This window comes from Cupriavidus sp. UYPR2.512 (genome assembly GCF_000379565.1).
In the GTDB taxonomy this organism is placed as follows: Bacteria; Pseudomonadota; Gammaproteobacteria; order Burkholderiales; family Burkholderiaceae; genus Cupriavidus.
Map to the genome: position 1 here is coordinate 1 of NZ_KB903149.1, position 53,158 is coordinate 53,158.

The 53,158-nt window shown below is 60.6% G+C and carries 49 protein-coding genes; 24 read left to right on the top strand and 25 right to left on the bottom strand.

The window, feature by feature from the left end:
* The 4 genes from A3A5_RS0124005 to A3A5_RS0124020 form a co-directional block, all read left to right on the top strand.
* Positions 1-207 (top strand): integrase core domain-containing protein (locus A3A5_RS0124005; RefSeq protein WP_018313038.1); only part of this gene is annotated, 207 nt, incomplete at its 5' end.
* Positions 208-238: 31 nt separating this feature from the next.
* A complete protein-coding gene (locus A3A5_RS39310; protein ID WP_081623978.1) occupies positions 239-1,156 on the top strand; it encodes a porin in 918 nt (305 codons plus the stop codon).
* A gap of 718 nt (positions 1,157-1,874) precedes the next feature.
* Positions 1,875-2,669, top strand: a complete 795-nt coding sequence (locus A3A5_RS0124015) for an enoyl-CoA hydratase-related protein (protein ID WP_018313040.1) — start codon at positions 1,875-1,877, stop codon at positions 2,667-2,669.
* 150 nt (positions 2,670-2,819) lie between these two features.
* On the top strand, positions 2,820-4,115 hold the full coding sequence (locus A3A5_RS0124020; RefSeq protein WP_018313041.1) for an acetyl-CoA hydrolase/transferase family protein: 1,296 nt from the start codon (positions 2,820-2,822) through the stop codon (positions 4,113-4,115).
* Positions 4,116-4,161: 46 nt separating this feature from the next.
* Here A3A5_RS0124020 and A3A5_RS0124025 read toward each other — a convergent pair whose 3' ends face one another.
* Positions 4,162-4,683, bottom strand: a complete 522-nt coding sequence (locus A3A5_RS0124025) for a MarR family winged helix-turn-helix transcriptional regulator (protein ID WP_018313042.1) — start codon at positions 4,681-4,683, stop codon at positions 4,162-4,164.
* 613 nt (positions 4,684-5,296) lie between these two features.
* Here A3A5_RS0124025 and A3A5_RS0124035 point away from each other — a divergent pair.
* The 12 genes from A3A5_RS0124035 to A3A5_RS0124090 all read left to right on the top strand — a co-directional run bounded on the left by A3A5_RS0124035 (position 5,297) and on the right by A3A5_RS0124090 (position 18,710).
* Positions 5,297-7,318 carry an FAD-dependent oxidoreductase gene (locus A3A5_RS0124035; protein ID WP_018313044.1) on the top strand — a complete coding sequence of 674 codons (2,022 nt, stop codon included), beginning with the start codon at positions 5,297-5,299 and terminating at the stop codon, positions 7,316-7,318.
* A 25-nt stretch (positions 7,319-7,343) separates the two neighbouring features.
* A complete protein-coding gene (locus A3A5_RS0124040; RefSeq protein WP_018313045.1) occupies positions 7,344-8,984 on the top strand; it encodes an AMP-binding protein in 1,641 nt (546 codons plus the stop codon).
* 26 nt (positions 8,985-9,010) lie between these two features.
* Positions 9,011-9,778: a glucose 1-dehydrogenase gene (locus tag A3A5_RS0124045; protein WP_026201063.1), complete on the top strand. Its 768-nt coding sequence runs from the start codon at positions 9,011-9,013 to the stop codon at positions 9,776-9,778.
* A 5-nt stretch (positions 9,779-9,783) separates the two neighbouring features.
* Positions 9,784-10,605 (top strand): 2-ketocyclohexanecarboxyl-CoA hydrolase, encoded by an 822-nt coding sequence (gene badI, locus A3A5_RS0124050; RefSeq protein WP_018313047.1) that lies wholly within the window; start codon positions 9,784-9,786, stop codon positions 10,603-10,605.
* Complete coding sequence (locus A3A5_RS0124055; RefSeq protein ID WP_018313048.1) at positions 10,602-11,372, top strand: enoyl-CoA hydratase/isomerase family protein; 771 nt, start codon at positions 10,602-10,604, stop codon at positions 11,370-11,372. The genes badI and A3A5_RS0124055 overlap by 4 nt, the downstream gene beginning before the upstream one ends.
* Before the next feature lie 181 nt (positions 11,373-11,553).
* A complete protein-coding gene (locus A3A5_RS0124060) occupies positions 11,554-13,344 on the top strand; it encodes an acyl-CoA dehydrogenase (protein WP_018313049.1) in 1,791 nt (596 codons plus the stop codon).
* Positions 13,345-13,421: 77 nt separating this feature from the next.
* Positions 13,422-13,757, top strand: a complete 336-nt coding sequence (locus A3A5_RS0124065; protein WP_018313050.1) for a hypothetical protein — start codon at positions 13,422-13,424, stop codon at positions 13,755-13,757.
* A gap of 247 nt (positions 13,758-14,004) precedes the next feature.
* Positions 14,005-15,159, top strand: coding sequence for an ABC transporter substrate-binding protein (locus A3A5_RS0124070; protein WP_018313051.1), 1,155 nt, complete (start codon positions 14,005-14,007; stop codon positions 15,157-15,159).
* Between the two features lie 99 nt (positions 15,160-15,258).
* Entirely contained in the window at positions 15,259-16,029 is a 771-nt protein-coding gene (locus A3A5_RS0124075) for an ABC transporter ATP-binding protein (protein ID WP_026201066.1), read from the top strand.
* 13 nt (positions 16,030-16,042) lie between these two features.
* Complete coding sequence (locus tag A3A5_RS0124080) at positions 16,043-16,768, top strand: ABC transporter ATP-binding protein (RefSeq protein WP_018313053.1); 726 nt, start codon at positions 16,043-16,045, stop codon at positions 16,766-16,768.
* A 14-nt stretch (positions 16,769-16,782) separates the two neighbouring features.
* A complete protein-coding gene (locus tag A3A5_RS0124085; RefSeq protein WP_026201067.1) occupies positions 16,783-17,667 on the top strand; it encodes a branched-chain amino acid ABC transporter permease in 885 nt (294 codons plus the stop codon).
* Between the two features lie 68 nt (positions 17,668-17,735).
* On the top strand, positions 17,736-18,710 hold the full coding sequence (locus A3A5_RS0124090; RefSeq protein WP_035813606.1) for a branched-chain amino acid ABC transporter permease: 975 nt from the start codon (positions 17,736-17,738) through the stop codon (positions 18,708-18,710).
* A 96-nt stretch (positions 18,711-18,806) separates the two neighbouring features.
* On the opposite strand, the gene A3A5_RS0124095 is transcribed toward A3A5_RS0124090, so the two are convergent.
* From A3A5_RS0124095 to A3A5_RS0124145, 11 genes are all read right to left on the bottom strand, one after another.
* Positions 18,807-20,345: a 3-hydroxyacyl-CoA dehydrogenase gene (locus A3A5_RS0124095; RefSeq protein WP_018313056.1), complete on the bottom strand. Its 1,539-nt coding sequence runs from the start codon at positions 20,343-20,345 to the stop codon at positions 18,807-18,809.
* Between the two features lie 104 nt (positions 20,346-20,449).
* Positions 20,450-21,439 carry an NADPH:quinone oxidoreductase family protein gene (locus A3A5_RS0124100; protein WP_018313057.1) on the bottom strand — a complete coding sequence of 330 codons (990 nt, stop codon included), beginning with the start codon at positions 21,437-21,439 and terminating at the stop codon, positions 20,450-20,452.
* Positions 21,440-21,451: 12 nt separating this feature from the next.
* Positions 21,452-22,564: a CaiB/BaiF CoA-transferase family protein gene (locus tag A3A5_RS0124105; RefSeq protein WP_018313058.1), complete on the bottom strand. Its 1,113-nt coding sequence runs from the start codon at positions 22,562-22,564 to the stop codon at positions 21,452-21,454.
* Positions 22,561-23,217 (bottom strand): 3-hydroxyacyl-CoA dehydrogenase family protein, encoded by a 657-nt coding sequence (locus A3A5_RS0124110; protein WP_018313059.1) that lies wholly within the window; start codon positions 23,215-23,217, stop codon positions 22,561-22,563. The genes A3A5_RS0124105 and A3A5_RS0124110 overlap by 4 nt, the downstream gene beginning before the upstream one ends.
* A gap of 1 nt (position 23,218) precedes the next feature.
* Positions 23,219-24,094, bottom strand: coding sequence for a 3-hydroxyacyl-CoA dehydrogenase family protein (locus A3A5_RS0124115; protein ID WP_026201069.1), 876 nt, complete (start codon positions 24,092-24,094; stop codon positions 23,219-23,221).
* 9 nt (positions 24,095-24,103) lie between these two features.
* Complete coding sequence (locus A3A5_RS0124120) at positions 24,104-25,270, bottom strand: acyl-CoA dehydrogenase family protein (protein ID WP_018313061.1); 1,167 nt, start codon at positions 25,268-25,270, stop codon at positions 24,104-24,106.
* 14 nt (positions 25,271-25,284) lie between these two features.
* Positions 25,285-26,037 carry an SDR family NAD(P)-dependent oxidoreductase gene (locus A3A5_RS0124125; RefSeq protein ID WP_018313062.1) on the bottom strand — a complete coding sequence of 251 codons (753 nt, stop codon included), beginning with the start codon at positions 26,035-26,037 and terminating at the stop codon, positions 25,285-25,287.
* Positions 26,030-26,800 (bottom strand): enoyl-CoA hydratase/isomerase family protein, encoded by a 771-nt coding sequence (locus tag A3A5_RS0124130; RefSeq protein WP_026201070.1) that lies wholly within the window; start codon positions 26,798-26,800, stop codon positions 26,030-26,032. The genes A3A5_RS0124125 and A3A5_RS0124130 overlap by 8 nt, the downstream gene beginning before the upstream one ends.
* 2 nt (positions 26,801-26,802) lie before the next feature.
* Positions 26,803-28,485: a class I adenylate-forming enzyme family protein gene (locus tag A3A5_RS0124135; protein WP_026201071.1), complete on the bottom strand. Its 1,683-nt coding sequence runs from the start codon at positions 28,483-28,485 to the stop codon at positions 26,803-26,805.
* 16 nt (positions 28,486-28,501) lie between these two features.
* Positions 28,502-29,281, bottom strand: a complete 780-nt coding sequence (locus A3A5_RS0124140) for an enoyl-CoA hydratase-related protein (RefSeq protein WP_018313065.1) — start codon at positions 29,279-29,281, stop codon at positions 28,502-28,504.
* A 12-nt stretch (positions 29,282-29,293) separates the two neighbouring features.
* A complete protein-coding gene (locus tag A3A5_RS0124145) occupies positions 29,294-30,523 on the bottom strand; it encodes a CaiB/BaiF CoA-transferase family protein (protein WP_026201072.1) in 1,230 nt (409 codons plus the stop codon).
* Positions 30,524-30,791: 268 nt separating this feature from the next.
* On the opposite strand from A3A5_RS0124145, the gene A3A5_RS0124150 reads away from it, so the two are divergent.
* Positions 30,792-32,468 (top strand): sigma-54-dependent Fis family transcriptional regulator, encoded by a 1,677-nt coding sequence (locus tag A3A5_RS0124150; protein ID WP_018313067.1) that lies wholly within the window; start codon positions 30,792-30,794, stop codon positions 32,466-32,468.
* Between the two features lie 4 nt (positions 32,469-32,472).
* Here A3A5_RS0124150 and A3A5_RS0124155 read toward each other — a convergent pair whose 3' ends face one another.
* The gene (locus A3A5_RS0124155) at positions 32,473-32,943 is read right to left on the bottom strand and encodes an Lrp/AsnC family transcriptional regulator (RefSeq protein WP_018313068.1); all 471 of its coding nucleotides are present in this window, start codon (positions 32,941-32,943) and stop codon (positions 32,473-32,475) included.
* 137 nt (positions 32,944-33,080) lie between these two features.
* Here A3A5_RS0124155 and A3A5_RS0124160 point away from each other — a divergent pair, with 137 nt between their 5' ends.
* The 3 genes from A3A5_RS0124160 to A3A5_RS0124170 all read left to right on the top strand — a co-directional run bounded on the left by A3A5_RS0124160 (position 33,081) and on the right by A3A5_RS0124170 (position 38,202).
* A complete protein-coding gene (locus A3A5_RS0124160) occupies positions 33,081-36,593 on the top strand; it encodes an indolepyruvate ferredoxin oxidoreductase family protein (protein ID WP_018313069.1) in 3,513 nt (1,170 codons plus the stop codon).
* A gap of 1 nt (position 36,594) precedes the next feature.
* A complete protein-coding gene (locus A3A5_RS0124165; protein ID WP_018313070.1) occupies positions 36,595-37,794 on the top strand; it encodes a PLP-dependent aminotransferase family protein in 1,200 nt (399 codons plus the stop codon).
* An 84-nt stretch (positions 37,795-37,878) separates the two neighbouring features.
* Positions 37,879-38,202 carry a DUF1330 domain-containing protein gene (locus A3A5_RS0124170; RefSeq protein WP_018313071.1) on the top strand — a complete coding sequence of 108 codons (324 nt, stop codon included), beginning with the start codon at positions 37,879-37,881 and terminating at the stop codon, positions 38,200-38,202.
* Positions 38,203-38,269: 67 nt separating this feature from the next.
* On the opposite strand, the gene A3A5_RS0124175 is transcribed toward A3A5_RS0124170, so the two are convergent.
* The 5 genes from A3A5_RS0124175 to A3A5_RS39315 all read right to left on the bottom strand — a co-directional run bounded on the left by A3A5_RS0124175 (position 38,270) and on the right by A3A5_RS39315 (position 43,373).
* Positions 38,270-38,602: a DUF1330 domain-containing protein gene (locus A3A5_RS0124175; RefSeq protein WP_018313072.1), complete on the bottom strand. Its 333-nt coding sequence runs from the start codon at positions 38,600-38,602 to the stop codon at positions 38,270-38,272.
* A 46-nt stretch (positions 38,603-38,648) separates the two neighbouring features.
* Positions 38,649-39,554, bottom strand: a complete 906-nt coding sequence (gene panB, locus A3A5_RS0124180) for a 3-methyl-2-oxobutanoate hydroxymethyltransferase (RefSeq protein WP_026201075.1) — start codon at positions 39,552-39,554, stop codon at positions 38,649-38,651.
* A 155-nt stretch (positions 39,555-39,709) separates the two neighbouring features.
* Positions 39,710-40,696: a quinone oxidoreductase gene (locus A3A5_RS0124185; protein ID WP_018313074.1), complete on the bottom strand. Its 987-nt coding sequence runs from the start codon at positions 40,694-40,696 to the stop codon at positions 39,710-39,712.
* Between the two features lie 199 nt (positions 40,697-40,895).
* Complete coding sequence (locus tag A3A5_RS0124190; RefSeq protein ID WP_018313075.1) at positions 40,896-42,266, bottom strand: aromatic acid/H+ symport family MFS transporter; 1,371 nt, start codon at positions 42,264-42,266, stop codon at positions 40,896-40,898.
* 582 nt (positions 42,267-42,848) lie between these two features.
* On the bottom strand, positions 42,849-43,373 hold the full coding sequence (locus tag A3A5_RS39315) for a substrate binding domain-containing protein (RefSeq protein ID WP_018313076.1): 525 nt from the start codon (positions 43,371-43,373) through the stop codon (positions 42,849-42,851).
* Between the two features lie 61 nt (positions 43,374-43,434).
* On the opposite strand from A3A5_RS39315, the gene A3A5_RS39320 reads away from it, so the two are divergent.
* Positions 43,435-43,659 (top strand): hypothetical protein, encoded by a 225-nt coding sequence (locus A3A5_RS39320; protein WP_018313077.1) that lies wholly within the window; start codon positions 43,435-43,437, stop codon positions 43,657-43,659.
* Here the strand turns inward: A3A5_RS39320 and A3A5_RS45110 are convergent.
* Positions 43,628-44,239 carry a tannase/feruloyl esterase family alpha/beta hydrolase gene (locus A3A5_RS45110; RefSeq protein WP_232431443.1) on the bottom strand — a complete coding sequence of 204 codons (612 nt, stop codon included), beginning with the start codon at positions 44,237-44,239 and terminating at the stop codon, positions 43,628-43,630. The genes A3A5_RS39320 and A3A5_RS45110 overlap by 32 nt on opposite strands.
* 35 nt (positions 44,240-44,274) lie before the next feature.
* Between A3A5_RS45110 and A3A5_RS45795 the strand changes: the two genes are divergently transcribed.
* A complete protein-coding gene (locus A3A5_RS45795; protein WP_198293175.1) occupies positions 44,275-44,412 on the top strand; it encodes an AraC family transcriptional regulator in 138 nt (45 codons plus the stop codon).
* A 194-nt stretch (positions 44,413-44,606) separates the two neighbouring features.
* On the opposite strand, the gene A3A5_RS43580 is transcribed toward A3A5_RS45795, so the two are convergent.
* Together A3A5_RS43580 and proC are read right to left on the bottom strand one after the other, a co-directional pair.
* Positions 44,607-44,894, bottom strand: coding sequence for a hypothetical protein (locus A3A5_RS43580; protein WP_026201076.1), 288 nt, complete (start codon positions 44,892-44,894; stop codon positions 44,607-44,609).
* A 553-nt stretch (positions 44,895-45,447) separates the two neighbouring features.
* Entirely contained in the window at positions 45,448-46,323 is an 876-nt protein-coding gene (proC, locus tag A3A5_RS0124215; RefSeq protein ID WP_018313080.1) for a pyrroline-5-carboxylate reductase, read from the bottom strand.
* Positions 46,324-46,965: 642 nt separating this feature from the next.
* On the opposite strand from proC, the gene A3A5_RS0124220 reads away from it, so the two are divergent.
* A complete protein-coding gene (locus A3A5_RS0124220; protein WP_018313081.1) occupies positions 46,966-48,498 on the top strand; it encodes an acetyl-CoA hydrolase/transferase family protein in 1,533 nt (510 codons plus the stop codon).
* Between the two features lie 764 nt (positions 48,499-49,262).
* Here A3A5_RS0124220 and A3A5_RS0124225 read toward each other — a convergent pair.
* The 3 genes from A3A5_RS0124225 to A3A5_RS0124235 all read right to left on the bottom strand — a co-directional run bounded on the left by A3A5_RS0124225 (position 49,263) and on the right by A3A5_RS0124235 (position 51,066).
* On the bottom strand, positions 49,263-49,457 hold the full coding sequence (locus A3A5_RS0124225) for a 4-oxalocrotonate tautomerase family protein (protein ID WP_018313082.1): 195 nt from the start codon (positions 49,455-49,457) through the stop codon (positions 49,263-49,265).
* A 66-nt stretch (positions 49,458-49,523) separates the two neighbouring features.
* Positions 49,524-50,672 (bottom strand): alpha/beta fold hydrolase, encoded by a 1,149-nt coding sequence (locus tag A3A5_RS0124230; RefSeq protein WP_018313083.1) that lies wholly within the window; start codon positions 50,670-50,672, stop codon positions 49,524-49,526.
* 31 nt (positions 50,673-50,703) lie between these two features.
* The gene (locus tag A3A5_RS0124235) at positions 50,704-51,066 is read right to left on the bottom strand and encodes a hypothetical protein (protein WP_232431444.1); all 363 of its coding nucleotides are present in this window, start codon (positions 51,064-51,066) and stop codon (positions 50,704-50,706) included.
* Here A3A5_RS0124235 and A3A5_RS0124240 point away from each other — a divergent pair.
* On the top strand, positions 51,012-51,938 hold the full coding sequence (locus A3A5_RS0124240) for a LysR family transcriptional regulator (protein ID WP_035813618.1): 927 nt from the start codon (positions 51,012-51,014) through the stop codon (positions 51,936-51,938). The two genes, A3A5_RS0124235 and A3A5_RS0124240, sit on opposite strands and share 55 nt — an antisense overlap.
* 236 nt (positions 51,939-52,174) lie before the next feature.
* Here A3A5_RS0124240 and A3A5_RS0124245 read toward each other — a convergent pair whose 3' ends face one another.
* Positions 52,175-52,633, bottom strand: a complete 459-nt coding sequence (locus A3A5_RS0124245) for a hypothetical protein (protein ID WP_018313086.1) — start codon at positions 52,631-52,633, stop codon at positions 52,175-52,177.
* Between the last annotated feature and the right edge of the window lie 525 nt (positions 52,634-53,158).

The following is a 53,158-nucleotide window of genomic DNA, read 5'->3' on the forward strand; positions in this document are numbered from 1 at the left end:
GATAACGTGTTCGTCGAACGCCTTTGGCGCAGCGTCAAATACGAGGAGGTCTACCTGAAAGCCTACGACTCGGTCAGCCATGCGCGCCGCTCTATCGCTAACTACCTAACCTGGTACAACCAACGACGGCCCCATTCCAGTCTGGCGGACCAGACCCCGGATGAGGCATACTTCGCCACGCTGCCAGCGATCAAATCGGCAGCCTGACTGCCCCAGCGCTTCCACTTAAAAACTCCGGATCCCTGTCCGAACAAACGGTGCCACCTCTTTGGGAGGCGGTCTGAAAGGACTATTCGTGTTGGAGAGTGGATTCGATATCGACACGGGAAAATCATTGCAAGGGGGCCGCCTTTTTGGGCGACAGGCATTCGTAGGCATTCAGTCCGGATGGGGAAGCGTGCTCCTCGGACGGCAGAACACCTCGCTGTACGACTATGTTGGCAACTATGATCCCCTGGCACTGGCACCGCGATATGGCGTAGTGACTCAAGATACCTCGTTTACGGCCAGAGCGGACAACTCGATCAAGTACGTAGGTGGTTTCGGTGGATTGAAGGTTTCTGCGTTTTACAGCGCTGGTGCTGACAGCTCGGTCGCAAATGGCAGCGAAGTGCCGGGCGCTCCCAAGCTGGGGCGCGGTTTTGGCAGCTATGTGACCTACGACTCTGGCCCGCTCAGCGTCGGCGTCGCATACGACGAGGTTAATACCGGTACGACGACTCTAAACCCCGATGCCACCGCGCGACGGTTCTCTGGCGCGGGGAGCTATGTGGTCGGCAGTGTGAAGCTATTCGGTGGTTATCGATGGGCTCGAGGCTATCACGGGGGCGTGATTCCAGGTTCCATCGCCGGTGCTTCAAATCAGGGAGGCAATCTGTATTGGACGGGGGTGAACTGGCAAGCGACACCTGCGCTTGCTCTTGCTGCTGCGGCCTACTATCAGGACTTTAAGAACACAGGGAATGACCCATGGCTCTTTACCCTGAACGCTGACTATGCGTTCTCGAAGAGAACGCGAGCGTATGCATCGCTTGGCTATATCAAGAACAAAGGTACCTCCAACCTTGGGTTCTACGACAACGGGAAGACGTTTGGGAACACGAATCCAGGCCAAAACCAGTTTGGCGTGACGATCGGTCTCCGACAGGTCTTCTAAGATCGCCGGGGTCGAGCGGCAAAGTCTCGCTCGACATAGCGTCTCGGTGGAGTCGCGGCTCGCCACACAGCGTTATAGTGCGGCGGACCGGATTCCTAGCATGGTAGGGTAGATGCGGGACTGCGTAGCTCTCTAGCATCCTCCCGGGCTGGTCGACTTGAGGAAGGATCCTCAGTCGGCCAGCGTTTTTTCTGGTTCGCGATCTCGGACGGCCGCCATGATGACAATCGCGCGCAGCCTAGTCCATTGAGCTCGCAGGCCCGGAGCAGCGCGGCTACAAGTGCGTGTAGCGCAGGGCGCTGTCGCGATACCAGGTCAGACGCGATGGCTCAGTCATGCCTGTATCGGACTGCGATCAATGCCTTGTCATGCCGCGGTGGCTGACACCGCTGCCATTAAGGTTCGGTCCTGCCTCGATGGGGAAACTAGGGCCCGCGGAGATCGATTCGACCCGAACTCGACAGTCCAGGGGTGTGAGCAATTCTTAAGAGCCATGTATTGGCCACCCACATGCCTCACACATGACAGCATGATGTCGAGAATAGTCGACAAAGCGCGGGAAATCGCGAGGTGAATTGCTAACCATCTCGCAAATAAGTAATGATCTTGACATACTTCAATCGGGATCCTACGATTGCCTCGTTCTGCCCGAGCATTTATTGCACACGATTGAGCGGGCCAGCGGCAAATCGGCAAAGCAACCCATAGGGACCCTATCATGAATTTCACCAACATCGAGTTGACTCTCAAAGAGGGCGTAGCAACGATCACGCTGAACCGGCCAGACAAGCTGAACAGCCTCAACGAGGCAACCATGATCGAGCTTGGTCAGGCGCTAGCCGTCGTGGAGGGGAGCCCGGAAGTGCGGGTTCTGGTCCTGACCGGAGCTGGCCGAGCCTTCTGTGCCGGGCAGGACCTTGCCGATCCCGCGATGCAGATTGTGGAGGGCAAGCTGCCGGATATCGGTGCGCTGGTGGAGCGGCATTTCAAGCCGACGGTGATGCGCTTGCAGAACCTGCAGGTACCCACCATTGCCGCCGTGAATGGGCTCGCGGCTGGCGGCGGTGCGTCGCTGGCTTTGGCCTGTGACCTCGTCGTGGCGGCGAAGTCGGCCTATTTCCTGCAAGCGTTTTCTCGAATCGGACTCACGCCGGATACCGGCAGCACCTGGTTCCTAGTGCACAAAGTCGGGATGTCGCGCGCCATCGGTCTCGCTTATCTGGCCGATAAGCTGCCAGCGGAGAAGGCCGCCGAATGGGGCCTGATCTGGCAAGTGTTCGACGACGCTCAGTTCGGGGAGGAGGTGGGGCGCCTTGTCGACCAGGTGGCCACCATGCCCACTAAGGCGCTGGTGCGCACGCGCCAGCTAATGCACGCTGCCCGCGGCCACACCCTAGAGCAACAGCTCTCGATGGAGGCCACCTTCATTCGCGAAATGGGTTGGAGCGAGGATTATCAGGAAGGCGTGAACGCTTTTGCCGAGAAGCGCCCGGCCAAGTTCACTGGCCGCTGAGCCGGCTCACTTAGCACACTTTTTCGACGCGACTTTCCCCGGCCGTGCGGATGGCCTCCGCACGGCCGGGCGGCATTCGCCCGCGCGGCGCGGGCACTGAACAAGAGCAAGCCCTCGACGGTTTGCCTGGATAACGATATCGGAGACGCCATGAAATTCGATCACCTGCTCAGCCAGAAATGCATGGCACCCATGGATGCCATCGGTCTGGTCCGTGACGGCGATACTATCGTTGTACCTACGGGACCTGCTGAGCCGCCGCGACTGCTGACCGCGCTTTCGGAGCAGCGCCGGCGGTATGCGGATGTGACGGTTGCCCAGATCCTGCCGCTGAGGAAATACGGGTATGAGGATCCTGTCACCTCTGCGCACGTACGCCACCTTTCCTATTTCTTCGGCCCTGCGTCGCGCCAGGGTGGGCAGGACGGTCTGCATGACTACATCCCCATGCATTTCTCTGAGCTGCCATCCTTTTTCACGCAAGGGCTGAATCCGGCTGACGTGGTGTTCAGCCTCGCGTCTCCCATGGACGAACATGGTTACTTCTCGCTCGGGCTGGCCGCGGATTACACAATGGCTGCGATTCGCGAGGCCCGCGCCGTGATACTGGAGGTCAATCCGAATGTGCCGTTTACCAATGGCAACTGCCAGGTCCATCTCTCGGAGGTTGCCGCGATTGTTGAAGGCACCGAGCCCCTCGCGCAGGTCGGCTTGCCGGCGATCGGTGCGGTGCAGGAAGCGATTGGCGGCTATGTGGCGGAGATGATCCCTGATGGGGCGACGCTGCAAATCGGCTACGGCAGCATTCCCGATGCGGTGGTCATGCAATTGATGAGCAAGCGCGACCTGGGCGTCCATACCGAGATGCTGGGAGATGGCATCCTGCGTCTGATCGAGGCCGGCGTGGTGACCAACCGGCGCAAGAACTATCTGAAGGGCAAGACAATCGCGACGTTTGCGCTGGGTTCGAGCACGCTTTATAAATTCATGGACCGAAATCCCTCGGTGGAGCTGCATCCAGCGGACTTTACTAACGATCCTTACCTGGCCGGGCAGAACAACAATCTAATGGCCATAAATGCGACCTTGCAGATCGACCTGATCGGCCAGTGCGGGTCCGAGACGCTTGGGTTCAGTCCGGTGTCTGGGACGGGTGGACAGTCCGATTTTGTCAGAGCAGCCAATCGCTCGTCGGGGGGCAAGGCCTTCATCGTGCTGCCATCGACAGCGAAGGATGACGCCATTTCGCGTATCGTTCCGGTGCTCTCTCCGGGTACCCATGTGAGCACGAGCAAGAACGATGTTAATTACGTCGTCACGGAGTTTGGCGTGGCGCAGTTGCGCGGGAAATCGGCAAGGCAGCGAGCGGAGGCGTTAATTGGCCTGGCCCATCCAAAATTCAGGCCGGAGTTGCGCGAAGCCGCAAAGCAAATGAAACTGATGTGATGCATGACGGAAACGCCTGGCCGATTCCGGGGCGGTCGTGAGGAGATCAGGCATGCCAGGAGGGCGCCCGCTCGTCTGAATTCTCCTCGACGTGCTCCTCGTCCAGATTGACATGAGTCATTCCGGCATTGAGCTGGTTCAGGAAGTGAACCAGTGACACCTTGTCATCGAAGCGAAAGCTGGTCAATGCCTGACGGTAAAACTCATAGATCTTAGGCTGCAGGCTGTTCCAGAATTCCCGGCCCTTGGGCCTCAGCACCACCTTCTTGGCCCGCCGGTCGACGGTGTCTGCCACGCGGATAACGTGGTCCTCTCGTTCCAGCCTTTTCAGTACGCCATCCAGGCTCTGCCGGCTGACGACCAGGTATTCCGCCAAGTCGGAAAAAGACATGCCGTCAGCCACCTGTGGACGTGATAGTGCGCCCAGTACGGACCATTGTACCGTCGTGATGCCAAGCGTCTTGATGGTCTGTCGGTCCAGCGTATTACCGGCCTGGAACAAGCGAAAAAACAGACGGTTATGGATTGACGAGACGGATTGGTCGTAAGAGGGGTCGAAGTTCGTCATGAGAGGCTGAAGGCTGCGCTGGTCCTGCGCAAAACAAAAACTGCAACGCCGTCTATTCTAAGGCGCCGGGACCTACCGGTTTACGACAATGTTCCCGTGCTGGACGCAACCTGCCGAGTCATGCCAGTGCCTGCAACGTTGCCTCCCCATAAAGCTTCGCGATCGGGCGGCGCGCTACGCTTAAGTATGACATGTAATTGACCTTGTGCAATTAGGTGATGTGGTTGCGTTTGATGCCGAACGAACCTCACGACGGCCTTCAGATAAAGCAGGATGCTGATACATATACTTTCGGCCTGTTAAGGAGGTACTTCGCCGGCACGTCTGTAAAGGACGAGGCCACTGAGCAGGTTTTGGCCTCTCTCCTTTGGTTTTCAATCTTTTAATGCGCTCTATAAGGCGCTTTTTCTCGCGACGCGGATACTTCCATCTGCTGACATGCGCTGCGGCTTCTAGCAGGTAGCTGATAATTCCTCATGGCTAGAGATCCACAAGCGCCTCGCTTTCATAGGGGTTTCCCCGGGTCTGCGCCAAAATATACATCATGATCTTGACGTAATTGAGAAGCCTGCCTAGTATGTTTCCACCGACTCACTAAATAACGAGACACCCCATGGAGACGCTCGACAAGATCCTGACGCCGCTGAACGTCGGCACAACCGTACTTCCGAACCGCATGGTTATGGGTGCGATGCATACGCGGCTGGAAACACTGGACCGCCCCAATGAGCGTCTGGCAGCGTTCTACGCCTCACGTGCCGCAGGTGAGATCGGGCTGATCCTAAGTGGTGGCTTCTCCCCGAATCCGGAAGGTGTCATGGAGGAGGGCGGGCCGCTGTTCAACAGCGCGGACCAGCTCGAGGAACATCAGGTCGTCACGCAAGCGGTCCATGCCGCCGGCGGCAAGATTGTGCTGCAGATTCTCCACGCCGGTCGCTATGCGAAGGTGCCGAATTGCGTGGCGCCGTCGCCGGGCAAGGCTCGGATCAATACGTTCTCCCCGCACGCGCTTACCACCGAGGAGGTTTGGCGCACCATCGCCGACTTTGTCAATACGGCGGCCCTTGCCATCGAGGCTGGATACGATGGCGTGGAAATCATGGGTTCGGAGGGTTACCTGATTAATGAGTTCACCGCCGCGCTGACCAACCAGCGCAGCGATGAATTCGGCGGCAGCTTCGAGGGGCGTATTCGTTTCCCTCTCGAGGTGGTGCGTGCGGTGCGGGAGCGACTGGGTCGCAACCCAATGCTGATTTATCGGATTTCTTCGATCGACTTGGTCGAAGGTGGCATGAACGGCGCGGAGATCGCGTCATTCGCCAAGCAGATCGAAGCCGCAGGCGCGGATCTGATCAATACCGGTGTCGGCTGGCATGAATCCGCCGTACCGACGATCGGGGCCACGGTGCCGCGCGCGGCATGGCGCGAAGCCATTCGCAATGTCAAGCAATCGGTAGCCATTCCGGTGATGGCATCGAACCGCATCAACACGCCGCAAGTGGCCGAGGAATTGATTTCGTCCGGCGTGGCGGACTTGGTCTCGATGGCTCGGCCGCTGCTGGCGGATCCGGACTTCGCCAAGAAAGCGCGCCTGGGCGTTACGGACGAGATCAATACTTGCATCGCGTGTAACCAAGCGTGTTTGGACCGCATCTTTACCGAGCGCACGGCGACCTGTCTGGTTAACCCGCGCGCCGGTAGGGAAATCGAATTCCCAATCGGCTTCGCGCCGAAGCGCAAACGCATCGCAGTGGTCGGCGGCGGACCCGCCGGGATGGCGTTTGCTATCAACGCTACGGAGCGCGGCCACGACGTTACGCTGCTTGAAGCCGAGCAGCAACTGGGCGGGCAACTGAACTTGGCCAAGTCGGTACCGGGCAAGGCCGAATTCCACGAAATGTTGCGCTATTTCCGGGTGCGCCTTGAGAAGCTTGGCGTCACGCTGCAAATGGGTAAGCCGGCCACTGCTGACCAACTGATCGCGGGCGCGTTCGACGAGATCGTGCTGGCGACAGGTGTGCTGCCGCGTGTGCCGGAGTTTGCCGGTGTGGATCATCCCAAGGCTGTTTCGTATATCGATGTCTTGTCCGGCAAGGTCGAGGTCGGTGAACGCGTCGCCATTATCGGTGCAGGTGGCATTGGCTTTGATGTCGCCGAGTTCCTGCTCGGTGATGCCGAGGAATCTCTCGACGCGCATGCCTTCTTCCGCGCCTGGGGCGTGGATGCAACAAACGTAAGCTCCGGCGGGCTTGCGGCTGCGGCCGACCATGGGGCGCCACGGCGCAGCGTTCATATGTTCCAGCGCAAGGCAGAACCGCTCGGCAAACGCCTTGGTAAGTCCACCGGGTGGATCCTGAAGGCGAAGCTGCGCAAGGCCAATATCGCGATGACCGCTGGGGCCACATACGACGCCATCGACGACGAAGGGTTGCACTACACGGTGGATGGCAAGGCGCATGTGCTGCCGGTGGACCACGTAGTGCTGTGCGCGGGCCAGAACTCTAATCGCGATCTCTACGACCAGCTCAAGGCCCGCGGCGCGGAGCCAAGGCTGATCGGGGGTGCCGATGTTGCCAGCGAGCTGGATGCTCTGCGCGCCATCGATCAGGCCACCCGACTGGCCGTCGCAGTTTGAGCAAATGCAGCAGCCGGAGACACCAATGCTGACGAAATACGATCAAGGTCTGGGGAAATGCCAGGCCAACTTCGTGCCCCTCACACCGCTGCATTTCCTGCGACGCGCGGCGGACGTGTTCCCCGACCGGGATGCGGTCATTTATCACGATCGGCGCTATTCGTGGCGCCAGTACGCGGACCGGTGCTATCAACTGGCCCGGGCGCTAATCACCGCCGGCGTGGCGCGGGGCGACACGGTTTCCATCCTTGCCCCGAATGTTCCCGAGATGCTGGAGGCCCACTTTGGCGTGCCGCTTTCGGGTGCCGTGCTGAACAGCATCAATATCCGCCTGGATGCGCCCGCCATTGCATTCATCTTGCAGCATTCGGAAACGCGCATCCTGCTGGCCGATACCCAATTCGCCGCGACCGTGCGCGAGGCGGTGGCGCAGACCGGTATGCCGATCCAGGTGATTGACATCCTCGACCCGGCCTCCGGCTCGGAGGACACAGTCGGCGCTGTCGATTATGAGGCATTCCTGGCATCGGCCGCTGACGTCGAGTTGTGTTATCCCGAAGACGAATGGGATGCCATCGCGCTGAACTACACCTCCGGCACAACCGGCAGCCCAAAGGGCGTGGTTTATCACCATCGCGGAGCCTATCTGAACGCCCTGGGCCAATCGATAAATGCCGGACTGGTTGGCGCTGACCCGGTCTACCTGTGGACGCTACCGCTGTTCCATTGCAACGGATGGTGCTTTGCCTGGGCCATGGCGGCCATGGGCGGCACTCATATCTGCCTGCGCAAGGTGGTGGCAAAGGACATCTACGACGCCATCGCAGAGCATAACGTGACGCATCTATGCTGCGCGCCGACCGTTCTCGATTTCCTGGTCGATGGCAAGCCGGACGGCTGGTCGAAGCCATCACGGCCCATCCGCATCGTCTGTGCTGGTGCTTCGCCGCCGACGGCGGTGCTGCGCAAGATCTCGGCGCTAGGCTTTTCGCTGATGCATGTGTATGGCATGACGGAAATGCATGGCGTCAACACGCTCTGCCAGCCGCAACGGGAATGGCTGGACCAGGGCGAGGATGGGTACTTCTCACATCTTTCGCGTCAAGGTGTGCGCAGCGTGGTGATGGAAGAGATGATGGTTGTCGACGCCGCCTTCAGCCCGATTCCCCGCGACGGCAAGTCCATTGGCGAAGTCATGTTCCGCGGCAACCTGGCCATGAAGGGATACCTCAAAAATGCCCAAGCCACCGAAGAAGCGTTTGCCGGCGGGTGGTATCACACTGGTGACCTCGCCGTTGTTCACGCCGATGGCTATATCGAAATCAAGGACCGGGCCAAGGACATCATTATTTCTGGCGGCGAGAACATTTCCTCCCTCGAGGTGGAGGAGATTCTCTATACCCATCCGGCAGTGCAGAACGCGGCAGTCGTGGCCGTGCCCGACCAGAAGTGGGGCGAGGTGCCATGCGCGATGCTTGAGCTCAAGCCCGAATACGCCGGTACGCTCGACGCGGAAGACATCATCCAGTACTGCCGCCATCGGCTGCCGGGATTCAAGACGCCCCGACACGTGATATTCGAACCGCTGCCGCGTACGGCAACGGGCAAGCTCCAGAAGTTTGCCCTGCGCAAGATGGCTGTGGAAATTTTGTCGAAACGAATTTAGTAGGACTGAAAACAGGAGGTAGCATCATGCGAGGTTTAAACGAAAAGGTGGTTGTGATCACTGGCGCCGCCGGCGGCATCGGGAAGGCATTGTGCAAGCGTTTCTGCGAAGAGGGTTCGCATGTGGTCGCGGTGGATGTCAATGCAGCCGCGCTGGAGAATCTGAGCGCAGAGCTGAAGGATCACAGCGGGCAATTCACGCAGCTCCAGCTCGACATTACCGATCACGCGGCCGTGACCGATGCGATCGGCAAGGTTGCTGAGAAGCACGGCGGCATCGATGCGCTGATCAACAACGCGGGCTGGGACGTCGCCATGCAGTTCCTGGAGACCACCCCGGAATTTTGGCAGAAAGTGATCGGCATCAACTTGCTGGGGCCATTGAACCTGCACCACGCCGTGCTGCCCTGGATGGTCAAGCGCAAGCAAGGCAAGATTGTCAATATTTCCTCGGATGCGGGCCGGGTCGGCTCGTCGGGCGAATCGGTGTACTCGGCGTGCAAGGGCGGTGTCATCGCTTTCAGCAAGACTATCGCCCGCGAATGCGCGCGCAATAACATCAATGTCAACGTGGTGTGCCCCGGCCCCACCGATACCGCGCTGCTGCAGTCCTTCCTGGGTGAGGGTGAGTTCGGCCAGAAGATCTATGAAGGCCTGAAGCGCGCGATTCCACTCAAGCGCTTGGGCCAGCCCGAAGACATTCCCGGCATGGTGGCCTTCCTGGCCAGCGACGACGCCAACTTCATTACCGGCCAGGTCATCAGTGTCTCTGGCGGCCTGACTATGCACGGTTGAGAACCATGAGCGAATATTCTGACATCCTTTATGAAGTGCGCGACGGTGTGGCCCGCATCACCATCAACCGTCCGCAGAAGTACAACGCCTTTCGTGGCCGTACCTGTGACGAACTTATCCACGCGCTGAACGCGGCATCTTGGGACAAGTCGGTTGGTGTGGTCGTGCTGACAGGCACTGGCGACAAGGCCTTTTGCACCGGCGGCGACCAATCGGCGCACGACGGTGGTTACGATGGCCGCGGCGTGATCGGCCTGCCGGTGGAGGAACTGCAAGGCATCATCCGTGAATGCCCGAAGCCCGTGATCGCACGTGTCAATGGCTATGCCATCGGCGGCGGCAATGTGCTCGTGACCTGTTGCGATCTTGCCATCGCATCTGAGACCGCGCAATTCGGCCAGGTGGGTCCGAAGGTCGGCTCGGTCGATCCGGGTTTCGGCACCGCCTTGCTCGCTCGTGTCGTCGGTGAGAAGCGTGCCCGCGAGATCTGGTTCCTGTGCCGACGCTATTCCGCTGCGGAGGCGCTGGCCATGGGTCTCATTAACGCCGTGGTGCCGGCCGACCAGCTCGATGCCGAAGTCGACAAGTGGTGCCAGGAGATTCTCGCGATGAGCCCGACCGCGCTGGCCATTGCCAAGCGCTCTTTCAATGCCGACACGGATTCGATCCGCGGTATCGGCGGGCTGGGTATGCAGGCACTGGCGCTGTACTACGGCACCGCTGAGTCGCAAGAGGGCGTCCATGCCTTCCTGGAGAAGCGCAAGCCGCGCTTCCGTGACGTCTACCAGGGTAAGGTTGCGGGCGACAGCGGGGAGAGCAAGTCATGACGGTCGGCCTGCATTATGCCGACGGCGTGGCGGTGCTCACCCTGGATAGACCGGGGGCACTCAATGCGCTGAACTCTGACATGCTGAGGGCATTGTCACTGCACATTGACACCATCGCCCGGTCTGAGGCCCGCGCCGTGCTGGTGATCGGGTCTGGCGAGCGGGCGTTCTGCGCGGGCGCTGACATCGCCGAACTGCAAGGCAGGACCGCATCACAGCATCTTGATGGCGCGGCGCTTGGGCAGGGCGTCTTCGCGAAGCTGGCTGCATTGTCGATTCCGACGGTGGCGGTGATCCGCGGGCCGGCGTTGGGCGGTGGCTTGGAGTTGGCAATGTCGTGCAGTCATCGCGTGGCAGTCGTCGGCGCCAAGCTTGGTCTGCCGGAGATCAAGCTCGGCCTGATACCCGGCTATGGCGGGACCCAGCGTCTGCCGCGCCTAGTGGGAACCGAGAAGGCGATGGAGCTGATCCTCTCCGGCCGTCTTGTCTCTGCTGACGAGGCGCTGGCCATCGGCCTGGTAGACAAACTGGTCGAGGATGGAGATGTCATGAACATTGGCCTGGCATTCCTCGCCGCGCTCTCCGACGGGCGGCCCGCCGCGGTTCACCTTGCCCGAGAGGCGGTCCGACGTGCGGCAACGCTTAGCCTTGAGGATGGCCTGCGAGCTGAAGCTGACCTGTTTGTCCTGGCCACGCAAACAGATGACGCCGCCGAAGGCATTAACGCGTTCCTCGAAAAGCGAGCGCCCCGCTTCGCCGGACGTTGATATGCAGGTGCCGGTGGCGGCATCCACAGCCGCCACCGGCATCTCGCTGCACATATGACATTGCCCTGCCTCTGGGCGCAGATCAAATCTTCTTCTTGTGTCGTGCAGCCATTCGCGGACACCCGCGCTTTGGCCGGGAGCTGAATCGCGCGGCGCGTCCACCCTATACGAGAGACCCCCCATGACATACGTTGCACCGCTCAAGGACCTTCTTTTCAACATTGAGCACCTGGCCGGTCTGGATGAGCTTGTTCGGCTGGAGGGATTCGACGAAGCCGGCATCGAGACTGCGGCGGCAGTGCTCGAGGAGTGCGCGCGCTTCAACGAGGAAGTGATCGCCCCCCTGAACGCAAGTGGCGACCGCGAGCCGCCGACGCTGGTCGATGGAGTCGTAAAGACCAGCCCTGGCGCAAGGCAGGCCTTCCGGCAGTACGCGGAGGCCGGATGGCTGGGCGTCCAGCATCCTCCGCAATACGGTGGGCAGGGGCTGCCCAAGGTGATCGGCGCAGCGTGCTCTGAGATGGTGAACTCTGCCAACCTGAGCTTTGCTCTGTGCGCTTTGCTCAGCGACGGCGCCATTGCGGCGCTGGCCGCAGTCGGTTCGGAGGCCATGCGCCAGACGTACCTGCACAAGCTGGTTTCCGGCCAGTGGACCGGGACCATGAACCTGACGGAACCGCAGGCAGGTAGTGACCTGTCGCTGGTGCGTACTCGTGCCGAGCCGCAGGAAGACGGCACCTACAAGGTGTTCGGCACCAAGATCTTCATCACCTACGGCGACCACGACCTGACCGAGAACATTGTGCACCTGATGCTCGCGCGGGTCACGGGCGCGCCGGAGGGCATCAAGGGCGTCAGCATGTTCCTGGTACCGAAGGTTCTCGTCCAGGAGGACGGAAGCCTGGGCGAACGCAATGACGTCCACGCCGCCAGTCTCGAACACAAGCTGGGCATCAAGGCGAGTCCAACCGCGGTAATGCAGTATGGGGAGCATGGCGGCGCAACGGGCTATCTGATTGGCGAGGAGAACCGCGGCCTGGAGTACATGTTCCAGATGATGAACTCGGCACGCTTTGCCGTCGGCGTGCAAGGTGTCGCGATTGCGGAACGCGCCTACCAGCAAGCAGTGGCGTACGCCAGAGAACGCGTCCAGGGGCGCCCAGTGGATGGATCGGCCTCAAGCAGCGTCGCCATCATCGGACATCCGGATGTGCGGCGGATGCTGATGGAGATGCGGGCGCGCATCGAAGGCTGCAGGGCGATGCTGCTCGTCGCGGCCGGCGCCGACGATCTAGCCTGCCGCCACCCTGACGCCGGCGTCAGGGTGGCGCAGCATGCGTTCTATGAATTCCTGCTGCCGCTGATTAAGGGCTACTGCACCGAGATGGGCGTGCAGGTCACGTCGTTAAACATCCAAGTCCATGGCGGCATGGGCTTCATCGAAGAAACCGGCGCCGCGCAATACTACCGTGATGCCCGCATCCTGCCGATCTATGAAGGCACCACAGCCATTCAGGCAAATGACCTGGTGGGTCGCAAGACCATCCGAGATGGCGGCGCCACCGCGCGGTCGATTGCCGCTCAAATCGAACTGACTGAGGCGCAGCTTGCGCAACGGGATGGCGAGGCCGCTGCTTCCGTCCGCGCCGGCCTGGCATTTGCGCGACAGGCGTTCCTCGATGTTGTCGAGTATGTCGTTCAGCAGGGTCTGCAAGATCCAAATGCGGCTTATGCCGGAAGTGTTCCTTACCTGACCCTCGCGGCCGAGCTGGTGGCGGGCTGGCAGTTGGCACGCGCGTTGCTTGTTGCCGACGAACTCTCGGCTCGTGGTCAGGATAAGCCGTTCATGGACGCGAAGGTGGCTACCGCGTGTTTCTTCGCGGAGCACGTTCTCGCGCAGGCCGGAGCACACCGGCATCGCATCTTGCATGGTGCAGATAGCGTGCTGGCCATCCAACCCGAACTGTTCTGATAGTCCAAGACGACGCTGCAAAAAAGGAGTGGACGGTGGCGGGCGCAACACAATCGGTACAGCCGATGCAGTCCGAAATGAGGGTCGCAGAGATGCTTCATCACATTCGGGCTGCGGTGCGTGCCATCCAATCGGAAGCCAGGCAGCAAAAGCATGACGACGTCAACGGAATGACGCGGCGGCTTGGCCACCTTCTTGCGCTGGCTATCCAGCATGAATCGCCCCTCGATATCGCGGTGATTCTCGGCAGTGCCGCGGAGCTTCGGTATTTTCCCGACGATGCGGCATTTGAGCATTGCACGCGTACCGTCCAGCGCCATGGTGGCAAGGCAATGCGCGCCGTGGTCTGGGCTGTACGGCATCGATGTGCGCGTGCGGGCGCTGGACACCGGCGCTTCGTGGTCGAGTCCTGAACTGCTGTCGCCGCAACCGAGGACAATAGGACTGTAGTTTCCAAGGACATGTACGTGGGCACGAATGTCCTTGCCCAGTCAGCGAAAACACAGAAATCGCCAATTTCTGGTGATTTTCGGCCCTTCAAGGGCTGGCATCGTTATTGCGAAAAGGAAGGAACTGCTCGCTCAGCGGCAGTCCACGACGATAACGTACGACTGGAGACATTCATGAAGACTACGGTGCTGCGCGCTGGCTTGCCTGGCAATGCTCGGCCACCCGGTGCAGGCGGAGGAGCCCTTCCGGATCGGCGCCCTCGTAGATATGACGGGCGTGTACTCAGGCATTGGCGGCCCGGGCGGGGTCGCAGCGGTCAAGATGGCGGTCCAGGATTTTGGCGGCAAGGTCCTCGGCAGACCCGTCGAAGTCCTGAGCGCCGACTACCAGAACAAGGTCGACGTGTCCGCGACCCGCGCGCGCGAGTGGTATGACCGCAATAACGTCGAGATGATCATTGAATCCACCGACTCGGCGTCGGCGCTCGCGCTGCAGAAGCTCGGTGCCAGCAAGAAGAAGATCACCATCTTTGCGGGTTCGGCCACGACCGAGCTGACGGGCAAGCAGTGTTCCCCCTACGGTGTGCACTACGTCTACAACACCTATGCGCTGGCAAACGGCACGGCGCGGGCGATCGTCGAAGAAGGCAAGAAGGATTGGTTCTTCGTGACTGCTGACTATGCTTTCGGACATTCCTTGGAAGCCAACGCTGCCGCGGTGGTCGAGCAATCTGGCGGGAGGGTGACCGGAAGGGTCCGGCACCCGCTCGCCGCTTCGGATTTCGCTTCGTTCCTGCTGCAGGCGCAATCGTCTAAGGCCCAGGTCATCGCGCTGGCCAATGCCGGCCGCGACACCCAGAATGCGGTGCGCCAGGCTGCGGAGTTTGGGCTGGGAAAGGGAAAGCAGGTGGTCGCACCCCTGCTGATTTTCGATAGCGACCTGAAGGGCATGGGCCTGAAGGCGTCGCAGGGACTCCAGTTCACGACGGCCTTTTACTGGGACTACAACGACGAGACTCGAGAGTTTGGCAAGAAGTATTTCGCGCAGACCAAGATGATGCCGACGATGGTCCAGGCTGGAATGTACTCGGCCGTGACCCACTACCTCAGGGCCGTGCAGGCAGTTGGCAGCGCGGATCCCGACAAGGTTATGGCAAAGATGCGCGAGACGCCCATCAATGACTTCTTTGCCAAGGGCGGCCGTATCCAGGCCAACGGGCAGATGGTCCACGACATGTACCTCGCTGAAGCCAAAGGACCGGCGGAGTCCAAGGGAGAATGGGACCTGATGAAGATCCGGAAGGTGATTCCGAAGGACAAGGCGTTTGAACCGCTGGCACAGAGCGCATGCCCCCTGAAAGGGTGACGCGCCGCGTTGCATCCTGATTTTCCATGAAGGGTATCCCGGTGGCGCCGACCACCGGAAGCCCTTGCTTTGTCCTTCACCCCGCGGGCTTCCCTTTCCATGTCAGATATCATTCTGCAGACAACGCAACTATCAAAGGCCTTTAAAGGCTTCTCGGCAGTGAGCGACGTCAACCTGCGCGTGCGCCGCGGCTCGATCCATGCGCTGATCGGGCCCAATGGTGCCGGCAAGACCACCTGCTTCAACCTGCTCACCAAGTTCCTGGAGCCGACCACCGGCACCATCCTTTTCAATGGCGTCGACATCACGCGCGAAAAACCTGCGCAGATCGCACGCCGTGGCGTGATCCGCTCGTTCCAGATCTCGGCCGTGTTCCCGCACCTGACGGTGATGGAGAACGTGCGCATCGGCCTGCAGCGCCAGCTCGGCACCGCGTACCAGTTCTGGCGCAGCGAACGTTCGCTCGAGGTGCTCAACGGCCGCGCCATGGAGCTGCTCGACGAGGTCGGCCTGACCGAGTTCGCGCAGACCGTCACGGTGAATCTGCCGTACGGACGCAAGCGCGCGCTCGAGATTGCCACCACGCTGGCCATGGAGCCCGAGCTGATGCTGCTCGATGAACCGACGCAGGGCATGGGCCACGAGGACGTGGACCGTGTCACGCAGCTCATCAAGAAGGTCTCGGCAGGCCGCACCATCCTGATGGTCGAGCACAACATGAGCGTGGTGTCGTCGATCGCCGACAGGATCACCGTGCTGCAGCGTGGTGCGATTCTTGCCGAAGGCCCGTACGCGGAGGTCTCGAAGGACCCGCGCGTGATGGAAGCCTACATGGGCACCGCCGACGCCGAGTTGCAAGGCGCGCACTGAGGAGGCCATCGACATGACGACATCCAATGTACCCGCGCTCGAAATCAAGGACCTGCACGCCTGGTACGGCGAATCGCACATCCTGCANGGCGTGGACCTGACCGTGAACCGCGGCGAGGTGGTCACGCTGCTCGGCCGCAACGGCGCCGGCCGCACCACGACGCTGCGCGCGATCATGGGGCTGACCGGCGCGCGCAAGGGCTCGATCAAGGTCAACGGCCACGAGACCATCGGCCTGCCCACGCACAAGATTGCGCACTACGGCATTGGCTACTGCCCGGAAGAACGGGCAATTTTTTCCAGCCTTTCATGCGAGGAGAACCTGATGCTGCCGCCCGTGCTGAAGGGCGCGGACAGCAGCAAAGGCATGAGCGAGGCCGAGATCTACGAGATGTTTCCGAACCTGAAGGAGCGCCGCCAGAGCCAGGGCACGCGTCTGTCGGGTGGCGAACAGCAGATGCTCGCGGTCGGGCGCATTCTGCGCACCGGCGCGAACCTGCTGCTGCTCGACGAGATCTCCGAAGGCCTGGCGCCGGTGATCGTGCAGGCGCTNGCGCGCATGATCCTGATGCTCAAGCAGAAGGGCTACACGGTGGTGATGGTGGAGCAGAATTTCCGCTTCGCCGCGCCGCTGGCGGACCGTTTCTATGTGATGGAGCATGGCGGCATCGTCGAGCGCTTCGCGGCCAATGAGCTGCAAGCGAAGATGCTGGTGCTGAACGAACTACTTGGTGTGTGAGACTGACGATGCCAATTGAAATCTTCGGAATACCGCTGCAGTCGTTGCTATCGCAGGTCTTGCTCGGGCTGGTCAATGGTGCGTTCTACGCCATGCTCAGCCTCGGCCTGGCAGTGATTTTTGGTTTGTTGAACGTCATCAATTTCGCGCATGGCGCTTTATTCATGCTGGGTGCGGTGCTGGCGTGGATGGGTACCACCTATCTGGGACTGTCCTACTGGATGATGCTGCTACTGGCGCCACTTGCTGTTGGCGTTCTGGGCGTGGTGCTGGAGCGTCTGCTGTTGCGACGCATCTATAAGCTGGACCATATCTATGGCTTGCTGCTGACTCTCGGCGTGACGCTGGTGGTGGAAGGTGTATTGCGCTCGGCCTATGGGGTCTCTGGACTGCCGTACTCGACTCCCGAGGCGCTCTCCGGCGGAACAAACCTTGGCTTCATGATTCTGCCAACCTACCGCGCCTGGGTCGTCGCGGCGTCCCTGTCAGTGTGCCTGGGTTCCTGGTTCCTGATCGAGAAGACAAAGCTTGGCTCAGTGCTCCGCGCGGGGACGGAGAACCCGAAGATCGTGGAGGCGTTTGGCGTCAATGTGCCGTTGCTGATTACGGCGATCTATGGGTTCGGGGTGGCGTTGGCCGGCCTCGCCGGCGTGCTCGCCGCGCCAGTCACTCAGGTGTCACCGCTGATGGGGCAGAACCTGATCATCTTGGTGTTTGCCGTGGTGGTGATAGGCGGCATGGGTTCGATCCTTGGCGCCGTGTTGACCGGCCTCGGCCTAGGGGTCATCGAAGGCATGACCAGGGTGTTCTACCCGGAAGCCTCATCGACCGTGGTGTTTCTCGTAATGGTCATTGTCTTGTTGTTTCGGCCTGCAGGACTGTTTGGTAAGGAAAAATGATGAGCGGATACTTCTCCACCCCTCGGCTTGCGGCCCCCACTAGACTCGCCAGCGGTTCCGCCGCGCGGATGTCCAGGTACGCAGGCGCGGTAATGCTGATTCTGCTGGTGCTTGCGCCACAGGCAGGCGTTTACCCAATCTTCGTGATGAAGATTCTTTGCTTTGCTCTGTTCGCTGCGGCTTTCAACCTGTTGCTTGGCTTTACCGGTCTGTTGTCATTCGGCCACGCTGCGTTCTTTGGCGGTGCAGGCTATGTCACCGGATATGCCATGAAGACCTGGGGCGTTTCCGCTGAGGTCGGCCTTGTCGCCGGCGTGGCGACGGCCTCGGTGGTGGGATTGCTGATGGGCGCGCTCGCCATTCGCCGGCAAGGCATCTATTTCTCGATGATCACACTAGCGTTGGCCCAGATGTTCTTCTTCGTCTGCCTGCAGACGCCGGTCACCGGCGGAGAAGACGGGATGCAGGGAATCCCGCGGGGCAGCCTTTTTGGCGCACTACCACTATTCTCGGACATGACGTTCTACTACGTTGTCGTTGCGATCTTTGTGGCTGCCTTCGCGCTAATTGTGCGCATCGTTCATTCGCCGTTCGGACAACTGCTCAAGGCGATCAAGGAGAACGAGGCGCGCGCGGTGTCGCTGGGTTTCGACGCAAACCGCTTCAAGCTGCTGGCCTTTGTTCTGTCAGCGGCGCTTGCTGGCTTGGCGGGCTCAATGAAGGCGCTGGTGCTCGGCTTTGAGACGCTGACCGATGTTCACTGGACCATGTCGGGATCGGTAATCCTGATGACGCTAGTCGGGGGCATGGGCACGCTCACGGGACCGGTGATTGGTGCACTGGTCGTCGTTGTGCTCGAGAATAAGCTTGGCGAGATCGGCGCAGGATTGGCGAGCATGACCGGTTTGGAATGGTTTGCGACGCTGGGCGAGTCGGTCACACTGGTGACCGGGACGATCTTTATCGTATGCGTGCTTACGTTCCGCCGCGGCATCATGGGGGAGGTGCTCGCGCGGATGAGACGCGGGCCGAAGCGGATGTAAGACTTCGGTACTATGCCCGGGTGTTGGTAGCGGTACAAGATTATGGCGCTGCCAGCAGTCTGGGCGGCGCCATTGCATCGTTGGGGGAGCCTGGCGTCAGGCGCCTTGGGCCAGCAGTGACAGGCCCAGGCCGGCGCGGCGCCACAGCCACGGGCTCGGACGGTAGCGCATGTCGCCCGTCAGCGCTTCCATGTTGCGCAGCGTCTCCAGCACCAGTTGCGGGCCGACGGCGTCGCCCAGGACCAGCGGGCCCTTCGGGTAGCCCAGGCCGAGGTTCACAGCCAGGTCGATGTCCGCGGGCGAGGCGATGCACTGCTGCGCGATATCGCTGGCAATATTGATGATGCAGCAGAGCACGCGCTGGGCGACGAAGCCGGCCGAGTCGCGGATCACCGTGACCGGCACGCCGTCGCTCGCGAACAGTCCGTGCGCGGCGTCGCGCGCGGCGGCGCTGGTGGCCGGCGTGGTCATCAGCGTGCGGCGCTTGGTGGACTCGAACGGCAGCAAGGTATCGATGGCCACCGTGCGCGAGGCGTCCAGCCCTTGCTGGAGAGCGGTGGTCGTGGCGTCGAGGCCAAGCGGCGTGACGACGATCAGCGCGTCGGCCGAAGGCTGGTCGCCGCTCTCAGGCGTCACCCCCAGCGCGCCGAGCAGCTTAGTCGCCATGACATGACCGCGTTCGCTGGCGCGGCTGACCCACACGCTGGCCGGACGTGCCGACGGGACGGCGGCGGTGGCCGGGACCTGCTGCTGGCCATCCACGTAGCGGTAGAAGCCGGCGCCGGCCTTGCGGCCGACGAGTCCGCCGACCGCGCGGATCGCCGTGATCGGTGACGGGCGGTAGCGCGGCTCCTGGTAGAACTGGTTGTAGATCGATTCCATCACCGGGTGCGACACATCGAGCCCGGTCAGGTCCATCAGCTCGAACGGCCCCATGCGGAAGCCGGCCTGCTCGCGCATGATGTTGTCGATGTCGGCAAACTCGGCCACGCCCTCCTGCGCGACCTTCAGGCCTTCGATGTTCATGCCGCGCCCGGCATGGTTGACGATGAAGCCCGGCATGTCCTTGCAGCGCACCGGCGTATGGCCCATGCGGCGCGACAGTGCCATCAGCGCGTCACCCACCGCGGGGTCGCCCGAGAGACCGTCGATGACCTCGACCACCTTCATCAGCGGCACCGGGTTAAAGAAGTGATAGCCGGCAATCCGGCCCGGGTGCTGCGCGCCCACGGCGATCGCCGTGATCGACAGCGAGGACGTGTTCGAGGCGATGATGGCGTCCTCACGCAGGATGGCTTCCAGCTTGGCCACCAGATCCCGCTTGACTTCCAGCTTTTCGACGATGGCTTCCACCACCATGTCGCTCGCGGCCAGGTCTTCCAGTGCGCCGCAGAGCTTGACGCGGGCCAGCGTGGCCTCGGCATCGGCCGCGCTGATCTTGCCCTTTTCGGTCAGCTTGGCCAGTGTGTCCCGCAGATACTGGCGGGCGGTGGCCACGGCCTGCGGGTTGGCATCGTACAGGTTGACGGTCAAGCCGGCCTGCGCGGCAATCTGCGCGATGCCGCGGCCCATGGCGCCGGTGCCCACGATGCCCACGGCTTCAATCCGCTTAGTTGAGTTGGAAATGACGTTCATTTGTCGGTTCATATCGGAGTGTCAGGACGTCCCGCTATAGGGAAGTCGGATAGAAATCGGGGCCGCCATGCAACGCAGGCGACCCCGTATCTCGAAGCTCGATTTCAGTTGAGGGTGAGAACGTACTTGCCGGCAGCTTGTCCAGAAGCCAATTTGGCAAGTGCCTCACCGGCGCGAGCTAGTGGCAGCACGGCGGCAATCGGCGGCTTGAGAGCCCCTTGCTCATACAGCTTGAAAAGCTTTTCCTGTACCGCATGGACCTTCGCGGGCTGCCGTTCCCGATAGTCGCTCCACTGCAGGCCGCCTACGCTGATGTTCTTGACGAGCAGGTAATTGGCCTTGATTTCCGGAATGCGGCCAGCGGCAAAACCAATGACGACCGCGCGACCACACCATGCCATCGCGCGCAAGGCAGCGTCGAAGACGTCGCCGCCGAGCGTTTCGAGCAGCACATCCGCGCCGTGGTTTACCGTTGCCGCGCGAACCTGGTCGCGCAGGGCATCTCGAAGATTCGGTGCCGCGAGGTCAATGACGGCGTCCGCCCCCATATCCTTGGCGATTTTCGCATGCGCGGCGCCACTGACGCCGGCGAGGGCGGTACCGCCAAGTCCCTTAACGATCTGCAGCGCTGCGGAACCGACGCCACCGGCTGCCCCGGTCACCAGCACCGTTTCCCCTTCTTTGTATCCGCCCCGTTCGACCAGAGCGAAGTACGCAGTCTGGTAGACCAGACCCATGGCCGCCGCATCTTCGAATGACATAGCGTCCGGGATCCGGAAGCAGGAATCGGCGTTGGCACTGACGAGCTCGGCAAATGCGCCATACTCGAGTTGCGCAACGACGCGATCACCCGGGCGAAATGCCTTGACGTTACTGCCGACCGCGCGCACGACTCCGGCTGCATCCTTGCCTGGGGCAAAAGGGCGATCAGGCAGAACTTGGTATTTGCCGCGTACCACCAGCAGGTCGGGATAGTTGACCGCGGCGGCTCGGACTTCAATCAAGACTCCATCGGCAGGGGGCACCGGATCCGGCAACTCGCCGATGGACAGGTGCTCGGGCTCATTGAATTCCTGGATAACGATAGCTTTCATATCGAATGGACCTTATGGTTTTAGAAAATTGTTGTCCGCGCCGAGGGCGGGTGAGGTCTGGGTGAGGCTTACGCTGCGGAAAGCCGCGTCCACGGGAACGGGTAGCGCGGGCAATGTGGCGCCGGCCGCAGTTTCTACTGTCCGGTCAAACACATGCCGTGCAGCGAAATGCGGGTCAGCGATAGCCTCCTCCAGGCTGACCACACGGCTGGTGCAAACGTCCTGTCCCGCGAAGCGGTCCATCCAGTAGTCAGCCGTGTGTTTTTTCACGGCAGCGGCGACAGCCTCGGTCGCATCCGCCGACGAAAGCCGGTTGAGTGCCGCAGCGTCCAGGCCGATCAGCGCGGTAAAGTTGCCCCAGAACTTTTCTTCAATGGGTGCCGCGGCAAGGAACTCGCCATCGGCGGTCCGGTAGACCTGATACCGCGGCGAGCCGCCGGTCACCAGGTCCGAGGCAGGGCGGGGCCACTGGCCCAGGGCACCCGAGCCAAGTCCCCAGTACTGGAACGCAAATAGGTTGTCAGCCATGGCGATATCCAAATGAATGCCTTTGCCGCTCTGTTCGCGCTGGCGCAGCGCTAGCAGGATATTGATCATGGCCGGATACGCGCCGCCGGCGATATCAGCGATCAGCGCCGGCGGCAGCCCCGGCTTGCCGTCAGTTCCGATGGCCAGCGACAGCATGCCCGCGGCTGCGACGTAGTTCAGGTCATGCGCGGCCTCGTTCGCCCTCGGGCCGTGCTGGCCAAAGCCTGTGATCGAGCAGTACACCAGGCGCGGATTTATTTTCTCGACATCTGCATAGCCGAGACCCAGCCGGCCCATCACACCCGGCCGGAATTGCTCGAGCAGGACGTCGGCTTCCTGGATCAGTGGCACAAGACTGTCGATCGCCCCCGGCGATTTCAGGTCGATGGCGACAGATTTCTTGCCGCGATTGAGCAGCACGAAGTTGGCACTGTCATGATCCGCCTTGGGCTCGTAGGACCGCATCTCGTCGCCACGGTCGGGCCGCTCGAACTTGATGACCTCGGCCCCTGCTTCGGCCAGCAGCAGAGAACATAGCGGTCCGGGCAGCAAGGTGCTGAAATCCAGCACTTTCACGCCAGTCAGTGGTTGTGTCATGGCGTGCCTGCCTTGGCCCGTTCCGCAGCAACTCGGGCGCGGCGTGCCGGCGCATAAGCTTCCTGGCCGAGCGCCTCGTAGAGCGCCTGCGTGACAGCGTAGTGTTGTGCCAGTCCGGTGCGCTCCAGCAGCGAGATGGGGCCTTCCGGATAGCCGAGGCCCAGGCACAAGGTCTTGTCCAGGTCCGCAGCGCTGGCCAGCTTTTCATCCAGGCGCCGCAGCGCCGCGTTGAAGTAGGGCCGGATCAGCCGATCGACGATGCGTCCCGCAAAGTCATTGCAGACTGCCACGACCAGGCCGCTGGCCTGGAATGCTGCCTTGGCGGACTCAATCGCCTCGCGGTTGGTACCCGGTTGCCGCACCAGTTCCACCAGCGGGCTGGGATCGGCCTTGCCCAGGCGGAAGCGGGCGAAGCCAACGACATTCGATCCTTCCACGCCGCTACTTTCGCCGGTATGGAAGCCCAGACATTCCATATCGAGCTCGATGGCCACAAAGGTCCGGCCCTCATGGCCGGTACCGCGGGCATAGGCGGCGCCGGCGTCAGCGCCGAGGTAGACCAGGCCCTCACCATCCACCGTGGATTGTTCCAGGAAAGTGTGCGGGGCTGGGAAAGAGCGGCTCTCGCCGGCATGTACGATCTCATATTGCATATCAGGCTCCGAACATCTTGGTATCGCCGTAGACGTGAAAGCCCTCGCCGGTTTTCTTGCCGAGGCGGTTGGCTGCGATCATGCGCCGTACCAGCGGTGGGCAGGCGGCGCGCGGCTCATGGGTCAGGCCATGCATGGCCTCGCACAGCAGCTTCTGGGTATCCATGCCGACCAGGTCAAGCAGTTCGAGCGGACCCATTGGATATCCAAGCGCGGTCTTGATGGCCAGGTCGATATCGGCGGGTTCGGCCACGCCTTGCTCGACCAACCTGATGGCGTCGTTGTTGAAGGGGATCAGAAAGTAGTTGAGGATGAAACCCGGCGTGTCCTGCGTGGCCACGGGCTTTTGTCCCATGGCTTCGGCAAAGGCCCAGGCTCGCTGGAAGGTTCCGTCGGACGTGGCCAGTCCGGGAGACATCTCGATCAGCTTCATCAATTGCGCCGGCAGACAGAAGTGCATGCCGACAAAGCGGTCCGGTCGTCCTGAGCCGCCGGCGATCTCAGTAATCGAGATCGTGGAGGTGTTCGACGCAAAGATGGTGCGCTCCGGGCACACCCGGTCGAGCGCCTGGAACAATTGGTGCTTGACAGTGAGATCCTCGAACACGGCCTCGATAACGATGTCGCACTGTGCAAGCGTTGCGAGTTCGGAGGTGCCTTGCCAGCGGGCCAATGCTTCGGCGGCCGCTCCCTGCGGCAGCTTGCCGCGTTCCTCTGACTTCTTCAGGAAAGCCTCGGTCTGGTCTCTGGCGCGATCGAGTGCGTCTTGCCTGGCGTCGAACACGATGGTGCGAAATCCTGCGCGGGCAGCCACAATGGCGATTCCGGCCCCCATGGTGCCAGCGCCAGCCACGCCGACGGTCTGAATAGTTGTCACCGTTGTCTCCTACTTCGTCAAGAAACTGCGTCCAATCAGTTGGCGATGCACCTGGTTCGTGCCCTCCCAGATCTGCGTGATCTTGGCATCGCGCATGAGCCGCTCAACCCGATAGTCGTTGCAATACCCGTAGCCGCCGAGGAGCTGCACCGCATCCGTAGTGATCCGCATGGCGGCATCCGACGCGCGCTGCTTTAGCATCGAGGCTTCCACGCCGAAGTCCTGCTCGCCGGCATCGACCATCTCGCCGACGCGCCATAGCCACGATTCGCATAGCGCCAGCTCCGAGGCGAGGTCGGCCAGCATGAACTGGATGCCCTGGAACTCCAGGATCCGCTTGCCCGATTGCCGGCGCTCGTTGATATACGCAACGGCATCCTCAAAGGCGGCGCGCGCGATGCCGAGCGCATGCGCTGCGACGCTGGGTCGCGAGCGATTGAGCGAGCCGAACAGAATGCGCAGACCATCCCCCGGATTGCCGATCAGATTGGCGCGCGGAACTCGGCAGCCATCGAAAGCCAGGCTAGCAGTGCTGGATGCGCGCGTTCCCATCTTGTGCTCCGTGCCCAGCACGCGCAGCCCTTCGGTGCCTTTCTCCAGGAGCAGTACAGAAATTGCCGCTTTCGGATCACTGATCTCCGACCATTTGCCGAAGAGTAAGTACTGGTCAGCGACGTCGCCATTGGTGATGAAGGTCTTGCCACCTTCGATGACAATGTCTTCCCCGTCCGGGGTAAAGCTGGTGCGCATGCCCGTTGCGTCGGAACCAGCCGATGGCTCGGTGATCGCCAGCGAAGCGAGTCCGCCCTCGGCAATCTTCGGCAGCAGGCGGGTCTTCTGTTCCTCGCTGCCGTACTCGATCAGCGGCTTGATGGCATGGAAATTCGTCGCCCAGACGATGCCGGTCGAAGCACACGCCTTGGAGATCTCCCGCACGCAAGCGAGATAGCAGAGATAGGAGAGCTGCGAGCCGCCATAGACGTCGGGAATGAACATCGCGTTCAGTCCCAGCGCGTTGATCGCCTGCACGTTCTCCCACGGGAAGGCACCGGTGCGGTCATAGTCGGCGGCGCGCGGCGCGATCTGTGTTTCACATAGCTCCCTGACGCTGTCCAGGATCATGCGTTCTTCGTCGGAGAGGGGCAGGCGGGCGTCCAGTCGTTCCAGAATGTTCATGAGTGCATCCTTTATCAAAGGGCCATGCCCTGGCCGCCGTCGACATAGAGTGTTTCGCCGGTCAGGAAGCGTCCGGGCAACAGGAACAGCATTGTGACGAGGCGCCCTATGTCCGCGGCTTGCCCCGGGCCGCCGGCCGGAATGCGCTTCTTTAGGAACGATTGGAGCGCCTCGCCGTTCAGCTCTTCCCGGTTCAGATCCGTCTCGATATACCCGGGGGCGATATTGAGTACGCGGATGCCGTTGCGGGCCCATTCCACGGCAAGGCACCGAGAGATCGCCCCTACAGCGGCCTTGGACGCACAGTAAGCGGCGTTGGCCTTGACGCCAAGCTTGTCGTAGAACGATCCGATATTGACGATGAGCGACGAGTCGCTCTCACATAGGTAGGGGTAGGCGGCCTGGCTGGCGAGCAACACCGAGGTGGCATTGGTCGTCATCACGCGCTCGAAATCCGCAATCGGAAAGGTCGAGGACGCGCCTTGCAGATGGATACCGGCGTTGTTGACCAATCCCACCACCGGCTGGCCGAACATCTCAGGCACTGCGGCGAATGCGGCCTGGACCGAGTCCCGGTCAGTGATATCGCAGCGCATGGCGCGCAGCCGGCCTGTCACTGCTTCGTCCAGTCCTTGCAGAACGGGAAGGTCGCCGGAGCGAGACAGGCATGCGACGTGCAAGCCCGCGCTGGCAAGCTCGACTGAAATGGATGCACCGATCCCGCGGCTTCCGCCCGTCACGATGACCGTACCGTTGATCTCAGGCATCTTTGAACTCCGGAGTGCGTTTTTGCAGGAATGCGCGCATACCTTCCGCTGCATCGGCAGTCTGGTAGGCAAGGGTGGACAAATCGGCTTCAATGTCCAGTCCCTCTGCCAGCGTGGTGGCCATGCCGCGGGAGACGGCCTCGCGGGCAAAGAGTGACGCGCAGCGGCTGTAGCCGATGAAGTCCTCCATGAAGGTTTTGCCGAGTTCCTCCGGCGGGCCTTCGGGCACGACACGGTTGACCAGGCCCCAGCGCTCGGCCTCGATCGCGTCGACGGTACGCCCAGACATCACCAGTTCGGTGGCGCGCGCCTCGCCCACCAGGCGCGGCAGTCGCTGGGTGCCGCCGTACCCCGGAATCAGGCCGAGCTTGATCTCGGGCAGGCCCATGCGCGCCTTGATGGTGGCAATGCGAAACGTGCAGGCCATGGCCAATTCGAGCCCGCCGCCAAAGGCGTAGCCGTGCAGCACCGCCACAGACGGAATCGGTAGTGCGGCCAGCTTGTCGAAGGTACGCTGGCCGAGTTGGGCGCCGAGGCGCTGCGCCATCAAGCCCCTGTCCATCAGTTCCTTGATGTCGGCTCCGGCGCAGAAGGCCTTGGACCCGGCGCCGGTAATGACGAGCGCGCGTGCATCGGACGCAGCCACCCGGTCGAGGATGTCTGACAACGCCTCGATCATCGTGAACTGGAGCGCGTTCAGTGCGTCTAGCCGGTTCAGGGTCAGGATCGCGTACGGGCCAGCATACTTCAGATCAATCGCCATGATCATGCTCCCGCGACGGCGCGCGCCCGGTAGCGCACCGCCGTCGGCTTCAGTTGTCCGCGCAAGGTCATCTCGATCAGTTCGCGTTTGAGGATCTTTCCGCTCGCGGTGAGGGGAAAGCTATCGAGTCCGAGGAAGTACTCCGGCATGTCGTATTTGGATAAGCCGCAGCCAGCGAGATGTTCCAGCATGTCGCTCGAAAGGAGTTCTTGCCCTGCGCGCACGATGACCGCGAGGCAGACCTTTTCGCCCAGTCGCTCGTCTTGGACCGGATAGGCTGCGGCACGTTCGACCTTGGGATGACGCATGGCAAGCTCTTCGATCCGAGCCGGATGGATATTGTGTCCGCCGCGGATGATCAGGTCCTTTTTGCGCCCGACGATCACCACGCAGCCGTTCTCGTCAAGGATGCCGAGATCTCCGCTCATGAACCAGCCATGGATGTTGAACGAGGTCTCGGTCGCCACTTGATTGCTGAAGTACCCGAGCATCAGTAGCCCACCGCGCCCGCCGATCTCGCCGACTTCACCGACCTCGGCCTCTTCGTCGATGTTGTCCTGCTTCCAGAGCTTTACCTCATAGCCCCGGCATGCGCGACCGCAGGTCGATACGATGGTGTCCTGCGTGTCGGTCGGAACGGTGTAATTGTGCGAGCCGTTTTCGGTCATGCCGTACACGTTCTGAGGCGTCACGCCGAGGCTGACGAACTTCTGCGCGACTTCGCGGGGGATTGCCGCGCCGGCCATGTAGAAGGTGCGGACCTCACCCAGCGACGTCATGTTGCGGTCGCGAACCGCCTGCAGGATGTCCATCGCATGCGTGGGCACGCCCATTACGTAGGTCGCGCCCGTTTCGAGGATCCAGTCGAGCGCGTGCTTGCCTGCCCGCAGGTTAGTCATCACCATCTCCAGCCCGGCAACCAGCATCTGCTCCATCGCGACCGTCGCAATGTGGTGGCTCATCGGGCTGAGCGTCAGCAGCGTGGTACCGGCCGTGTGGCCCCAGTCCTCGACCAGCGCACGGCCATTCGCCAGCAGCGTGTTGTCGCTATGCATGACACCCTTGGGCAGGCCGGTGGTGCCAGATGTGAAGGCCAGATAGACGATCTTGTCCGGGTTCAGGTCCGGCGTGGAAAGGGCTGAAGGGGGCTGTCTGTCCGGGAACGGGAGGGCGCCTTCGTGCAGCGCGGGGTCGCCGGCAGCCGGATTGGGCTGCGCAAAGACGCACGCCAGCGTCGGGATATCCGCGACCCGGGAGAAGATGGAGTTGCGATCGGAGTCGGCGCCGTAGCCTGGCATTGCGAACAGCGCCCGGCACTGGATCCGGTTCAACAACGTGCAGATATCGTCGACGGTATAGTTCTGGTGCAGCGACGGGCAGCAGACGTAGCCATTGCGCGAGCACGCCAGGAAGATGATAGTGGCCTGCACCACGTTGGGCAGCCAGATGCCGACGCGGTCGCCCGGCTTCATGCCTTGGCGATGGAGCGCTTCAGCGACGCTGTCGACCCAGTCGACCACTTCGCGCCAGGTCAGCCTGACATCGGCATCGCGCAGCGCGCAGGAAGTGGGGCGCTCGCGCGCATGACGCCGGGCCAGCGTGTACAGCGTCTCCTGCTGCCAGATGCCAGACAGGTAGTAGTCCCTCGCATTCTGGGGGTTGTGAAGGGTCAGAATGTTCTGCATGATGGTCACCCGTACTTCAATGCCCGAACTTCGAGGAATCGGGCTTGCGGCGCTCGGCGAAGGCGGCTGCCAGCTCGTCGTGCTCGTCCGATTCGAGGTAGCCGCGCAGCAGGAGGTCGTGCGCCATCCGCGACAGGCCGCCCACGCCGCCGTGACGCGCATTGAAGGCGCTCTTCAGCGAGGCCAGTGCGAATGCGCCGCGCTCGGCGACCTCCAGGGCATACTCGCGGGTCGCCGCGCGCAACTGGTCATCGGGGACAACACGGTTGATCAGGCCCATCTCGACCGCCTCCTGGGCGGTGATCTTGGGGTTGCGGTACCAGATATCTTTGGCGCGCTTCTTTCCGACCAGATCTTCCAGGTACCACGTTCCGTAGCCGGCGTCGAAGCTGCCGACCATCGGGCCTACCTGGCGGAAGATGGCTGACTCCTTCGCGATCGTCAGGTCGCAGACCACCTGCAGGACATTGCCGCCGCCGACCGCGAAGCCATTGACCGAAGCAATCACGGGTTTTTGCAGCCGGTCGATGCTCTCGTACATCTCCAGCGTCGGCAGCACCCCGGCATAGAGTGTGGTGTCCTGCATGCCGTCCTTGCGGCCGCCGGTGCAGAAGAACTTGTCGCCAGCGCCGGTGATCACGATCACGCGGGTACGGGTTTCACGGCGGATCGCGTTGATGCAGTCGCGGATTTCGTGGCACATGGTCTCCGTGAACATGTTGCCGTCTTCCGGCCGGTTCAGCGTGATCGTGCCGATGGGGCCGTCTTCTTCGTAGAGGATTTCCGAGTAGCTCATTGTGTCTCCTTGTTAGACGATTTCTGCGTCGATGAGGCCTGCAATACACGTCGCGGACATAGAAAGACGTTCCGCGAGAATGCGCTCAGTGTCCTGCCCGAGGGCAGGGGGAGGGGTGCGATAGACGGCGCTGGCGCCGTCGAAGGCGATGCCAAGGCCAACCTGCGGGACGCGGCCCACAGCGCCTTGCCCCGCGAAGAACATGCCGGCGGCGCGCAACGGCGGGTCGTCGACCAACTGGTCGATGCTGTTGATCGGCCCGGCCGGGATGCGGTGCCGGGCGAACAGCGCCAGCCAGTGTTCACGCCGCTGGGTAGCCAGGATCTTGGCGATGGCGGCGACGATCGTTGCGCGTGCCTGACGGCGCTTGGCATTGGTCTCAAAGCCGGCTTGCTTGCCATAGGCGGGTTGGTCGACCGCTTCCCAGAAGCGCTGCCAGATGGCGTCGTTGCCCAGGCCGAGCGTGATGGGAAAGTCGGCCGTCTCGAACACCTGGTAGATGGCAATGACTGAGTCGGTGCCGCCTGAACGCGTTGGCGGATCGCCGGACCCGAGGAACGGGACGATCCTCGGCGCCATGAAGCGCGTGGCGGTGGCAACCATCGATACGTCGATCTGCTTGCCGGCGCCGGTGCGTTCCCGCTCGAATAGCGCGGCGAGCGTAGCCATGGCAATATCCTGGCCCGCTAGCAGGTCGGCCGCGGGGGTGCCGATCTTCTGCGCGGGCCGTCCTGGCTCGCCGGTGAGATGCATTACGGCAGAGTAACCTTCGGCGATTAGGTCATAGCAGGGCAGGTCGGCACGCTCGCCCTGCAGGCCGAAGCCGGTCACCGACACATGGATCAGGGCCGGGTGGATCGCCTTGAGCGTGGCGTAATCCAGCCCGAGCTTTTCCTGCACCCGCTGCGTCGTACTCAGGACGACGACATCGGCCTGTCGCACTAGTTGATGGGCGATGCTGCGACCCTCGGCCCTGGTTAGGTCGACCGTCATGCTCTGTTTGTTGCGGTTCATGCTCAGGAACCACAGCGACTCGCCATCGAGGAACGGTGGCCCCCAACTGCGCGTATCGTCGCCGCCCGTGCGCTTTTCGACTTTGATGACTTCCGCGCCAAGGTCGGCGAGCAGCAGGGTGCCATATGGGCCAGCGACTGAGGTGGTGAAGTCCAGCACACATACGCCTTCGAGGCATCGCAAGCCCGGACCTTCGGTGAGCTGCGGGAGTGTATTCAGGGCGTTCATTTCGGGTCCGGTGAACAAGTTCGCACCGGTAACCGCAAAGGGCGTGCCAATGTATTGGCATGCGCTTTGCGGTAATCCCTTGCGAGTTCCAGGGACCCAATTCCCGCTTGGCCTGAAGCCGCGAGGGGCCTGCATTAGTGCGGCAGATAACTGCCACAGGTCTTAGAATTGGGCTGTATTCGAGGCTGTACTCGAGCGTAGTCGGAAAGGCACTTGTGTCTTCGGCGAAGACACTTACGGCAGGCCACGCTCATCCTGTGGTGGAGACATGAAACGAGACTCGGAAGGCATCCTCGTCCTGGACAACGAGGGCAAGACGACATTTTCAAGCGGGCTGGGCCGCGACACGCTGGTTGCCGGTTCGCTGAGCCGCATGTGGCAGAACCGGGCCCGCATTCCCGTCAAGCGGCTTTCAGCCATGACGGAACTGGAGCGCCCGCTGACGGTGGCGGCCATTTCTACGCGCGATTCCGTCTGCTTTCTGATCTTCGCCGTGCAGGAAGCAGACGAACTGACGGAATTCCTGGCCAGCGTGGATTCGGCCGAGGACATCCTCAGGCACTTTGTGACGGACCCCTACAAGGCCATGGTGGTGGTCGATACCGCGGGCAAGATTACCTACATGAGCCCGGTACATGAACGTTTCTTCCGGCTCAAGCATGGGGAAGCAATTGGCCGGCCGGTGACCGATGTCATAGAGAACACCAGGCTCCAGGAGGTGGTCAAGACCGGCAAGGCGCAAGTCGCGCAACTGCAGGAGATGAATGGCGTTACGCGCGTCGTTTCGCGCTTGCCTATCTTTGACCGCAACAAGCGAGTGGTGGCTGCCATCGGACAGGTGATGTTCAAGGGCCCGGAGGTAATGAAGGAGCTGACGGCCGAATTGGCACGGGTCAAGCAGGAACTGGACTTTTACAAGCGCGAGCTTTCCGGCATTCGCAATCGCAGTTACGGGCTAGATCAAATTGTCGGCAGCAGCGACTCAGTGCGCAGACTTAAGGAGGACATCCTGCGGGTTGCGCCGCTCGACGTGCCGGTCCTGTTGGCCGGTGAGAGCGGCACGGGTAAGGAGATGGTCGCCCATGCCATCCATATGCTGAGCCCCCGCAGCGACAAGCCGCTGATCCTCGTCAATGCGGCAGCGATGCCCCCCAATCTGGTGGAAAGCGAGTTATTTGGCTACGAACCCGGAGCGTTCACGGGAGCCGACCGGAAGGGCCGAAAGGGCAAGTTCGAAGCGGCGGACACAGGCACCATGTTCCTGGATGAAATTGGTGACATGCCGATCGACATGCAGGTGAAACTGCTGCGTGTCCTGCAAGACGGACAGTTCGAGCGAATTGGTGGCGAGCGGGCACGGCACTCGGACTTCCGCCTGATTTCGGCAAGTAACCGCGACTTCAAATCCATGATCGCGAGCTCGACCTTCCGCCTGGATCTGTTCTATCGCATTAGCGCGGTTACTTTGCGTCTGCCGGCGTTGCGCGACCGGCTCGAGGATATTCCAGAGCTGACTGACACATTCCTTGAGGCATTTGCGATGCGCCATGGTGCACCCAAGAAGGGAATCTCGGACCAGGCGATCCGGTATCTGCAATCACGGGCGTGGCCAGGCAATATCCGCCAACTGCAGCACGCAGTCGAGCGCGCTGCGATTTTCTGCGATGGGCCAACATTGTCCATTGCGGACTTTGGACACCTCGAAGGCGCGGAGCATCAATATGGAAGTAATCGGGCCATTTCCCCGCCGCAAAGCGAAAGGGGAGGAGCAGACATCCGCGAGGCCAAGGAGCGCGTCGAATCCGAGCTGATCCTCGAGGCGATGCGCCGGACCGGAGGCAACAAGAAGCGCGTGGCGGAAGAACTCGGTATCTCGCGCTCATACCTATACAAGCGCCTGAGCATGATGGAAGGTAGCCACAACAACGAGTCACCAGCAACCTAACGGCTCAAAGCATCGGCGACGTGCGATTCAGCACCGTCTTCAGTGCGAAGCTGGAACGGATATGCTCAACGCCCGGAATTCGGGTCAGCGTGCGCGTCAGGAAGCTCTGGTATGAGTTCAGATCTGGCACCAGGACGCGAAGGATGAAGTCGGCATCGCCTGTCATCGTGAAGCAACTCATCACCTCAGGCGCAACCACGATTTCCTTTTCGAAGCGGGCTATGGCAGCTTCGGACTGATTGTTCAAAGACACCAGAACAAAGACATTGAGCTCGCCGATCAGCTTGCTTTCGTCGAGCTTCGCGACGTAGCCGCGGATGAACCCTTGCTTTTCGAGCTTGTGGACGCGCTTGAGCGTCGGCGTGAGCGACAAGCCGATGCGTTCTGACAGTTCCCGCCAGCTTAGACGACCGTCGGCCGACAGCTCGCGCAAGATCCTGATGTCTGTTTTATCGAGTGTTTGATCGGAGTTCATATACTCTGCGTGAACTGGAATTTGTGGTTCAGAGAAGCTACCTGGACAGGGATAGCTAATTCATTTTGGCGCAAACGCCTTCGGTTGGAAACATAAAATTACTCTCATTCTGAGAATGTTTCTTTCCCGGAGGCCTCATGGCTGATGCTCAATCTTCGTCCGGCGCGATGCGTGCGGACATTCCCGGACAACGCACTTTCCTGACCGGTATCCAGGCCCTGGTGCGCCTCCCCATGATCCAGCGTGAACTGGATCGCGCTCGCGGCTGGAAGACGGCTGGCCTGGTTTCTGGCTACCGAGGCTCCCCGCTTGGCGCCTATGACCAGCAACTGTGGAAGGCGTCGAAACAGCTTACTGCCCATGATGTGGTCTTCCAGCCGGGCCTGAACGAAGACTTGGCTGCTACGGCGCTTTGGGGCGCCCAAATGCACCGTGCCTATGGCGAAGCCAAGGTAGATGGAGTCTTTGGCATCTGGTACGGGAAAGGCCCCGGGGTGGACCGCACGGGAGACGTATTCCGGTGTGCCAACATGTTCGGCACCTCCCGATTCGGCGGTGTGCTCGCTGTCTCTGGCGATGACCATGCCGCGCAGTCTTCATCATTTCCCCACCAGACCGACGGGATCTTTCACTCGGCGTCCATCCCTGTTCTCCAGCCTGCGAATGTCCGCGAAGTCATCGAGCTCGGGCTCGCTGGCTTTGCCATGTCGCGCTACTCGGGCTTGTGGGTATCGCTCAAGACGATTGCTGAAGTGGTGGAAACGGCATCCACGATTGAGCTGGCGAGATGGCCAAGTTTCCGCGAGCCGGAGGACTTTGTCATGCCGGCTCATGGGCTTAACTGGGATCCAACGGTCGCGTGGCCTGGCCAGCGGGGTGAACTGGAGCGGCGCCTGATCGACGAGCGGCTACCTGCCGCGCGAGCATGGGCGAGAGCAAACCGGATCGATCAGACCATTGTCCAGGCTCCGGTGAAGCGCCTCGGCATCATCACCGTCGGCAAGGCGCACCAGGACGTGATGCAGGCGTGCCTCGACCTTGGCCTCAGTCACAATGACCTGCGCGCGCTTGGTGTGTCAATCTACAAGGTTGCAATGAGTTGGCCCCTGGAAACTGTGGGCGCTTGCGCTTTCGCGGCAGGCCACCGGGAAGTTCTGGTGGTGGAGGAAAAGCGTTCCAATGTCGAAGCGCAGCTTAAGGAGGCGTTGTTCCACCGGCCGGCGTCGCAACGTCCGGTCGTCACTGGAAAGACGGATGACACGGGCCACGCCTTGCTACCCGAGGTGTCGGAATTCAGTGCATACCTTGTAGCGCGCGTACTCGTGCGGCGCGCACTGGTCAACGGCATCGATGCGCCCTGGTTGACGGAGCGTCTTGCATCGCTGGACCAGGCCGCGAAGAAGCCGCCCGCAGTAGTCATCCCGATTCGGAGGCCATATTTCTGCTCGGGGTGCCCGCACAATACTTCGACACGTACCCCGGACGGCTCGATCAGTGGCGGTGGCATCGGCTGCCACGTGATGGCGCTCTCGCAGCCGGAACTCAAAACAATGACCATGAGCCAGATGGGGGGAGAGGGCGCGCAGTGGATTGGCGCGGCACCATTCTCCAGGACAGGTCATGTGTTCCAGAACCTGGGGGACGGCACATATCAGCACTCGGGCCTGCTGGCCATTCGCGCCGCGGTCGCCGCGAAGACCAACATCACCTACAAGATCCTGTACAACGACGCCGTTGCCATGACCGGCGGGCAGCCGGCCGAGGGTTTCAACGATCCTGCTCGCATCACCCGGCAGTTGCACGCTGAAGGCGTTGGACGGATTGCGCTCATAACAGACGATCCGCTGCGTTGGCGTGACCGGAAGGCGCTCGCGGCCGGGGTCGAGGTTCACCATCGCGACACGCTGGATGCTGTGCAGCGAGAGTTGCGCGAAGTGCCGGGCGTGACGGCCATCGTTTACGAGCAGACATGCGCGGCCGAGAAGCGTCGCCGGCGCAAGCGCAAGGAAGCCCCCGATCCAGATCGGAGGCTGTTTATCAATCACCAGGTCTGCGAGGGTTGCGGGGACTGCTCGGTCCAATCGAACTGCATTTCCATTGAGCCTCTGGAGACTGATCTTGGCCGCAAGCGGACGATCAACCAGAGTGCCTGCAACAAGGACTTTTCCTGCGTGAAGGGCTTCTGTCCGAGCTTTGTCGAGGTCGAGGGCGTCACCCTGCGCAAGCCGGATGTTCGCCGGATTGCGGCATTGGAAAAGGAACTCGTCGCGGGGTTGCCGTTGCCCGCGCTTCCGGTCCTCGAGGACTCGTTCAATATCTATATCACCGGCATCGGTGGCACCGGCGTACTGACTATGGGTGCGCTCCTTGGCGCCGCTGCCAGTGAAGAGGATCTTGCCGCCTCGGTGCTCGATTTCACGGGGATGGCACAGAAAAATGGAGCGGTGGTCAGTCAGGTCCGTATTGCCATGGCTGACTTCCAGATGCCGGCGTCACGTATCGGCGAGGGCAGGGCAGATCTTCTCCTGGGGGCGGATCTTGTCGTGTCCGCGGCTGCCGACTCGCTGCTCAGGCTCTCCTCGTCCAGGACTGCCGCGGTGGTCAACTTGGCCGAGACCCCCACTCCGGACGTCATCAGCAATCGGGATGCGAAGTTGCCGACGCGGCTGATGCATGATCGCATCAAGAGTCGCTGCAGGGGTTCTAGCTTCCATGCGCTAGACGCGAGCGCGCTTGCGCAACGCCTCTTTGGAGATACCCTTCCCACGCACACGATGATGCTGGGTTACGCCTGGCAGCAAGGGCTGGTTCCCTTGAGCCGCGAATCAATCGAAAGGGCGATCGAGCGCAATGGCGCAGCCGTCGAGATGAACAAGGCTGCCTTCAACTGGGGGCGCATTGCCGCAGCCACGCCAGAGGCGCTCGACGCCATCAGCGCGCCATCCGGCCAACACGCCGTTGAGCCTGCAACGCTGGATGGCCTTGTCGCACTGCACCGGCAGCAGTTGGCGGAGTACCAGGATGGCCGTTACGCGGACAAATACCATGCCTTGGTAGAACTGGTGCGGCACGCCGAGCAAGCGATCGAGCCAGGAAGCGAAGCGCTGGCAGCGGCAGTTGCCCGTAGCGCCTACAAGTTGATGGCTTACAAAGACGAGTATGAAGTGGCTCGCCTTTATTCGACGCCAGCCTTTCGCGATTCACTGGCGGAACAGTTCTCGACCGCGAAGAAGGTGTCGCTATGGCTTGCGCCGCCCCTGCTCTCAAAGCTTGACCCGAAGACAGGTCGGCCGAAAAAGAAGAAATTCGGGCCGTGGATCTTCCCGGTCATGAAGGGCTTGAGCAGCTTGCGCGGACTGCGCGGAACGGCACTCGATGTATTTGGGTACACCGCGGAGAGGAAGACTGAGCGTCGCCTCATTGCCGAATACTTCCACGACATTCGCGTCCTTTGCTCCCGTCTCTCACGAGAGAACCTTGGTAGGGTCGTGGAATTCGCGGCGTTGCCGATGGAGATCCGAGGCTTCGGGCCGGTCAAGGAACAAGCGATCAAGGGCCATGGCACGCGGCGTGAGGTAGCGCTGACCGCACTAGCGACGGGGCGGCAAATGAATCATAGCGAACAACACAACAAGGCTCACGCAGCGTGACATGCGCAGGCAAGACATCAAGGAGTATGACAACATGGCAAAGTACGGCACCCATTTTTCCCGTCGGGCACAGGCATTGACGAGCTCCGTCATCCGGGAGGTTCTCAAGCTCACAGAGAGACCGGAGATCATCTCATTTGCTGGCGGGCTTCCATCTGCGCAAACATTTCCCGTGCAGGCGCTTCAGTCGGCATGTGAGCGTCTCTTTGCCGAGGCGCCTGCGGCGTCGCTGCAGTACGCACCTACCGAAGGGCTTCAGCCGCTGCGGCAATGGGTCGCGGACAAGCACGGCGTGGATGTGAGCAACGTGCTGATCACGACCGGGTCGCAGCAGGCGCTGGATCTGCTCGCGAAAGTATTCATTGATCCGGGCAGCAAGGTGTTGGTGGAAGCACCAACATATCTGGGTGCCTTGCAGGCGTTCTCGCTCTCTGAACCTTCCTATGCCGAAGTGCCGACCGATGAAAGTGGCCTTCAACCCGGCTTGCTCACCGAAGCGCTGGCTGCGGAAGCCAGGTTTCTCTACACGATTCCCAACTTCCAGAATCCCACCGGGCGCAGGCTGACGCTGGAGCGCCGCCAAGCGCTCGTGGCGCGTGCGGAGGAACTCGGCCTTCTTCTAATCGAGGACAACCCATATGGTGAACTGCGCTATAGCGGACAAGCTCTGCCCTCCTTGCATTCACTGAACCCGTCGGGGGTTGTGTACATGGGGTCATTCTCAAAGGTCCTGGCGCCGGGACTGCGCCTGGGCTACATGATTGCGCCGGCGGATATCCACGCCAAGCTCGTGCAGGCGAAGCAGGCGTCGGATCTGCATACGCCAAGCTTTACGCAACGTGTCGCCTACGAAGTCCTGAAGACGGGCATGCTTGACAGTCATATCGCCGCAGTCTGCGATCTATATGGCAAGCACTGTTCAGTAATGCTGGATGCGCTTTCGCGCCATATGCCGGCAGGGGTAAGCTGGAGCCAGCCAGAGGGCGGCATGTTCATCTGGGTGGAGTTGCCCGAAAACATCGACGCGATGGCCTTGCTCGAAGAGGCCGTTGCCAACAAGGTGGCCTTCGTTCCTGGCGCTCCGTTCTATGCAAAAAATCCGCGCCACAACACCATGCGGCTGGCCTTCGTCACGGTTTCACCGGATCGGATCGAGGAGGGTATCGCCCGACTCGGCAAGTTGGTAGCTGGGCATATCTGACGCGTGACTATTGGGGCGGAACGTTTCTCCGCCCAGCAGACCCGGTAGTGCCTTACGCGCATTACCGGGAGCACGAAAACCCTCATGAGTTTCAGGACGACGACAATGTCGAATGGATATTGGATTGCTCTGGTCGACGTCGAAGATATCGACGGCTACAAGCGCTACATTGATGCAAACAAGGCAGTCTTCAATACTTATGGAGGACGGTTCCTGATCAGGAACGGCGAGAAGTCCGTTGTGGAGGGGACGATGCGTTCCCGCGTGGTCGTGATTGAATTCGAGACCTATCAGATCGCCCTGGATTGCTATCACTCGCTTGAGTATCAGCGTGCCAAATCGCTGCGTACGCCTTGTTCACAAGCGGACATTGTGGTGATAGAGGGGTACCTGGGGCAGCGCGAGTAAGTTGGCGCAATGATGCGGTGAGGTAACGAGTGTCTCGCCGCACTCACCGTTTGTCAGGAAGCCAGAATCACCGTATTACGTTCTCCGCCAGCGCATCATCCGGTTGCAGGCCGATGTATCCCTCCACTACTATGACATCTCCGAGGGACGCTGCCTTGCGCAGTTCCGCTGCGCGGCGGTACTCGGGCGATTGATAGCAGGCCATCGCTGTTTCGTAGTCCTTGAACTCGATTACGACCAAGCGGGAGCGGTAGTGGCCCTCCACGGCCTCTGACCGGCCTCCCCGTATCAGATAGCGACCGCCGTATTTCTGATAGGCAAGCTGGTTCAGCTTGCTATACGCACCGAATAACTCGGCGTCGGTAATATCGACCTGTCCGATCCAGTAGCCCTTCGCCATATCTTCTCCTGTCATTGACGTTTGCGGTTATGCGGGTGACGCCTGCCTACCAGGCGTGCAATTCGTTGTTCGGAAATGAGCCGTCCTTCACGGCTGCCACATAGGACGCGAATGCAGAATGGATGCCACTGGCCCCATCCATGAAGTTGCGTACGAACTTCGGCATTCGTCCAAGATTCACTCCAAGCATGTCGTGCATGACGAGCACCTGGCCTGCAGTACCGTTGCCGGCGCCGATACCTATGGTGGCGCAGGAAGACAGTTCGGCAGTGATGGCGCTGGCAAGCGCGGCCGGGACCATCTCAAGGACCAGCATGGTGGCACCTGCACCCTGCAAGGCTCGGGCATCAGCGAGCAGCCGATCGCCGGCAGCCTTTTCGCGGCCCTGCACGCGATAGCCACCCAGTGCGGAAACTGTTTGCGGAGTAAGACCCAGATGGCCGCATACCGGGATCCCGCGCTCGACAAGGAAGCTGACCACGTCAGTTGTCCAGCCGCCGCCCTCCAGCTTCACCATGCTGGCGCCAGCCTGGAGCAGGTCCACTGCTGATTCCATGGCCCGATCCCGCGATCCGTGGTAGCAGCCGAAGGGCAGGTCGCTGACAAGCATGGCCCGTCCTGCGGCACGAGCAAGCCCTTGGGACACACAACCGGTGTGATATCGCATGCTGTCCAGTGTTACCGCTACCGTGCTGCTCATGCCTTGACAAACCATGCCGAGGGAATCGCCCACAAGTATGCAATCCGCGCCTGCCGAATCTGCCATCGCGGCAAAAGTGGCGTCATACGCAGTCAGCATGGCGATGCGTTCCCCGGCGGCATGCATTTCTGCAATGCGGGTGGTGGTAACCTGCCTGCGCGGCTGAGTTTTTCCGGCGGGATATGATCCGTATGGCGGCGTGGAAAATTCAACGGAATTGGAAGGGTCGGAAGATGCTGATGATTTGGACATATTGGTAGCGAACGAATGCAGCGATCGCTCGCGCTGAGTGTTTCGCAGTGGATACCAGGAACGGCTGTCTTGCACCGCCCATACTCAAGAACAAGGGACGAACGGTTCCAACCGGGTAAAAGCCCGGTCAGTGCGGTTCTGTCCAGCTTTGCTCTTTAGCCTGGTGGAATCAGAATGCTCGAGCCGACTGTGCTTCGGCTCTCCAAGTCAGTGTGAGCTTGCGCAACGTCCAGCAGTGGGTAACGTCTGCCGATATTCGCCTTGACCAGGCCGGTGCCGATCATCGCAAAGAGGTCCCGCGCCATCTCATCGAGATCACTGGTTTTTGCGGCGTAGTGGAACAACTGCGGGCGCGTAAAGAACAGCGAGCCGCGTCGGGTGAGTTCGAACGCCTCGAGCGGTGGCAAGGGGCCTGACGAATTACCGAAGCTGACAAAGGTTCCCAAGGGCGCCAGACAGTCAAGGGAGCCGATGTAGGTGTCTTTTCCGATGGAATCGTAGACCACAGGAACTCCTTGGCCATCGGTGATCTCACGCACACGCTCAGTGAAGTTCTCGCGGGAGTAGACAATGGGGAAGTCGCAACCGTTTTCCCTGGCGAGTTCGGCTTTCGCATCCGAGCTGACGGTTCCTATGACCGTAGCACCCAAAGCTTTCGCCCACTGGCATGCCAAGAGGCCTACGCCGCCCGCCGCAGCATGGATCAGTATCGTATCGCCTGCCTTTACCCGATAGGCCCGGCGCAGCAGGTACTGAGTGGTCAGTCCCTGCAGGGTAACAGCGGCGGCCTCTGCAAAGCTGACACTGTCCGGAAGAAGTACGACTTCGTCTTCCGGTACCGTTCGCTCCATGGCGTAGGCACCCGGAGTCCGGCCTGCATAGGCGACGCGATCCCCAATCGTGAACCGACGGACTTCCTCCCCGATCGCGATCACGGTGCCGGCAGCTTCCATGCCAATTCCTCCCGGTAGTGGCATGGGGTATAGCCCCGTCCGGAAGTAAACATCGATGAAATTGAGTCCTACTGTCTCATGCCTGACACGGATCTCCCTCGGACCGGGTTCGGGCAGGTCAACATCCACCCATTTCATTACCTCTGGCCCGCCGGTTTCCTGAATCCGGATTGCTTTTGTCTCGTTCATATCTATCTCAAATGGATACTTTTGCCTTCGGTCCCGGGACGAGCCGGCGAGCAGAAGATGAGATCAGTTTATGCTGGGACGCTGGGAAATCTGCGCCTATTCGACATACGAAAACGCCGCGCCGAAGTTCATATGAACTAGCGGGCGGCTTTTTATTAGTCAAATTGCGCTAGCTTTTTTTGGGGGAGAAAACCGCAGGTCAACTCCGCATATTTGCCGGCGCTGCCGAGACGGCTGCCGTCGTACGGTCAAGGTCGTGCTTCTCCGATGCCGACTGGCGATGATTGATGCAGGCTAGCGCAAGAGCACCCACGATGCCGGCGGCGGCGATGACCAGAAAGTTTTGCTGCAGCGGCAATTTTAGGGAGACGATCACGCCGATCAGCACAGGTGCCACGATTGCCCCCAAGCGTCCGATGCCGGATGCCATGCCAACCCCTGTCGAGCGGATCGACATCGGATAGAACTGTCCGCTGTAGGCATACGCCACGATCTGAGCTCCGGTCGTGCAAGCTCCGACGGCAGCGATGATCACGTAGAGCACCTCGGTCGAAGGCTTGAATGTCATCAGATACAGGAACACGCTGCCAAGCGCATACATGGTCACCAGCACCCACTTGATATGGAACCGGTCTGCAAGCCAGCCACCGCCGATCGCACCAATGACCGCGCCAAGATTCAGGGCGATGACAAAGCTCAACGCGCTGCCGAGGCTATACCCCGACATTGCCATCAGCTTGGTCAGCCAGGTGCTGAGCGCATAGATCATGAACAAGCCGGTGAAGAACGCGATCCAGAACATGATCGTGCTGACGCCGCGTCCATCCTGGAACAACCGCACCACCGGCGCGCCAGCGGTGCGGTCCTGTGCCGGCACCTGGAACGTCGCGCTGGCATCGAGCCTTAGCTGCGGATTGATCTGCCGGACGACTTCGCTCAAGTCCCGCTGATTTTGGCGCGAGACCAGGAACGACAGCGACTCCGGCATCGTCTTCAAGATGAAAGGGATCAGAATCACCGGTACGCCCGCCGCAAAGAAGACGACCTGCCAACCGAAGCTAGCGATGAACTGCTTGCCGATGACGGCCGCCAGGATGCCTCCGATTGCATAGCCGGAGAACATCACGGTGGTCATGAAACTGCGGACCTGGCGCGGGGAATACTCCGTCATCTGCGCGACGATGTTTGGCATGACGCCGCCAATCCCGAGACCGGCGATAAAGCGCATAACGCTGAAGGTAACCGGATCATTGGTGAGCCCGGCCGCCGCAGTGAATACGCTGAACAGAAGAACACACAATGAGATGGTCCACCTGCGGCCGATCCTGTCGGACAGAGCGCCGAGGAAGATGGCGCCGAACATCATGCCAAACAGGGCTGAACTGGCCATGAAGCCAGCCGTCGAAGCATTGACGCCCATTTCCTTCATGATCGACGGCAGCGCCGCGCCGGCCACGGCGATGTCGTAGCCGTCAAGGATGATCACCAATAGACACCACGCTAGCACGCGCGCGTGGAAGTTGTTGAACCTGGCTTCATCGGCCAGTTTGTGTACGTCTATATGCTGCATTGTGTTTCTCCTCCACGTTGCTGCGCCTGGAAAAGTCAACAGCGCCGGGCTCGCTGCCGCACGACGATGCCTGCCTCGTCTGGACAGGACGGAGCTGCGATGATGACTTCCGGGAAGCGATGTTGAACAGGCTCCAGTTCGCGGATGACCTCGTTGAGGTTCTCTGGGCTGGGCTGAAGGTAATATGGTGGATCGCGGCATATAGGTCAAGATCATTACATAGTGTTCGACGCGCGGTTAGGGTAAATACCGTGCTTTATGCAATGTGTCACGAATAGATAGGTAAAGAAGCCTACATATAAGTGGCAGTTGGACTACATGCTGTCGGAGGGCCGCTCGGACGGCTGGATTGAGTTTCCGGAGGAGGGAAGCCGGCGTCTACGCGAAAGCGTCTCACTCGCTGAAGATCGAGATGCTCTTCTCCGGTCCTTCAGCGGAGGGGCACCAAAAACCCAGAAGATGTCGTATCGGTAGGGATCGTGCGGCTGGGCTCTCGGCCTGACGGTCGAGACGAGTTTGGATTGAGGGCGGATTGCAACTGTGTGGCGCCGCCAGGAAGATGTCCGGCAGTCTTGCTAGCTGCTATGGCTGACAGGCCTCCATGATGTGGACGGCCTGTGCTTCACAGAAGTCCAGATACGCACGCACGATGGCAGAAAGGTACCGGTGCGAGGAATAAAGCAAATTGATGTGTTGCTCCGGCATCGGATGGCCGACCAGCAACGGAACCAGGTGGCCAGCACGAATGCTATCCGCGGCCAAAAAAGGTGGCAATTCGGTAAGTACTTGGCCCGCGAGGGCATTCCTACGCAGATGCGCGTAGTCATTCGTTACCATGACAGCGTCCGGCGTCACAACGGACTCGCCCAGTTCCCACTGGCATGTCGCACTCGTATCGAGTCCCCAAACCGCGCATGGAAATCGCTGCAGATCGTCAGGCGTTCGTGGCAAGCCGTGACGGCCTATCAGTTTCGGGCTCGCCACCAGGACGTGGCGATAACTCAGGACTTGGCGGGCCACCATCGATTCGTGAGTAATGGAGCCAACCCGCAGTGCGACGTCGATGCCGTCTTCAAACGGATCGACCCGACGTTCGGTTGCGTGCACGTGGACGAAACTGACAGACGCGGGAAATCGGCTGTATCAGCACGCGAGCCTTGGAATCGAGATGCTGATGCAAAGCCCCGGCATCATTGACGAGACGGTCTATAAGGGATGGATTGGTGCCGCGGACAACATGTTGTACACGGAAAATCCGACCTTTCAGCGTGATGAAGCCGTCCGCTCGGGATCACTGGCCGCGATGACACTCATGCTGGCTGCTCAAGGGAAGGGTCTGGTGTCCGGTCCAATGATCGGCTTCAATGCGCAGCAAGTCTCCGAAGCTTTTTGAGTGCCAACGACGTGCCCGTCATGCTGGTAACAGTGGGATACCCGGGGGAAAAGAACTGGCCGCAGAAGCCACGTAAGACGGTGGACGAAGTGCTCGATTTCGTCTGACGGACACTGCCCGGGTGCCCAGCGCGCGCCGCGCGACGTCGCGTTGAGCGCCGGCCTGAATTCGGCATGCCGAGATCCCCGCAGGGATACCGAGTAGACAGTATCCCTGCAATAACGCCTGTAAGGCGCAGATATGCTTCGTGTCGCCGTCCCGTTGGTTGCCCGCAGAGTCGCCTGGTTGGGGACAATGCCTTTTCTACCCAATCGGTGAGCATCGAATACATCTGATCTGACGAGAAATTCGGAATTGCCGCCTCAGGATTGGAGGTGCCATTGGAAGTGCTGTGTCCGAGTCCAGGGACCAGATAAAGCCGATAGAAGCTCTGTACGTTTGCGATGCCGCCCATTTGCGCGGCAACTCTGTTGTAGTAGTTAACTGTGCCCTGTGGCACGACCAGTTCGTCAGCCAGCCCATGCCAAGTGAGGATCTTGCCGCCGCGATTCTTGAATGCCGATAGGTCGGCACTGTCCATATTGATGCTACCGAAATCGGATTGCCGACATCGCCGTGAGGTTGGGCTTTTCGAGTCAATCGCATTTCACGGAGGCATTTCGCCGCAAGGTCGGGGCAACTCCGGCGAGGTGGCGCGCTGCAGGCTTAGGTCATCTTGACGCGGGAACGTGCAGAAACCTGCTTCAGGCGTAGTCCTCGTGACTACAACTCAAGCGGCTTTGCGTCTTTTGCTTTGCTGCGCGACGGGCTACTCCAGTCGCGCGAGTTGCACCCGGTCATGGAGGCGATTGAGCCGATGATGGCGTCCGAGCCGGTGCCGGACCCGGAGCGGGAAACCGACCCGGTGTGGTAGCGTCCCGCCCGTCAGCTTACGCTAGGAGCCGCATTCAGGCTCCATCGGTGAACGGATCGCGGGCTTCGTGGATGCTGCGTGCGCCGTCAGTGAACGGATCCGGCTTGCTGACTTTGCCACCGTCGGTGAATGGGTCAACCTTGCCGAGCTTGGCGCCGTCCAGGAACGGATCGACCTTGCCGACGTGGCTGATGGCGCCGTCCATGCGGCCAAAGCCGGAGACAGACGGTGCAGCGTGCGCTGCGGAAGCGGCGGCAAGAGTCAGGCCGACGGCGCAGAGTACGGAGACAGCAAGATTGCGACGTTGTGAGGGGGTATTCATGATGTGAAGTCCTTTTCTTCGGGTTTCGTGGTCAAGCCACGCTTGATCCGTAATATAGGGCCTGGCTTTCGTCGGAAAAAGAGTGAATCCTCAATACACTGTCCATAGCGCCGGACAATAGGGTTCATCTCGGTGTAAAGCAATTCGTGACAAAAAAATAGAAGACTGAGTTGCGCTCTGCACTCACCAAAATAAGGTGCTTGGCCTCGTGATATCGTGATAGCGCACCACCCCAAGTGCGAAGACGATTAGCATGCGTCCTATAGAAGGAAGGCAGATACAGTCAAGAATGAATGACGGAGCCATATGACGCTGGCTTGCGCTATGAGTATTAGGCTGTGGGCCGTTACATGTCACGTGGCGGAGCGCGCGCTACATGGTCATCCAGTGCATTTGCTTGTCGGTAGCGTTCGCCGTTGCCGTGTAATCAGCCACCGCTGCGTTGCACGGCTGCTTTCCGTGACGAACGTCTACCGGTGAGAGGTCCTCATGAATAGGCAGCGCGGGTTCGTATAAAGATGACCTTCTTGCGCTCGAAGGCTCCCCTCATTGCCTACTCGCCAGTGCTACTCCAATCGTGCTGAAACTGCAGGCTCAATTCCTGTCCTTGAGCGGCGGCTGCCAGTATGGCGCTAGAGAACGCTTCCTGCACGCCGAGTTTGTCCATCAGAGAGGTCGCTGCCTCCGTTGTCCCGCCAGGCGATGTAACGCGCTGTCGCAGTTCCTTGATGGGACTCCTGGTACGTCGAGCAAGGTCAGCGGAGCCCAAAAATGTTTCGATGGCTAGTCGCTTCCCTTGTTCGGGGCTTAGACCCAATTGCTCCGCCGCATGTTCCATGGCTTCAATAAAATAGAACACGTAAGCCGGTCCGCTACCCGATAAGGCGGTGACCGCATTCATGAGCGCGTCCTCATTCAGCCAGAGGATCTGACCAACTGCCGAGGCAATCGCAGACGCAATTTCGCAATCGGATGCCTGTACTCCCGCAGCGGCGACCAGACCCGTCATACCCATGCCAATCTGTGACGGCGTGTTGGGCATGGCGCGGATCAACCTTCGAGTGCCGAGCCTGGTCTCGAGCTGTTCCAACGTGATACCCGCGACGACACTGACGATTAAGCTTTTGTCTTGGCGATCGCCAAGTAGCTCGCACAACTCTTTCAAGACGAACTGAGCCGTTTGTGGCTTTATGGCAAGCACGATGACATCGGAGCTTGCCAATGCGACATCGATTACCGGCGTAGTTTGAACCTTTAGTTTTGCGTGAAGCTTTGCACGCGATTGGATCGATGGCGCGCACACTCGTATGGACTGGCATGGAACTCCGACTTCAATCAGTCCCGATATTAGTGCGGTCGCCATGTTTCCACCGCCGACGAAGCCGAAGGTGAGAGAGGAAAGGGTTACCGTGTGAGCCTGCGTATCCATAATTTCAGTAAGGCGGGTCCCATGAGGCCCATGACTCTCTTTCTCACGTTTGTCCGAACAGAAGATGCACCTTGTGTCTGTGTCGCCGACGAGCTTCAGCAGCGACGAGCTTGCCCCGAAAGCGCCTGAAGCGGCATATAGGCCGGATGCAATATGACATGTAACTGTCATTGTACACAGATAAACAAGCCAAAGACGCTAATCATATATCATGTACTTGACGTAAATGGGCGGTGGGCCTAGCATTTGCGCGGGGACTAAGGTCGAAGCTGTGGATCGGCGCAAGAAGAACTTGCGGTCGCTGGCCGCTGGACGTCACCAGTCGCAGTCGATCGGCGAGGGGCAGCCCTTTCTGCTTGGGCAACCGTCAACTGGACATGATCTACCCGGGCCGTCGATGCCGAGGGCCTGCGCTGGGTTTCTCGCGAATTCGTCGGGCCTTGTGCCATAGGCGGTGAGCGTACCCGGCGCACTGCCCACGAAAAATTGAGACACGGGCACCATCAGCGTCGGCAGAAATGCAACGTGTTTCGCGTCTTGCGGCTTCTGCGGATGCGTGAGGCAATCGGATTTGGACCAAGAGGAAACGGCGCGCTCCAGGCAAAGGCTGCGTCGACACAAGGAATTATGGAAGGAGGAGCAATGCAGAACGAACGGATCCGCTGCGAACGGTTGCGTAACCGGGTGACGACTGCCGACGAGGCGGCAAAGCTGGTCAAGGACGGCATGACCGTTGGAATGAGCGGATTCGGCTACGCTGGTGACTGCAAGAGTGTGCCATTCGCAGTGGCGAGGCGGGCGCAGCGGGAACCAGTGCGAGTGACTTTGATCACGAGCGCATCGCTGGGTCATGACATTGATAAAACGTTAGCGGATGCTAACGTGACGGCCCGCCGTATGCCCTTCCAGTCCGATGCAGGGTTGCGTCGCCGGATCAATGGCGGCACGATCATGTACATTGACCAACATCTGTCGGAGATGGTGGAACAACTACGCGCCGGCTATCTGGGGGACATGGATGTCGCCATCATCGAAGCGACGGCCATTACCGAATGCGGAGGCATTGTTCCCACGACATCTGTCGGCGCGTCGGCGGACTTCGCGGCGAGGGCAAAGCGGGTGATCGTCGAGATCAATCTCAACATGCCCGCGTCGCTGGAAGGGATGCATGACGTCTACGTGCCCATCGATCGCCCATATCGTCAGCCGATTCCGTTGATAGCGCCAGAACAACGTATTGGACTGCCCTTCATTTCCGTCGATCCGGAGAAGATCGCTGCAATTGTATTTACGCGGGCCAACGACACTCCCACGACGCTTCTGCCTCCGGACGAGATCACGCAGAGAATTGCGCGGCATCTCAACCACTTCTTTGTTGAAGAGGTTCGCGCTGGCCGTCTCTCGCCTTCGCTACAGCCTTTGCAGGTTGGTGTCGGTGCAATCTCCAACGCGGTGCTTCACGAAATGGCGGACTCGCCATTTGAGGACCTCCAGATGTACTCGGAGATCCTGCAGGACAGCACGATCGCGTTGCTCGACGCGGGAAAATTGCGATTCGCGTCCGCATGCGCGATAGCGTTGTCCGGCCCCGTCCAGGAGCGCTTTCTTTCCGACATTGATCGATACAAGTCTCGGCTGGTTTTCAGGCCGCAGGAAATTAGCAATCATCCGGAATTGATCCGCCGCTTGGGACTCATCGCGATAAATACCGCGCTTGAGTGCGATCTCTATGGAAACGTCAATTCGACGCATGTCGGCGGCACACACATGGTGAACGGGATCGGCGGGTCAGGCGACTTCGCACGCAATGCGCATCTCTCGGTGTTCGTGACCAAATCGGTAGCAAAGGACGGTGACATTTCCAGCATCGTGCCAATGGTCTCGCACGTCGACCACACCGAGCACGATGTCGATGTCATCGTGACTGAGCATGGGCTGGCGGATTTGCGCGGCCTGGCACCGCGGGAGCGCTCCCGCCGGATCATCGATCATTGCGCAGATCCGCTGTATCGCGATGCCTTACGCGACTACGTGAAGCGCGCAGCCGCATATGGCGGGCAGACCCCTCATGTCCTCGAGGAGGCCCTTGCCTGGCATGTGCAGTATCGTGACGAATACACAATGCGAAATCCAAGTTCCGTATCTGGCTGCCTCGCAGAGCCTGAGCTAGCATAATTTTCCGGTCTCGACATCACAACGCGGATGCGCGAGGCCCGCTGGCTGCTACGCCAATTTGATGGCGAGCTAACGAAGGTCTGCGGGTGCGGTGGTGTTTCGAATCCGCGCAATGCGCGGGTTCGAAGGGCCCCGTCCCGCAATCGTGGAGAGCGCCACGAGCGTCGCGCGCTATTAGCGATCGTCGATGACGCTGGGTTGTTATTCTCAATGGGCACGGCAGCAAGACGCGTACTCAGTCCGAGAGCAACGTAGCATGCCTCGCCATGAGGCAGACCACGTTTCGTGCTCCAAGACTAAACCTACCGTGCCAACCGCGCCGGCAAGACTGCTGATGCCGGAGCTGCTGCTAGAGATTGGGGTAAGCAGACGTCGACGGCCTTCCAGACAGCCGAGCGAGACCACGACGGCGTTACACGTGGCTAAACTCGGGGGGGCGTGTGGGTAAATTACTAAGTCATAATTGACACTGTAGTCGGATTTGCCGGTGCAAACACCAGTGGTTACGGCGCAAAAGGGACCAGCGGTACTTCGTTCGGTACGCGAGCGTAGATTGCGCTGGCCACGCTAGCCGCCGCCGCATAATACAAAGCGATGAATATCCCGCCGATGCTTCTCGCAAGGAACGTCACATAGTCGGAGGTGTTTGGTGAGCGATTTCATGCAGGAGTCCAGACGCGCTCGCCAGTCATGCATTTGCGGCATGTCCCTTCCCACGCCACCATGGACGCCTGGTGGCCATTGGACTTCGGGCTACGCGAGGCTCAAGGTTTGGGATCCTCGCCGTACAACCGGCCGGCGACGGCCCAATTGGACGGCTTCACATCCTCGAAAATGACGTAGATGTACTTGGGATCAGTTCCCGTATTCTTGACAATGCTGTCGGTAATTTCGGCGGCTACGGCCTTCTTGGCTTTTGCATCTTTGCCTTCGAACCAACTAACGCGGACTACTGGCATCGTGCTTTTTTCCTGATGATTTCGGTTTGGGAAAGACGGCGGCTTGCCGAATTGCGTTTCCGTAGGTCAATGCAGAGACTGATCCTGCGTACTTGGGAGCAGCAAGCCTTCCGCTGCAGGCGTGTCGAGTCGGGAAGTGGAGGGGGCCGTGTCGCGGCCGCGAGCATTTCTTAGAGCGGTGCCTTCGTAACGCGTGTTTTGCGCGCCGTGTCGTATCTCCTCCGCCAGGAATGCGTGCAGGTCAGCCGCAAACTTGAAAGGGTTCTTGAACATCAAGAAGTGATCTCCCTGCTCAGCCTTGGAGTAGATGAAGAGCCTCGCTCCCGGAATTGTCTTCTGCATCCAACGCTGGCTAGGCACGTTGTTACTGTGTTCGCCAGTGAAGATTGCAGTAGGCACGTCGATCTTGTAGCGGATCACGTCACGCCAGTCGTTGGTAGCATGATCGAACAACACCATGGCTAAATGCTTGGGATCGTTCTTGATAAACGCGTTCGCGAACTCCTCTGAGTTCACGAAATAGGGCGAGTCCTTCATCAGGTACCGCTCCATTACTTTCAAATCGACGATAAGGCTGTTGGCAGGCGCGCCGGCGGTGAAGGCCGCTATCATACGCTCGGGAGATGTAGTCATGCCGCCCGCGTCCAGCCTCTCCTGCTCGGACCAGTCGGCGTGGGAATAGATCGAGATCGGCTCGTCGACGAATACCGCTTTCTGGATGCCGTGTGTGCCGAACAGGTCTATGTAGCTCCACAACACCGAAGCCCCCATGGACCAGCCGCAGTAATTCGCCTTATTCAGCCCTAGGTGATCGCCGAATTCCTTTAGATCGGCGGCATATCGTGAAATTCGAATGCCATAGTCCACCCGATCGGATAACCCCTGATTGCGAAGGTCTAATACATAAACGTGGTAATGCCGGCTCAAGAGATACATCACGTTGATGTACTCTGCCCCATTGGCCGACCACCCGGGAACGAAAATGAGAGGCTCTCCTTCACCTGCCTCCCAGTAGGAGAGCCTCACTCCATCACTGGTGGTGAAGGTCTTTATCTGCAGGTCCTTGAAATCAGAGAGTTTGGCGGGAAGGCCCTCGATCCTATTGTGGAAGGTCATGTCTTTGCCCAGCACCGTTATGGCGGAGGCCGCCATGGCGGTGCCGGATGCAATGGTCAGAGCGAGAGCGCACAACGTGCGGCAGGCGATTCTTTGCATTGAGGCGTATCTCGTCGGGCACCCTCCAGAATCACGCGTGCGTCCGGATAGGTGCGGTTGTTGGGTCGGCGCCAAGGAAATAGCCGAACTGGATATTCATCATCCCGACCGGCTCCAGGAATCGGCTATTGCGCAGCGGGCCGGCATCGACAGGCGCAAAGTCCAGCGCCTGTGCCAATTCGTGCACTTGCGCCGCGGCCGCAGCATCGTCGCCGGCCACGAAGATCTGTAGCCCTTTGCCTTCGCGGGCGTGGGCAGGGACCAGCAATCCAGCATAGATCTGAAAAAATCCGGGATAAATAGCTAAAATGAGGTTGCACTGACAAACAAATGTTTCTAATGGATCGGCTAACCTGTATGGCAGTGTTTGCCAAAGCGGTGGAACTCGGATCATTCAGTGCTGCAGCGGAAGTGTTGCAGATGTCTCCGCAACTCGTGGGCAAACACGTGCAGAACATCGAACAGCGCTTGGGTGTGCGCCTGCTCAATCGAACCACAAGACGGCAGAGCCTGACAGGCTTCGGTCAGGTCTTCTATGAACGATCAAAGATCATCCTGGCGGAAGTTGAGATTGCCGAGAATCTGGCAGCGGAGACCCGCGCCGAGCCCCGTGGCAAGCTTCGCGTCAATGCTCCCGTGAGCTTTGGCATGCACATGCTAGCCACGCGGCTTCCGGAATACTTGCAGAGCTATCCGGACGTTGAAGTGGAGCTCAGCCTGGCCAATCGAATGGTAGATCTGGTGGATGAGGGCTACGATGCCGTCTTCCGTGTCGGTGAGCTTTCCGATAGCGGACTCATCGCGCGCCCGCTGGCACCATATCGCCTGGTGCTGTGCGCTGCCCCTGCTTACTTGGAAGGGCGCCCGGCATTAACCACGCCTTGGGACTTGCAGCAGCACGAATGCCTGGGTTTTTCTCACACGAAGCTGCGCACGCACTGGACATTTGAGGGACCGGATGGCCGAATTGTTGTGCCGGTACATGGACGGTTGGTGGCCGATCATGGGGAGCCGCTCCTTTGTGCCGCTCTGGCTGGAGTGGGCATTCTGTTGCAGCCGTTTGAGCTGGTCAGAGAGGCCCTGGCCAATGGTTCACTCGTGCGGCTGTTACCTAAGTACGAACCGCCGGTGAGGCCCTTGCATGTGTTGTACGCGCCGGATCGGCGCATCACCCCCAAGCTTCGGAGCTTCGTTGATTTTGCCGTTCTTGTGTTTGGGCCCGATGCAAAAAAGTCAGGATTTTTGCGGGAGAGCGGGGCAACATAATGCGTCTCATTTTGCCCCGGAAGAATGCCGACACATTCGGGCTGCCACGGTCGGCCCGCCTCGCGTGGAGGGCCAGCCGCGCCGCAGCACCTGAGCGGAGCCGGGGTTCAGAAGTACGCGTTGGCTACCGGGTCCTCGTTGCCATCGCCAACGGTGCTAACTCGTGCCACCACGCCACAGCCATGGCGCTACGCCCGGGCGTAGTGGGAAGGGACGCAGCCTGCCTGACGCCACGCTCAGCGCTGGCAATGTTCGCGAAACCAGCCGTCCAGCCGCTGCTGCGCGGCTGTCCAGGTCGGCAGCTCACCGGCTTTGCCGGGTGCCAGACCGAGGCTTTGCCACGCCGAGTGCAACAGTCGCTCGACCGGGTCCCGGAACGGACTCGCGGCGTAGGTCTGCCGTTCGATTACAACGCCGTGCGCCACGCACCAGGCGTGCAGCGCCAGCCGGTCTTCCGGGAGCAGGTCGGTCAGGCGCAGCGCCTGTGGCGGGGGCCGGCCGATCGTGGCCGACTCCAGCCACGCGGCCAAGCCCGGCCCAAGCGGCTGCTCGGCGAGCATGGCCGACAGCGCGACGCCTCGGCGCACGTCGGCGAGCAGGTACAGGCAGGCACGCGGGGGCGTCTGCCCGCGAAAGCGCGTGTAGTCCAGGGCCCACGTGCGGCGAGAGTTTGAAGGGGAAGTCAGCAGTGACATGGGCGATGACAAGGGATTCGCTTCATACCTTCCGCAAGGAAAGGCCGCGCTGGCCGCGATGTCAAGCCCAGTCCCCCCAAGTTGGGCAAGCGACCGCCTCGGACGGGGAAGGCGCCGCCGCGCCCGATCTGTTGGCGGCGGCGTGGTTGGTTTGGCGTCAGGGCTCGCATGTCCCACTGACTGGAGTGCATCGCGCTGCCGACTCGTGAGCGCGGTCGGTAGCTAATTGAACTCACGGGAACGCCCTAGGAGCTCGTCGGAGTTGAGGTGAAGCGCGATTCAAAACATCAGGTTCATGACTGGGTTCGCGGCCGGATTGCGGGCTCATCTCAGTCGTCAAAACGCGATGAAGGTATTTGAAAGTGGATGAGGAAGGCAATCGGGCGATTAGGCGGCACAAAGAGCCCGCTGATCGGCCCTACACACCCCGTAATACGTTCATCCGCTTGATGTTCCACGCGAGCGCGACCAGCGACCATTCCGCCGCGACGTTGGACAGCCCGCGCAGCGAGAACTGCCGGAATC

What these genes read in the sequence shown, in the direction of transcription:
- A3A5_RS0124015 (WP_018313040.1), top strand. Translation starts at nt 1,875, where the DNA reads ATGAATTTCACCAACATCGAGTTGACTCTCAAAGAGGGCGTAGCAACG.
- A3A5_RS0124020 (WP_018313041.1), top strand. Translation starts at nt 2,820, where the DNA reads ATGAAATTCGATCACCTGCTCAGCCAGAAATGCATGGCACCCATGGAT.
- A3A5_RS0124025 (WP_018313042.1), bottom strand. Translation starts at nt 4,683, where the DNA reads ATGACGAACTTCGACCCCTCTTACGACCAATCCGTCTCGTCAATCCAT.
- A3A5_RS0124035 (WP_018313044.1), top strand. Translation starts at nt 5,297, where the DNA reads ATGGAGACGCTCGACAAGATCCTGACGCCGCTGAACGTCGGCACAACC.
- A3A5_RS0124040 (WP_018313045.1), top strand. Translation starts at nt 7,344, where the DNA reads ATGCTGACGAAATACGATCAAGGTCTGGGGAAATGCCAGGCCAACTTC.
- A3A5_RS0124045 (WP_026201063.1), top strand. Translation starts at nt 9,011, where the DNA reads ATGCGAGGTTTAAACGAAAAGGTGGTTGTGATCACTGGCGCCGCCGGC.
- badI (WP_018313047.1), top strand. Translation starts at nt 9,784, where the DNA reads ATGAGCGAATATTCTGACATCCTTTATGAAGTGCGCGACGGTGTGGCC.
- A3A5_RS0124055 (WP_018313048.1), top strand. Translation starts at nt 10,602, where the DNA reads ATGACGGTCGGCCTGCATTATGCCGACGGCGTGGCGGTGCTCACCCTG.
- A3A5_RS0124060 (WP_018313049.1), top strand. Translation starts at nt 11,554, where the DNA reads ATGACATACGTTGCACCGCTCAAGGACCTTCTTTTCAACATTGAGCAC.
- A3A5_RS0124065 (WP_018313050.1), top strand. Translation starts at nt 13,422, where the DNA reads ATGAGGGTCGCAGAGATGCTTCATCACATTCGGGCTGCGGTGCGTGCC.
- A3A5_RS0124070 (WP_018313051.1), top strand. Translation starts at nt 14,005, where the DNA reads ATGCTCGGCCACCCGGTGCAGGCGGAGGAGCCCTTCCGGATCGGCGCC.
- A3A5_RS0124075 (WP_026201066.1), top strand. Translation starts at nt 15,259, where the DNA reads ATGTCAGATATCATTCTGCAGACAACGCAACTATCAAAGGCCTTTAAA.
- A3A5_RS0124090 (WP_035813606.1), top strand. Translation starts at nt 17,736, where the DNA reads ATGTCCAGGTACGCAGGCGCGGTAATGCTGATTCTGCTGGTGCTTGCG.
- A3A5_RS0124095 (WP_018313056.1), bottom strand. Translation starts at nt 20,345, where the DNA reads ATGAACGTCATTTCCAACTCAACTAAGCGGATTGAAGCCGTGGGCATC.
- A3A5_RS0124100 (WP_018313057.1), bottom strand. Translation starts at nt 21,439, where the DNA reads ATGAAAGCTATCGTTATCCAGGAATTCAATGAGCCCGAGCACCTGTCC.
- A3A5_RS0124105 (WP_018313058.1), bottom strand. Translation starts at nt 22,564, where the DNA reads ATGACACAACCACTGACTGGCGTGAAAGTGCTGGATTTCAGCACCTTG.
- A3A5_RS0124110 (WP_018313059.1), bottom strand. Translation starts at nt 23,217, where the DNA reads ATGCAATATGAGATCGTACATGCCGGCGAGAGCCGCTCTTTCCCAGCC.
- A3A5_RS0124120 (WP_018313061.1), bottom strand. Translation starts at nt 25,270, where the DNA reads ATGAACATTCTGGAACGACTGGACGCCCGCCTGCCCCTCTCCGACGAA.
- A3A5_RS0124125 (WP_018313062.1), bottom strand. Translation starts at nt 26,037, where the DNA reads ATGCCTGAGATCAACGGTACGGTCATCGTGACGGGCGGAAGCCGCGGG.
- A3A5_RS0124130 (WP_026201070.1), bottom strand. Translation starts at nt 26,800, where the DNA reads ATGGCGATTGATCTGAAGTATGCTGGCCCGTACGCGATCCTGACCCTG.
- A3A5_RS0124135 (WP_026201071.1), bottom strand. Translation starts at nt 28,485, where the DNA reads ATGCAGAACATTCTGACCCTTCACAACCCCCAGAATGCGAGGGACTAC.
- A3A5_RS0124140 (WP_018313065.1), bottom strand. Translation starts at nt 29,281, where the DNA reads ATGAGCTACTCGGAAATCCTCTACGAAGAAGACGGCCCCATCGGCACG.
- A3A5_RS0124145 (WP_026201072.1), bottom strand. Translation starts at nt 30,523, where the DNA reads ATGAACGCCCTGAATACACTCCCGCAGCTCACCGAAGGTCCGGGCTTG.
- A3A5_RS0124150 (WP_018313067.1), top strand. Translation starts at nt 30,792, where the DNA reads ATGAAACGAGACTCGGAAGGCATCCTCGTCCTGGACAACGAGGGCAAG.
- A3A5_RS0124155 (WP_018313068.1), bottom strand. Translation starts at nt 32,943, where the DNA reads ATGAACTCCGATCAAACACTCGATAAAACAGACATCAGGATCTTGCGC.
- A3A5_RS0124160 (WP_018313069.1), top strand. Translation starts at nt 33,081, where the DNA reads ATGGCTGATGCTCAATCTTCGTCCGGCGCGATGCGTGCGGACATTCCC.
- A3A5_RS0124165 (WP_018313070.1), top strand. Translation starts at nt 36,595, where the DNA reads ATGCGCAGGCAAGACATCAAGGAGTATGACAACATGGCAAAGTACGGC.
- A3A5_RS0124170 (WP_018313071.1), top strand. Translation starts at nt 37,879, where the DNA reads ATGAGTTTCAGGACGACGACAATGTCGAATGGATATTGGATTGCTCTG.
- A3A5_RS0124175 (WP_018313072.1), bottom strand. Translation starts at nt 38,602, where the DNA reads ATGGCGAAGGGCTACTGGATCGGACAGGTCGATATTACCGACGCCGAG.
- panB (WP_026201075.1), bottom strand. Translation starts at nt 39,554, where the DNA reads ATGTCCAAATCATCAGCATCTTCCGACCCTTCCAATTCCGTTGAATTT.
- A3A5_RS0124185 (WP_018313074.1), bottom strand. Translation starts at nt 40,696, where the DNA reads ATGAACGAGACAAAAGCAATCCGGATTCAGGAAACCGGCGGGCCAGAG.
- A3A5_RS0124190 (WP_018313075.1), bottom strand. Translation starts at nt 42,266, where the DNA reads ATGCAGCATATAGACGTACACAAACTGGCCGATGAAGCCAGGTTCAAC.
- A3A5_RS39320 (WP_018313077.1), top strand. Translation starts at nt 43,435, where the DNA reads ATGCTGATGCAAAGCCCCGGCATCATTGACGAGACGGTCTATAAGGGA.
- A3A5_RS45110 (WP_232431443.1), bottom strand. Translation starts at nt 44,239, where the DNA reads ATGGACAGTGCCGACCTATCGGCATTCAAGAATCGCGGCGGCAAGATC.
- A3A5_RS43580 (WP_026201076.1), bottom strand. Translation starts at nt 44,894, where the DNA reads ATGAATACCCCCTCACAACGTCGCAATCTTGCTGTCTCCGTACTCTGC.
- proC (WP_018313080.1), bottom strand. Translation starts at nt 46,323, where the DNA reads ATGGATACGCAGGCTCACACGGTAACCCTTTCCTCTCTCACCTTCGGC.
- A3A5_RS0124220 (WP_018313081.1), top strand. Translation starts at nt 46,966, where the DNA reads ATGCAGAACGAACGGATCCGCTGCGAACGGTTGCGTAACCGGGTGACG.
- A3A5_RS0124225 (WP_018313082.1), bottom strand. Translation starts at nt 49,457, where the DNA reads ATGCCAGTAGTCCGCGTTAGTTGGTTCGAAGGCAAAGATGCAAAAGCC.
- A3A5_RS0124230 (WP_018313083.1), bottom strand. Translation starts at nt 50,672, where the DNA reads ATGCAAAGAATCGCCTGCCGCACGTTGTGCGCTCTCGCTCTGACCATT.
- A3A5_RS0124240 (WP_035813618.1), top strand. Translation starts at nt 51,012, where the DNA reads ATGGATCGGCTAACCTGTATGGCAGTGTTTGCCAAAGCGGTGGAACTC.
- A3A5_RS0124235 (WP_232431444.1), bottom strand. Translation starts at nt 51,066, where the DNA reads ATGATCCGAGTTCCACCGCTTTGGCAAACACTGCCATACAGGTTAGCC.
- A3A5_RS0124245 (WP_018313086.1), bottom strand. Translation starts at nt 52,633, where the DNA reads ATGTCACTGCTGACTTCCCCTTCAAACTCTCGCCGCACGTGGGCCCTG.